General features: G+C 41.2%; 56 protein-coding genes, 4 tRNA genes, 3 rRNA genes and 1 other RNA gene (2 of these 64 cut by a window edge). 35 read left to right on the forward strand and 29 right to left on the reverse strand.

Annotated features, from left to right (window positions below; translation table 11 throughout):
- Positions 1-114: the 3' portion of a DUF169 domain-containing protein gene (locus tag V7O61_RS13390; RefSeq protein WP_407283325.1), read on the forward strand. Its footprint begins 558 nt before the window's first position; the window shows 114 of its 672 coding nt (coding positions 559-672); its start codon lies beyond the left edge, outside the window; the stop codon is at positions 112-114.
- A gap of 59 nt (positions 115-173) precedes the next feature.
- Here V7O61_RS13390 and V7O61_RS13395 read toward each other — a convergent pair whose 3' ends face one another.
- From V7O61_RS13395 to V7O61_RS13405, 3 genes are all read right to left on the reverse strand, one after another.
- Positions 174-563, reverse strand: coding sequence for a DUF473 domain-containing protein (locus tag V7O61_RS13395; protein WP_288070493.1), 390 nt, complete (start codon positions 561-563; stop codon positions 174-176).
- A gap of 4 nt (positions 564-567) precedes the next feature.
- A complete protein-coding gene (locus V7O61_RS13400) occupies positions 568-1317 on the reverse strand; it encodes a proteasome assembly chaperone family protein (protein WP_023845485.1) in 750 nt (249 codons plus the stop codon).
- 167 nt (positions 1318-1484) lie between these two features.
- Positions 1485-2768: an ATP-binding protein gene (locus V7O61_RS13405; protein ID WP_407283324.1), complete on the reverse strand. Its 1284-nt coding sequence runs from the start codon at positions 2766-2768 to the stop codon at positions 1485-1487.
- A 640-nt stretch (positions 2769-3408) separates the two neighbouring features.
- Here V7O61_RS13405 and V7O61_RS13410 point away from each other — a divergent pair.
- Entirely contained in the window at positions 3409-3738 is a 330-nt protein-coding gene (locus tag V7O61_RS13410; protein WP_407283323.1) for a hypothetical protein, read from the forward strand.
- Between the two features lie 199 nt (positions 3739-3937).
- Positions 3938-4534 carry a pyruvate kinase alpha/beta domain-containing protein gene (locus V7O61_RS13415; RefSeq protein WP_288070491.1) on the forward strand — a complete coding sequence of 199 codons (597 nt, stop codon included), beginning with the start codon at positions 3938-3940 and terminating at the stop codon, positions 4532-4534.
- Between the two features lie 36 nt (positions 4535-4570).
- Here the strand turns inward: V7O61_RS13415 and V7O61_RS13420 are convergent, their stop codons facing one another.
- The 3 genes from V7O61_RS13420 to V7O61_RS13430 all read right to left on the reverse strand — a co-directional run bounded on the left by V7O61_RS13420 (position 4571) and on the right by V7O61_RS13430 (position 6718).
- On the reverse strand, positions 4571-4744 hold the full coding sequence (locus V7O61_RS13420) for a hypothetical protein (protein ID WP_023845481.1): 174 nt from the start codon (positions 4742-4744) through the stop codon (positions 4571-4573).
- A gap of 28 nt (positions 4745-4772) precedes the next feature.
- Positions 4773-5594 (reverse strand): F420-dependent methylenetetrahydromethanopterin dehydrogenase, encoded by an 822-nt coding sequence (locus V7O61_RS13425; RefSeq protein WP_023845480.1) that lies wholly within the window; start codon positions 5592-5594, stop codon positions 4773-4775.
- 125 nt (positions 5595-5719) lie between these two features.
- On the reverse strand, positions 5720-6718 hold the full coding sequence (locus tag V7O61_RS13430; protein WP_407347492.1) for an ATP-binding protein: 999 nt from the start codon (positions 6716-6718) through the stop codon (positions 5720-5722).
- A gap of 390 nt (positions 6719-7108) precedes the next feature.
- Between V7O61_RS13430 and serB the strand changes: the two genes are divergently transcribed.
- Both serB and V7O61_RS13440 read left to right on the forward strand, forming a co-directional pair.
- Positions 7109-7726 carry a phosphoserine phosphatase SerB gene (gene serB, locus V7O61_RS13435; RefSeq protein WP_245596102.1) on the forward strand — a complete coding sequence of 206 codons (618 nt, stop codon included), beginning with the start codon at positions 7109-7111 and terminating at the stop codon, positions 7724-7726.
- A gap of 66 nt (positions 7727-7792) precedes the next feature.
- A complete protein-coding gene (locus tag V7O61_RS13440) occupies positions 7793-8653 on the forward strand; it encodes a coiled-coil protein (protein ID WP_023845477.1) in 861 nt (286 codons plus the stop codon).
- A gap of 143 nt (positions 8654-8796) precedes the next feature.
- On the opposite strand, the gene V7O61_RS13445 is transcribed toward V7O61_RS13440, so the two are convergent.
- From V7O61_RS13445 to V7O61_RS13455, 3 genes are read right to left on the reverse strand one after another with little or no spacing between them, the layout of a single operon-like run.
- On the reverse strand, positions 8797-9942 hold the full coding sequence (locus tag V7O61_RS13445; protein ID WP_407283322.1) for a radical SAM/SPASM domain-containing protein: 1146 nt from the start codon (positions 9940-9942) through the stop codon (positions 8797-8799).
- 2 nt (positions 9943-9944) lie between these two features.
- Entirely contained in the window at positions 9945-11102 is a 1158-nt protein-coding gene (locus V7O61_RS13450) for an NAD(P)/FAD-dependent oxidoreductase (protein WP_407283321.1), read from the reverse strand.
- Between the two features lie 49 nt (positions 11103-11151).
- On the reverse strand, positions 11152-12096 hold the full coding sequence (locus V7O61_RS13455) for a UbiA family prenyltransferase (protein ID WP_023845474.1): 945 nt from the start codon (positions 12094-12096) through the stop codon (positions 11152-11154).
- Positions 12097-12296: 200 nt separating this feature from the next.
- Between V7O61_RS13455 and V7O61_RS13460 the strand changes: the two genes are divergently transcribed.
- On the forward strand, positions 12297-13352 hold the full coding sequence (locus V7O61_RS13460) for a Shedu anti-phage system protein SduA domain-containing protein (protein WP_407283320.1): 1056 nt from the start codon (positions 12297-12299) through the stop codon (positions 13350-13352).
- A 152-nt stretch (positions 13353-13504) separates the two neighbouring features.
- On the opposite strand, the gene tgtA is transcribed toward V7O61_RS13460, so the two are convergent.
- Complete coding sequence (gene tgtA, locus V7O61_RS13465) at positions 13505-14974, reverse strand: tRNA guanosine(15) transglycosylase TgtA (protein ID WP_407283319.1); 1470 nt, start codon at positions 14972-14974, stop codon at positions 13505-13507.
- A 136-nt stretch (positions 14975-15110) separates the two neighbouring features.
- Between tgtA and V7O61_RS13470 the strand changes: the two genes are divergently transcribed.
- Both V7O61_RS13470 and V7O61_RS13475 read left to right on the forward strand, forming a co-directional pair.
- Positions 15111-16568: a TrkH family potassium uptake protein gene (locus tag V7O61_RS13470; RefSeq protein WP_407283318.1), complete on the forward strand. Its 1458-nt coding sequence runs from the start codon at positions 15111-15113 to the stop codon at positions 16566-16568.
- Positions 16565-17224, forward strand: coding sequence for a potassium channel family protein (locus V7O61_RS13475; RefSeq protein ID WP_407283317.1), 660 nt, complete (start codon positions 16565-16567; stop codon positions 17222-17224). Before V7O61_RS13470 ends, V7O61_RS13475 begins: the two co-directional genes overlap by 4 nt.
- Positions 17225-17415: 191 nt before the next feature.
- Here the strand turns inward: V7O61_RS13475 and rrf are convergent.
- The 5 genes from rrf to V7O61_RS13500 all read right to left on the reverse strand — a co-directional run bounded on the left by rrf (position 17416) and on the right by V7O61_RS13500 (position 22424).
- Positions 17416-17537 (reverse strand): 5S ribosomal RNA (rrf, locus tag V7O61_RS13480).
- Between the two features lie 27 nt (positions 17538-17564).
- A tRNA-Cys gene (locus V7O61_RS13485) sits at positions 17565-17636 on the reverse strand.
- Positions 17637-17733: 97 nt separating this feature from the next.
- Positions 17734-20657: ribosomal RNA gene (locus V7O61_RS13490) — 23S ribosomal RNA — on the reverse strand.
- 121 nt (positions 20658-20778) lie between these two features.
- A tRNA-Ala gene (locus tag V7O61_RS13495) sits at positions 20779-20851 on the reverse strand.
- A 100-nt stretch (positions 20852-20951) separates the two neighbouring features.
- Positions 20952-22424, reverse strand: a 16S ribosomal RNA gene (locus V7O61_RS13500).
- Together the 16S, 23S and 5S rRNA genes with 2 tRNA genes alongside form the textbook arrangement of a ribosomal RNA operon.
- A gap of 637 nt (positions 22425-23061) precedes the next feature.
- Here V7O61_RS13500 and eif1A point away from each other — a divergent pair.
- The 4 genes from eif1A to V7O61_RS13520 all read left to right on the forward strand — a co-directional run bounded on the left by eif1A (position 23062) and on the right by V7O61_RS13520 (position 25534).
- Positions 23062-23379 carry a translation initiation factor eIF-1A gene (gene eif1A / locus V7O61_RS13505; protein WP_023845470.1) on the forward strand — a complete coding sequence of 106 codons (318 nt, stop codon included), beginning with the start codon at positions 23062-23064 and terminating at the stop codon, positions 23377-23379.
- Between the two features lie 5 nt (positions 23380-23384).
- Positions 23385-24194 (forward strand): serine protein kinase RIO, encoded by an 810-nt coding sequence (locus V7O61_RS13510; RefSeq protein ID WP_407283316.1) that lies wholly within the window; start codon positions 23385-23387, stop codon positions 24192-24194.
- A 19-nt stretch (positions 24195-24213) separates the two neighbouring features.
- Positions 24214-24750, forward strand: a complete 537-nt coding sequence (locus V7O61_RS13515) for a pre-rRNA-processing protein PNO1 (RefSeq protein ID WP_023845468.1) — start codon at positions 24214-24216, stop codon at positions 24748-24750.
- Positions 24751-24838: 88 nt separating this feature from the next.
- A complete protein-coding gene (locus V7O61_RS13520; protein WP_407283315.1) occupies positions 24839-25534 on the forward strand; it encodes a DUF1614 domain-containing protein in 696 nt (231 codons plus the stop codon).
- On the opposite strand, the gene V7O61_RS13525 is transcribed toward V7O61_RS13520, so the two are convergent.
- Together V7O61_RS13525 and V7O61_RS13530 are read right to left on the reverse strand one after the other, a co-directional pair.
- Entirely contained in the window at positions 25517-26428 is a 912-nt protein-coding gene (locus V7O61_RS13525) for an ATPase domain-containing protein (protein ID WP_023845466.1), read from the reverse strand. The two genes, V7O61_RS13520 and V7O61_RS13525, sit on opposite strands and share 18 nt — an antisense overlap.
- 84 nt (positions 26429-26512) lie before the next feature.
- Positions 26513-27883 carry a dihydroorotase gene (locus V7O61_RS13530; RefSeq protein ID WP_023845465.1) on the reverse strand — a complete coding sequence of 457 codons (1371 nt, stop codon included), beginning with the start codon at positions 27881-27883 and terminating at the stop codon, positions 26513-26515.
- Positions 27884-28103: 220 nt separating this feature from the next.
- Here V7O61_RS13530 and V7O61_RS13535 point away from each other — a divergent pair, with 220 nt between their 5' ends.
- From V7O61_RS13535 to phoU (V7O61_RS13560), 6 genes are all read left to right on the forward strand, one after another.
- The gene (locus tag V7O61_RS13535) at positions 28104-29006 is read left to right on the forward strand and encodes a PstS family phosphate ABC transporter substrate-binding protein (RefSeq protein WP_407283314.1); all 903 of its coding nucleotides are present in this window, start codon (positions 28104-28106) and stop codon (positions 29004-29006) included.
- Positions 29007-29032: 26 nt separating this feature from the next.
- Entirely contained in the window at positions 29033-29920 is an 888-nt protein-coding gene (gene pstC, locus V7O61_RS13540) for a phosphate ABC transporter permease subunit PstC (protein ID WP_023845463.1), read from the forward strand.
- A 5-nt stretch (positions 29921-29925) separates the two neighbouring features.
- Positions 29926-30783: a phosphate ABC transporter permease PstA gene (gene pstA, locus V7O61_RS13545; RefSeq protein ID WP_023845462.1), complete on the forward strand. Its 858-nt coding sequence runs from the start codon at positions 29926-29928 to the stop codon at positions 30781-30783.
- A gap of 38 nt (positions 30784-30821) precedes the next feature.
- Positions 30822-31592 carry a phosphate ABC transporter ATP-binding protein PstB gene (gene pstB / locus V7O61_RS13550; RefSeq protein WP_023845461.1) on the forward strand — a complete coding sequence of 257 codons (771 nt, stop codon included), beginning with the start codon at positions 30822-30824 and terminating at the stop codon, positions 31590-31592.
- A gap of 6 nt (positions 31593-31598) precedes the next feature.
- The gene (gene phoU, locus V7O61_RS13555; protein ID WP_407283313.1) at positions 31599-32249 is read left to right on the forward strand and encodes a phosphate signaling complex protein PhoU; all 651 of its coding nucleotides are present in this window, start codon (positions 31599-31601) and stop codon (positions 32247-32249) included.
- A gap of 327 nt (positions 32250-32576) precedes the next feature.
- Positions 32577-33227 carry a phosphate signaling complex protein PhoU gene (phoU, locus tag V7O61_RS13560; protein WP_407283312.1) on the forward strand — a complete coding sequence of 217 codons (651 nt, stop codon included), beginning with the start codon at positions 32577-32579 and terminating at the stop codon, positions 33225-33227.
- A gap of 21 nt (positions 33228-33248) precedes the next feature.
- Here the strand turns inward: phoU (V7O61_RS13560) and V7O61_RS13565 are convergent, their stop codons facing one another.
- The 4 genes from V7O61_RS13565 to V7O61_RS13580 form a co-directional block, all read right to left on the reverse strand.
- Positions 33249-35972, reverse strand: coding sequence for a DNA-directed DNA polymerase (locus V7O61_RS13565; RefSeq protein ID WP_407283311.1), 2724 nt, complete (start codon positions 35970-35972; stop codon positions 33249-33251).
- A gap of 64 nt (positions 35973-36036) precedes the next feature.
- A tRNA-Met gene (locus tag V7O61_RS13570) sits at positions 36037-36147 on the reverse strand.
- Positions 36148-36247: 100 nt separating this feature from the next.
- Positions 36248-36802, reverse strand: a complete 555-nt coding sequence (locus tag V7O61_RS13575) for a hypothetical protein (RefSeq protein ID WP_407283310.1) — start codon at positions 36800-36802, stop codon at positions 36248-36250.
- A gap of 117 nt (positions 36803-36919) precedes the next feature.
- Positions 36920-38929 carry an S-layer protein domain-containing protein gene (locus V7O61_RS13580; protein ID WP_407283309.1) on the reverse strand — a complete coding sequence of 670 codons (2010 nt, stop codon included), beginning with the start codon at positions 38927-38929 and terminating at the stop codon, positions 36920-36922.
- 502 nt (positions 38930-39431) lie between these two features.
- Here V7O61_RS13580 and V7O61_RS13585 point away from each other — a divergent pair.
- Both V7O61_RS13585 and V7O61_RS13590 read left to right on the forward strand, forming a co-directional pair.
- Entirely contained in the window at positions 39432-40211 is a 780-nt protein-coding gene (locus tag V7O61_RS13585) for an ATPase domain-containing protein (RefSeq protein WP_023845455.1), read from the forward strand.
- A 235-nt stretch (positions 40212-40446) separates the two neighbouring features.
- Entirely contained in the window at positions 40447-41823 is a 1377-nt protein-coding gene (locus V7O61_RS13590; protein WP_023845454.1) for an ATPase domain-containing protein, read from the forward strand.
- A 41-nt stretch (positions 41824-41864) separates the two neighbouring features.
- On the opposite strand, the gene V7O61_RS13595 is transcribed toward V7O61_RS13590, so the two are convergent.
- Positions 41865-42104, reverse strand: a complete 240-nt coding sequence (locus V7O61_RS13595; protein ID WP_407283308.1) for a transcriptional regulator — start codon at positions 42102-42104, stop codon at positions 41865-41867.
- A 142-nt stretch (positions 42105-42246) separates the two neighbouring features.
- Here V7O61_RS13595 and ffs point away from each other — a divergent pair.
- From ffs to V7O61_RS13610, 3 genes are all read left to right on the forward strand, one after another.
- Positions 42247-42561, forward strand: an RNA gene (gene ffs, locus V7O61_RS13600) — signal recognition particle sRNA.
- 59 nt (positions 42562-42620) lie between these two features.
- A tRNA-Ser gene (locus V7O61_RS13605) sits at positions 42621-42705 on the forward strand.
- Positions 42706-42796: 91 nt separating this feature from the next.
- Positions 42797-43030 (forward strand): hypothetical protein, encoded by a 234-nt coding sequence (locus tag V7O61_RS13610; RefSeq protein WP_023845452.1) that lies wholly within the window; start codon positions 42797-42799, stop codon positions 43028-43030.
- Here the strand turns inward: V7O61_RS13610 and V7O61_RS13615 are convergent, their stop codons facing one another.
- Both V7O61_RS13615 and V7O61_RS13620 read right to left on the reverse strand, forming a co-directional pair.
- On the reverse strand, positions 43031-43357 hold the full coding sequence (locus tag V7O61_RS13615) for a ribonuclease P protein component 4 (RefSeq protein ID WP_407283307.1): 327 nt from the start codon (positions 43355-43357) through the stop codon (positions 43031-43033).
- A gap of 10 nt (positions 43358-43367) precedes the next feature.
- Complete coding sequence (locus tag V7O61_RS13620; RefSeq protein WP_407283306.1) at positions 43368-44027, reverse strand: MBL fold metallo-hydrolase; 660 nt, start codon at positions 44025-44027, stop codon at positions 43368-43370.
- Between the two features lie 210 nt (positions 44028-44237).
- On the opposite strand from V7O61_RS13620, the gene V7O61_RS13625 reads away from it, so the two are divergent.
- From V7O61_RS13625 to rpl12p, 8 genes are all read left to right on the forward strand, one after another.
- A complete protein-coding gene (locus V7O61_RS13625) occupies positions 44238-45659 on the forward strand; it encodes a D-aminoacyl-tRNA deacylase (protein WP_407283305.1) in 1422 nt (473 codons plus the stop codon).
- Between the two features lie 57 nt (positions 45660-45716).
- Complete coding sequence (gene ftsZ, locus V7O61_RS13630; protein WP_023845448.1) at positions 45717-46829, forward strand: cell division protein FtsZ; 1113 nt, start codon at positions 45717-45719, stop codon at positions 46827-46829.
- A 217-nt stretch (positions 46830-47046) separates the two neighbouring features.
- Complete coding sequence (locus V7O61_RS13635) at positions 47047-47229, forward strand: protein translocase SEC61 complex subunit gamma (RefSeq protein ID WP_407283393.1); 183 nt, start codon at positions 47047-47049, stop codon at positions 47227-47229.
- Between the two features lie 2 nt (positions 47230-47231).
- Entirely contained in the window at positions 47232-47699 is a 468-nt protein-coding gene (locus V7O61_RS13640) for a transcription elongation factor Spt5 (RefSeq protein ID WP_048135990.1), read from the forward strand.
- Between the two features lie 52 nt (positions 47700-47751).
- Positions 47752-48237 carry a 50S ribosomal protein L11 gene (locus V7O61_RS13645; RefSeq protein ID WP_023845445.1) on the forward strand — a complete coding sequence of 162 codons (486 nt, stop codon included), beginning with the start codon at positions 47752-47754 and terminating at the stop codon, positions 48235-48237.
- A gap of 158 nt (positions 48238-48395) precedes the next feature.
- Positions 48396-49037 (forward strand): 50S ribosomal protein L1, encoded by a 642-nt coding sequence (locus V7O61_RS13650; RefSeq protein ID WP_023845444.1) that lies wholly within the window; start codon positions 48396-48398, stop codon positions 49035-49037.
- Position 49038: 1 nt separating this feature from the next.
- Positions 49039-50067, forward strand: a complete 1029-nt coding sequence (locus V7O61_RS13655; RefSeq protein ID WP_407283304.1) for a 50S ribosomal protein L10 — start codon at positions 49039-49041, stop codon at positions 50065-50067.
- A 54-nt stretch (positions 50068-50121) separates the two neighbouring features.
- The gene (gene rpl12p, locus V7O61_RS13660) at positions 50122-50430 is read left to right on the forward strand and encodes a 50S ribosomal protein P1 (RefSeq protein ID WP_407283303.1); all 309 of its coding nucleotides are present in this window, start codon (positions 50122-50124) and stop codon (positions 50428-50430) included.
- Positions 50431-50476: 46 nt separating this feature from the next.
- On the opposite strand, the gene V7O61_RS13665 is transcribed toward rpl12p, so the two are convergent.
- Positions 50477-51142 carry a class I SAM-dependent methyltransferase gene (locus V7O61_RS13665; protein ID WP_407347494.1) on the reverse strand — a complete coding sequence of 222 codons (666 nt, stop codon included), beginning with the start codon at positions 51140-51142 and terminating at the stop codon, positions 50477-50479.
- Between the two features lie 90 nt (positions 51143-51232).
- The gene (locus tag V7O61_RS13670; protein ID WP_407283302.1) at positions 51233-52864 is read right to left on the reverse strand and encodes an ABC1 kinase family protein; all 1632 of its coding nucleotides are present in this window, start codon (positions 52862-52864) and stop codon (positions 51233-51235) included.
- Between the two features lie 232 nt (positions 52865-53096).
- Between V7O61_RS13670 and V7O61_RS13675 the strand changes: the two genes are divergently transcribed.
- Together V7O61_RS13675 and cbiQ are read left to right on the forward strand one after the other, a co-directional pair.
- Complete coding sequence (locus V7O61_RS13675) at positions 53097-53939, forward strand: energy-coupling factor ABC transporter ATP-binding protein (protein WP_023845439.1); 843 nt, start codon at positions 53097-53099, stop codon at positions 53937-53939.
- Positions 53940-53950: 11 nt separating this feature from the next.
- Positions 53951-54757 carry a cobalt ECF transporter T component CbiQ gene (gene cbiQ / locus V7O61_RS13680; RefSeq protein WP_023845438.1) on the forward strand — a complete coding sequence of 269 codons (807 nt, stop codon included), beginning with the start codon at positions 53951-53953 and terminating at the stop codon, positions 54755-54757.
- A gap of 46 nt (positions 54758-54803) precedes the next feature.
- Here the strand turns inward: cbiQ and V7O61_RS13685 are convergent, their stop codons facing one another.
- Both V7O61_RS13685 and cbiM read right to left on the reverse strand, forming a co-directional pair.
- The gene (locus V7O61_RS13685; RefSeq protein ID WP_023845437.1) at positions 54804-55118 is read right to left on the reverse strand and encodes a PDGLE domain-containing protein; all 315 of its coding nucleotides are present in this window, start codon (positions 55116-55118) and stop codon (positions 54804-54806) included.
- Positions 55115-55765, reverse strand: a complete 651-nt coding sequence (gene cbiM / locus V7O61_RS13690) for a cobalt transporter CbiM (RefSeq protein ID WP_023845436.1) — start codon at positions 55763-55765, stop codon at positions 55115-55117. Before cbiM ends, V7O61_RS13685 begins: the two co-directional genes overlap by 4 nt.
- Before the next feature lie 190 nt (positions 55766-55955).
- Here cbiM and V7O61_RS13695 point away from each other — a divergent pair, with 190 nt between their 5' ends.
- Both V7O61_RS13695 and V7O61_RS13700 read left to right on the forward strand, forming a co-directional pair.
- On the forward strand, positions 55956-56930 hold the full coding sequence (locus V7O61_RS13695; protein ID WP_407283301.1) for a radical SAM protein: 975 nt from the start codon (positions 55956-55958) through the stop codon (positions 56928-56930).
- A gap of 145 nt (positions 56931-57075) precedes the next feature.
- Positions 57076-57654 (forward strand): cohesin domain-containing protein, encoded by a 579-nt coding sequence (locus V7O61_RS13700; protein WP_407283300.1) that lies wholly within the window; start codon positions 57076-57078, stop codon positions 57652-57654.
- A 10-nt stretch (positions 57655-57664) separates the two neighbouring features.
- On the opposite strand, the gene V7O61_RS13705 is transcribed toward V7O61_RS13700, so the two are convergent.
- Positions 57665-57671, reverse strand: the end of a protein-coding gene (locus V7O61_RS13705; protein ID WP_023845433.1) for an S-adenosyl-l-methionine hydroxide adenosyltransferase family protein. It continues 773 nt past the right edge of the window; 7 of the gene's 780 nt are visible here — the last part of the coding sequence; the start codon falls outside the window, past its right edge; the stop codon is at positions 57665-57667.

Consider the following 57671-nt stretch of genomic DNA (forward strand, 5'->3'; position numbering starts at 1 on the left):
GGTTCGAGAAAACATAGCGGCTATGCTAATGAAGAAGTTCCGATTGGAATTTCATATAGTATGCTGGAAAAAATAGAAGAGGGACTTAAAACCATCCCTGAAACTTTTGATTAATTATGTATGTCTATTTGATTGAACCTACTAATCCTACTAATTACACTCATTGATTACAATCATCTGGCATTGTAGAGTGGGATTTCTTCAGCATCTACTTTTGTGACTTCACCGATGGTGTTGTTCAGGACTTTTCTTACACGTGCAATACATTTTGGGTCGAGCTGAAGTCTGAGGCTTGTGGTTTCACGTTCCTCGTAAAAGGCTTCGTTGCTCTGCATTACGCGGTGGGTTGATACCTGATGCCTGACCAGTTTTGTGATTATGCCCATGCTGCCACCTGTGAGATCCTCGGCGCTTGTGTGGGTCAGGAACAGCATTTCTCCTACGTTCATGCGCAGTGCAGCCAGAAAGTTGTTAGGACTCCTGATCTCGATTGTCAGAAGCCTGTTTTGTCTCAGTTCTGAGATAACACGCTCAGATATTCCTGTCAAAGCAATATATTCCATGTTATCACCCGTACATTGGGAACTCTTTTCTTCCACCTGCAGTGGGTTGTTCGGTTGTCCTTACATCCTCAGCGAGTCTCTGCATCTCTATTTCGATCTTCTCTGCCTGTTCTATGAGACCTTCTGTGTTGATACCATAGTCGTAAAGAAGATTCAGGACATCAATTACTACCGCTGCTGCCCTTGGGTCAGGGTTCTGACTCATGGTTGAACCGAGCAGACTTATTGCCGGCACTTCACGTACGAGACATTCTCCCATGATGCTGCCGGAAATTCCTGAGATTGTTCCCATCTGGAATAATTCGACTTTTTCCTTTATTCTCTCCAGCATGTCCATGTTTGTGGCTGCACCGAACACTTTGTGTTCCTCGCTCATGGTTGCAATTCCTGCAAGGGATACTATTTCTTTCACATTGATGGACTGAGCCCATGTGAGAAGTGCTTTGCTTATATCGTATGCAACTACAGGATTGATTGGAATGTCAGATACCACCATTACCATGCCATGCTCTGTGCTTTCGTAAATCCTGACTGGCATGTTGATAAGCCCTTCATAGAGAACTGCTATCGGTGGAAAATGCCTGGAATCTATGGAACCGACATATTCCATCTTAAGTTCATCTATTATCTGCTGACTGGCAATATTACCAACTAAACCTATACCCGGAAATCCCTCAATAAGTACCGGATTTTCAGTCTGAATCTCTGTGGTTATGATCTTTACATTGTTATCGTCATAATCTGTTTCAGCCAAACGATCACCTTTTAAAATACAACTTAGTAAACTCCCTGATTAATATAAGATTCCGATTATAGATAAGAGCATCGTTTGTAAGCATAATAAAACAGAAAGATAGAAAGCATTAAGTTCTCACCAGGATTTAAATTTAGCCGGTTTTCAGGTTATAGAAAAGATCTGAATTAATTTCCCATCCTGAAATAACCAGGAGGAACTTTTATTTCAAATCTGACACCTTGCCCGAGAATTCCGGTTTCACGGATGGCCAAATTAGTTATTTCCAATATTTCTCTACAGAAAAATAAGCCCATACCGGTATTTTTACCATATCCTCTTTCAAATATCTGCTCTTTTTCAGATTCCGGAACACCAACGCCATCGTCCTGATATACTATTTTGAGGTATTCATCTGAGTGCTCGTATGAAAGAGAAATTACTTTTACATCACCACCATGTCTCAATGAATTCTCAATTAAATTGAACAGAAGTTTCTCCAGCATTACATCTGCATAGATCAATGTTCCAGAGTCAGGGCGGTTCAATTCAATTCCATCGATCGAATTACGAATATCATTTGAATCCAGTAGAACAGCAATATCCTGCCATTTTGGCTCTTGCATCCCAATGTTCTGATATTGTCCTGTGAAAGATATAAGATCAAAAATCAGATCAGCACTTACAACGATATGTTCTGCCATTTCCTGCTGTTTAGGCTGTTCTAATTCCCTGGCCAGAAGTTGGCCAAAACCACGTACAATATGAACCCTGTTAAGTATATCATGGCGAGTTATCTGAGTTAAAAGATTTAGTTTCCGGTGAGATTCCTTTAATGCATGCTCAACCTTTCTCAAAGATGTGAGATCATAAATTAATCCGCTTAATCTACTAGGATTTGAATTGTCACATGAAGTAGTTGCATGAACCAGCAAGAATCTCATTCCATTATCAGGATGGTGGAAAGTAACCTCAACAGTCAGATCTTCTTCAATCACATTCGTATTACACAAGTTCCCAAGATTTGAAACATCATCAATATCAATACCAAATGACTGACATATGTTTTTAAGTTGTTTTTGAGATTCAATTGGTGACCCGTATAATTTATCGAGTGCGTCATCCCAGAATAGATCCCCGGTTTCCAGATCAAGATCCCATACATATGCTTTTGCAGATTTGACCGCATGAGAATAGCGTTCTGCAAACTCCTGTGCCTTCAGCCTTGAAAATTCAATTTCACTGTTCATTCTCTGTCCATTCAGCAAAAGAAATACTATAGTCGTGCCGAGAGAGATAATCAGATCTACAAACACGAGAATGTTGTTGAAAAATGATAATGTTAACAAATCTCTGGTTAGTGGTGCAATCCACCACTCAAGCAACCTTCCAAAAAGAACCAGAATAAAAAGCATATAAAGGGATGCAAATAGCCTGGAAAATAGCATCTCTTCAGGACTACTTCGAGTCAAAAGAACATACACTGATATAGATAATATAAGAATTGCCAATACTGTGAGTATGATAGTACGAATCAGAGGACTATCAATATACTCTGTGAAAAAGTAAAATACCAATGCCAAAGGGAAAAATAGCAAATATACATCCCTACGAAAAGCAGGAACCTGAAAATAAAGTTTCAGACTTTCTAATTTGAGAAACACACTAAGAATTACAAATGTATTTGCCAGCACAATTGTTATTAAATCAGGAGCATTGCCTCTAAGTGAATAAAATATATGAGCAATTAATAATGAAAAAATACCAAGTGTCCATTTGAGAAAACCAGGATAAGTTTTCTGATTTTTCCAATACATGAACATGACTAATACAAGAAAAAGCTCAACTGCAATTGTACAAACAAATACGGTTCTCAGATCAATCATTAAAAAATGGTGCTAGTTATTACTATAAATAATCTCCGATATACATATATACGCAATCTATGGATAATATACTGAGATATCTACATTATTGAGCAAGGAATCATCCAATTCCATATCACAAAGTCACAAAGGCGATAACATGGAAAAACAATCACATAGTTTAACGATTTCGGAAAGTTAAACACGGAAGTGGTCATGAAATTATCTGCAAGGAGTTGATGAAATAATGACATATACAGCATACGGAGGCCTTTATAGAGGCAAGGACGAAAAGAACTTTACCTACTCTTCAGGACCATTCCTGAAATTAAAGGCGGACACAAACAAGATTACAATAAAAGGAATCCTGACAAGAGTGGAAATCAGGAAGGAAAACGTTGTGGTCATCAGAAGACATAAGAAGATTAGGAAACAAGACGATTCCTTACAGACACATGTTGGTTTTTTGATAGAGCACAACAAAATGAATGAGAAACCTTACATAGCATTCATACCATCATTTGGAAAGAAAATTTTCGAAAACCTGAAAAGTCTTGGGTATAATGTTGTCGATTAAATAAGACACATCAAAACTACTTTTTTACTTTTTGAGACCGCAGGTAAAATTCATCTCTCTTAGACAGCACATAAGTAAGTTGTATTTCAGCACTTTCCTTTTTGCAGTATAATCACTACCTAGAAATACATTTATATCCAATGATGAGAAGCTTTTTAAGAAATTACTAACGCTATGATAAAATCACAAAGGCGATAACATGGAAAAGACAATCACATACTTTGACGAAGTTGGAAAAGCAAACACAGAAGAGGTCATGAAGTTATCTGCCAAAAGGGCAGCAGAGCTTGGAATCAAATATGTTGTGCTGGCAAGCACAAGTGGGGAAACAGCACTTATTGCCGCAGAAGCATTCAAAGGACAGGACGTAAAGATAATAGCAATAACACACCAGTACGGACTCAAGGAACCTGGAAAGTGGGAAGTCGATGAGGACAAACTTGCAAAACTCAATGAACTTGGAGTTGTAATGACAACACAGTCACACATGTTCTCAGGTGTTGAGCGTGCAATCCAGAAGCGTATTGGCGGTGCCAGCCGTGCTGATGTCATATCCGACACATTACGAGCAGTATTTGGAAAAGGATTTAAGGTAGCTATTGAAAGCGCAATGATGGCAGCAGACTCAGGTCACATACCGGTGGACAAGGACACAGAGATAATAGCAATTGGCGGAACCAGATGGGGAGCTGACGTATCAGTAGTCCTCAGAGCCGCACATTCCTTTGATTTCTTCGGCAACCAGGTAAGAGAAATCATTGCAATGCCAAGAGCCAAGGAAGAGCCAAAACAATAACAAAATCAGATATTAAAATCAGTTATTTAATGGGAACTAATTCCCACTCTTATTTTTAACATCATCTTCGTCTTTTTCAGATTCACTGTTTTCTTCTTCAACTTTTGATTGCATATTCATGTACAAGGTCGACTTCATGAAATAGGCAGTAAGAAGAACAAATGCAACAAAGAGAGCAATACCGATCAGTATCGCAGAAAGAGTATCCATAAAAAAAAGAAAAGTACCTTAGAGGTACTTACTGTGGCTTCTCGTAGAGAGCTGTCTTTGTCATCAGGTTGCCCTTCTTGGAGTGTGGCTGCCTGAAGACACTGTCGTTTGCTTTCTCAATCTCTCTTGCTTCGATTGCCAGCTGTGCTGCTGCGCGCATCATCTCGTGACCAGCTGCAGTTGTGAGTGTAACCTGCTCGATCTCCTTCATCATGAAGCATGCCGGGAAGTTGATCTTTGCGACCATGTCAGCCATGTGCAGAGCTGCGAGACCCTTTGCCTTTGCGTATGGGTTGTTGAATCCTGCTCTCTCGATGCACTTCTCTGGCTTTGCGAGGATGTGTGGAAGCTCAAGTTCCTTACCTTCATCTGCCATTGCAGCGAGTTTGTCGAGTTCTTCCTGAATAAGTCTTACAACACCACAGGTTGAAAGGACTTTCATTGCATCTGAGTTGAATGATGCCATCTCTACAGGGTCAAGGAATTCTGTCTTTGCACCGATGAGTGGGTCAACGGTCATAATGATGTAACCAAAGCCAGCTTCTTCAAGTGCTGCACGGTCGTCCTTCTTTGTTGGACCGTCTGAGATAACAACACATGGAACGTCCTTGTATATCTCACGAGCTGCGGTTGGGCCTGGTGCGCTTGAGTTTGGGCTGATCATAACGTAGAAGTCAGCATCGAATTTTTTGAGTTCTTCTGTTGCTGCTGCCTCGTCTTTACCCATTTTAGGACCGGTTCCGAATACACGGACGGTAATTCCTTCTCTTGCTGCGATCTCGTCCTGTACAAGGTCGATGACCTGGCTCATACCTAAGTTACCTAGCTTTATGAATCCAATCTTTGCCATGTAAAATCACAGTAGTGCAATGGGCAGTGTAGCATATATTACTTTTGGAATGACACCGCTACAATCCAAAAATGAATAAATATTCCAGAAATAAAGTGAAAAATGAGAAAATATGAATGGGAACACTAATCTGTTTTTACTTTATTGAGGCGTACCCAGAATGTGCTGCCAGATTCAGGAGAACTGCTTTCCACGCCAACTTCCCCTTTATGAAGAGTAACAATTTTGTGGACGATTGCAAGTCCAAGACCGGTTCCCTTGATTCCACGTTTCTTTACTTTATTCAGTCTTGAAAAGCGGGTGAAGATAAAGTCCCTGTCGGTTTCCGGAATACCAATACCATTGTCTTTCACAGCAATTTTCCATTTATCCCCTTCGTCACAAATATTCACATCCATATGGCTGCCCTTTGGACTGTATTTGATAGAATTGGATATGAGATTTGAAAATACCTGACCTATTACAGGATTTACCATCGAAGGACAGGAGCTTTCAGTTTCCAGGCTCATAGTCATGTTATTTTCCTCCAGTTTCGAAGCAAAACTATCCGTAACCTCCCTAAGAATTAAAGCCAGGTCATGTACTGAAAAGTCAAGTTCATCAACGGAATCCAGCTTTGCAAATTCTGCAGCTTTATCGATCATTGAAATAAGATTACTATTGCTCTTATGAATATTGGAAAGCATTGACCGTTTAGTGCAATCATCCTCACATTCAAGCAGAACAGAGACAAAGCCATCTACCTGAGAAGCAGGATTCAAAAGGTCATGACGCATTATATCTGCAAACAACTCTTTGAGTTCATTAGAATGCTGTAATTCCCGAGATTTGACTTCAAGTTCCTTTACAAGTTCCCTGAAAGCAAGTCCATAAGCCACCATGACCTCTACAAGAGGAACTGAGACAAGCAATGCACATTGCATAATATCTTTTGAGGAAAGATTGCCTGTTAGCTTCCTTACCGTCCTCTCATGCATTTCAACAATCTCATCAGGTGGGACACCATATCTTACAAGTTCAGAACCAAGATCTCTTGACCTTAGAAGATATTTTTCATCATGGGAGGAAACATAACCCTGTAGTATTCCATAATATCTCTCATTGATATTTGATCCGATAATGATACATCACCTCTTTAATTATTCCAGTACAGTCATACCTCGATCATATACCTGTAGCGTTTTACCTGCCAGCTACCGTGTATCCTGCTATCCGCAGATAGACCCTGAACCATATCATTTATACACTGAAATAATAACATATATATTCTGAATAGCTTAATTTGCAATATAATATATAAACTAATATTACTCCAATCTTTGATATCCCCGGTAACTTTCAGAAAATAGAAATGCTGTCAAATACATCTATCGAAAACCTTAAAAGCAATGTAACTTATCTCACATCAATCTCGGCACTTAAATACTGTTTCAATACGGGATTCAAATTCCAGGTTTGATGAAGTGAGTCGTACCAGCAATAATTCTGATAGGATAAAGTTAATAGTTTTTGATATGGACAGCACCCTTATTGATGCTGAAACCATTGACGAGCTAGCAGAAGCCGCAGGAGTGGGAGACGAAGTAGCCGCCATAACTGAAAGAGCAATGCATGGGGAACTTGACTTTTCCGAAGCTCTTCAGCAAAGAGTCAGGCTTCTTAAAGGACTGTCACTTGAAAGTGCAAATGAGGCTCTTGCCAAAATGCCTTTCATGCCAGGTGCGAAAGAACTGGTTTCTTACCTGAAATCCCGAGGTTATAAAACCGCAATGATCTCAGGCGGCTTTACAATAGCTGCTGACCGTGTTGGAGAGACACTGGGAATGGATCATGTGGTTTCAAACGAGCTTCTTACGGATAATGGTTGTCTTACAGGAGAGGTTAGAGGTCCGCTGACAGATCAAGGCTCTAAAGAGTTTGTTCTGGAAGAGATTTCTGGAAAATATGGGATAAAACCTGATGAATGTATAGTAGTTGGCGATGGTGCCAATGACATATGTATATTCAAAAAGGCAAAATATGCCATTGCATTTAATTCCAAACCTATCCTGCGTGAACATGCCAATATTGTCATTACAGAGAAGAATCTTGAGGCAGTAATACCGGTTGTCCAGTCACTGGACAGCGAGTGATGCCAAGTATCGTGCATTAGAGATGCATGAAATGCCAGCTTTTTTGCTGGACCGGGAGGATAATAAGTGATTAAAGAACTGAACGAAAAGAAGACAGAGCTTAAGAACCTGTCTGAAGAATATAAGAAGAAACGTAACGAACTCAACGCAGAAGCAAGTACACTCGCAGCAAAGCGTAATGAGCTGAACAAAAAGACTAAAGACCTTATCAATGAAGCACAGGAATACAAGGTGCTCCGTGACGAGAACAACGAGAAGGTAAAGGAAAACAAAGCACTCCGTGATGAGGTCAACAACAAGGCTAACGAAGTATTTGCCAAGATAGACCAGATACGCAATGAAAACAACCTTGGTGGTCCTTCTATCAAAGATATCCGCAAGGAGATCGACAGGCTGGAATTTGCACAGCAGACAGAAGTCCTTACAACCAACAAGGAAAGAGAGCTGGTCAATAAAATTACTGAACTCCAGAAACAGTATGTTGTAAAGAAACAGCAGCTTGAAAGCAACGATGAGCTCAAGAACCTGCTGACTGAAGCACAGGAGATCAGGGACGAGGCATCCACCTATCACACTACACTTTCAGAATACGCACAGAAGGCACAGGAATATCACGACAAGATGATCACCACCTTCAAAGAGGCTGACAAGGTCCGTGCAGAATCTGATGCTGCTCACAAAGAATTCGTTCACTTCCAGGAAAAGGCTGATGAACAGCACAAACTTTTCATCACAGCCCAGAAAGAAATCCGTGATATCGACAAGGAACTCCGCAAACTCAAGAAGGGAGATGTCGATGGTAAGAAAGAGGCTTCAAGGGCAGAGGCACGCAAGGATGCAGAAGACATCTTTGACAAGTTCAAGTCCGGCGAAAAGCTCACCATGGAGAATCTGATGGCAATCCAGAGATCTGGAGTCCTGAAATAATCAAATTTAAGAGGGTGACTTTTTCACCCTTTTTTTCAACTGTTTTTTATCAATAAATTCTAATTGTAATTTACAATTAATCCATAAGTAAAAAGATGCTTAAATCAGAGACGAAGGTCTGAAAGATTAAAAAAGAAAGCACCTCAGCGCTCAAGACCAAGATGATTAATCCTGAATGAAGAATCACGCATCAGACATGGACCTGAGCAGAATACAGGATCAGTGTATATCTTTTTCCATATGGATGCAAGACTTTCCTCGTGAACATTACCATATGGTTTTGGCATGCATGCGCATGGAAGTACATTCCCTTCCGGAGTAACATGGAGCCATTTTCTTCCTGCAAAACATCCCATTTTCCTGATAATCTGAGGAATCGGGAATACACGAGGACCTTCTGCATGGGACGTTCTTTCAACAAAATCATCGAATTTTTTGATATGTTCCGGAGTAATTACTTCCTCCTCATGACCTTCCCACCTGCCTGTTGGAACGATCTCATAGAAAGATAATTCGTGTACTCCAAGTTCCTTTGCAAGCTCATAGAAATCATCAAGTTCATCAACGTTGCGTGGTGAAAGAACTACATAAATTCCAACCAGCAGGCCTGCATCAAGTCCATTTTTAAGAGCATTGACAGCTTCCTTAAAAACACCCGGTCTGCCACGCATATAGTCGTGTCCTTCTTCATTAGCACTGTCAAAGCTCACACTTAGCATGGAAAGACCTGCATTTTTGAGACTCTTTGCACGCTCAGGAGTCATTCCAACACCTGATGTAAAAAGACCTGGTATTGCACGTGACTGGTCTACATAGCTGATAAGATCTTCAAGGCCATCGTAAAGAAGTGGTTCGCCTCCATCAAAAATAATAAGCGTGGTACCAAGGTCGATTGTCTGGTCAATAACACTTTTCACAGTATCTGGATCCAGCCTTGCTTTATTCTTAGTGTCAGGAAGAGCGCAGTGAAGACACCTGTTAGGACATTCTTCCGTAATTGAAATTGTAATTTGTTCAGGAACATATTTTCCCCTCATGGCCTTCATCTGGCTTGAAACAAGCCTGTCAAAAGCCTTGCTTGGAATTGGAGGCATCCATGTTGAATAGATGAGTTTATCCTTTTCAACCTTGGATGGTTTTGTATCCTCGAATATTTCCATCATATCCGCTATAAAAGAACCCATAATAGATGATGCAATACCTGAGGTCTTCATCCTTACCCGGTTGTTTTCAACCTGGGCATATACCTTGAAAACCGGATTCTTATAGAAATAATATTTTGGTTTCATCACTATTTGTTCCTGAAAACTGCCCTGTATGATAATATAGAAGATGGATTATTTTTCAGTATCATCTTTGATACCTGTAACGCCTGGTTAAAAGGAGTGCCGCTAAGAACTTTCAAATCCTCACCTTCAAAGACTTCCATCATCCCATCGATTTCCTTGTCAGTCATCTTCCTGAGAGTTTCCATGGCGAATCTTCCAAGATGGTATTCCGTCCTGTAAGCTGCATTCCAGCGTCTTCGGTATTCGGACAGGAAGTTTTTCGATGTGTTACCCTTTGATATAGCATCTGCTGCAACATCACCGCACATCTGTCCTGCATGCATTCCATAGCCAATTCCGGACTGTGCTGCTGAACCGCCGACTATCATCACGCCGTCAGCCACAAGCTCACCGGGAATTGCAACAATAGGATCGCCACCGGTGGATTTGCTTATGATCTTTAAGTCATCAAGACCTTTGAGTTCCTTGAACTTTTCAAGCCATGCATCGAAAAAGTCTGAAACATCTGTACCATGCCTGCGCACATACATTCCAAGTGTAGCTCTGTTGCCACCACAAGGAGAATATGTGGATTTCCACCCAGGAGCATGGTTTCCTACATAATATTCAAAGTAATCCGGTTCACCGATGCCTTCTGCCTCAATCTCAGCCTCAAGTGACCAGGCAATATCCTGAGTGTGTTTAATTGGCTTCATACCAAGAAGTGCAGCGACCCTTGAGTTGATTCCATCAGAAACAATGACGAGTTTACACTTAATCTTACCTTTTGATGTGCTTACAATGAAGCCATCATCATTTTTGAGAACATTAAGAACTTCAATACCGAAGCGAACATCTGCACCTGCATCTTTGGCCTGCTTAATATAGAATTCATCGAACTTCTTCCTGTCAAGGAAATAAGCATCTCCTTCAAAAATCACATTCTTCCCGGAAGGTGCGATGATATAGGCACCTTTGAGGTTCTTAATTACATAACTCTGGTCTACTTCTTCCCCTGTCCTGTCAAACATTCCTTTGAAAAATGTGTTTGCAGGATGAGTGGGCACTCCCACTGCTTCCTTTTTATCCAGGAGAATAACTTTGCAGCCTTTTGCCGATGCATTTCTGGCTGCCATGACTCCCGCAGGGGAAGCTCCTATTACTATGATATCTGCATCCATTTTGAACCTCTTAGTTGCTAATCTAACAAAGCTACCAAAAATATAAGAATTACCATAAGATACCGGAATAAGCCGGTACGAGTATGCAAAGTATTACATCGAGTATGAGAGAACCAAACATTATTCCTCTGTATCTTGAGCCCTGAAGGAAAAGTCTTCCCCCACGCTCTTCTGTTGGGTTCTTTATGAAATCAAATGACTGGATGAGCATCCATCCACCTGCAAGCAGTGCACCTGCAAAGTATATAGGACCTATCTCTGCAGTAATTCCAATTGCAACGGAAGCAATAACACCTACTGTCCACATGAATGTAACGAATTTTGATGTTGCAGGAATACCGAATGTCACCGGGAATGTTGGTGCTCCTCTGGCCCTGTCACCTTCTACATCCCTTGCCACACCTGAAAGTGTGAATCCCCAGTCTGTAAAACACATCATCAGACCAAGGAATATTGCAGGAAGTGGAAGTATTGAACCGTAATCAGGTGTTTTCAGGAACCCTGCGGGATCAAAAGCAAGCCATATACCAATGGGCACAAGTCCGTATGCAATTCCCACAGGAACAAAACTCAAAAATGTCATTCTTTTTGCGAGTTTTGAGTATATACTGATGGTTACAACAGCAATCACAAGAACCACAAATGATTCAGGATTAAGATAAAGAGCGGCTGCACTGGCAACTAAAAATAGGAGTCCTGCATACTTCAGGGCCTGATTCCTTTTGAGTTTATTAGCTACAAGCGGCCTATCTGGCAGATTTATGGCATCGATATCAATATCGCAGCAATCGTTGTAAACATATGAACTGGTGATTGCCGCATACCCACCAATCACAGCTATGATGAACGGTATTAGTCCGGGAAAACCACCGGTAACCAGATAAGATGCAAGTAAAGCGCTGGCTGCAGGCAGGGCTAAGTCCATGTCAGATATTTCCGGCCTTAACATCTCAAGATAAGGATTTCGTGTTTTAGAGCCTGAAGTGGAAACCAAGTATATCACCTGATAGATTATAGCACCTAATTCCCTGTATTATATATTAGTATTAGGGTTGGAAGAATTGAAAAACGAACATTGCATTATTAAAGATGAAAACAAGTAAAATATCTGAAGAAATACTGCAAAATTAATCCCATAATTCATAACCGCAAATATTGAGATTTATTATAAAGGAAGGAAACGGAGAAATATAAATGGACACTAACACGTTCTTATCAACACATCCTACACTTGAAGAAATAATGGATTTTATCGTTTCTTTGAGCTCAAGTGAAGATGCGTCATCGATAAAAAAGTTACGTGACTTTTTAACAATCGAGTATGATTATGAATTATATTCATTTTCCAGATCTACTCTTCCTCGGTTGGCTTGTTTGGGACTTGTCCAGAAAGGAGTGGAAGGCATAGAAGCAATATATTCAGCATTAAGTGAAGCACCTGGTGCTGCACGTCCTCGCACAATAATAGAATGTTTATGGGAAGTTTCGAAGTGCAAACTGCCATTAAACATGATTGATCCAATAAATATCCCGCCTCAACTAAAAGTGCAACCTACTACAGAAGTGATAGAAACTGCACATAATTTAGTAAAAGAACTAATTATAGAGAGTCAATCTGATGGAAAACTATTCTACTCATTACTTAATTTTGCTTCAATTAATAAACTAATTTTTGGTTTTGATTATGATTCATTTGGCAATGAATTTATGAATGTGATTACAGAGTCCACAATAAAAGTTTCCCAGCATATGATTAATGATTTTAAGGATTTAATTGAAGCAAATACTAAAGAAGAAGAATATCAAATGTTTCTTTCAGAAAATCCACTACTAATTGATCCTTTAGCTTTTGAAGTAATCCCTAAACAAAATTTGGGAACAGAATATGTCACAGATTATGTTGTTCGTCGCCTTGACAACGAATATATTGTTGTTGAAATTGAAAAACCAAGTGATGCAATTTTTACAAAACAAAATGACTTTACAGCAAAATTTACACACGCTTTTGGACAAGTCATAGATTTTCTTGAATGGATAGACAATCACGGAGAATATGCACGAAGTTTAATGCCTGAAATTTCTTCTCCTAAAGGATTATTGATAATTGGGCTTCGAAGCAATTTAACATATGAACAACAAAGAAAACTTAAGCGCTATTGCTTCAATAGTAGATTAATAGAAGTAATAACATTTGATGATTTACTCCTTAAGGCTACTAATTTGTATAAAAATATCCATAATGTTAAATAAAGTCATGAATACAAAAAACACTCGTTATTATGAGAATTAGCATGGAGAAATAGTTCATAATGATAGAATCCTCCCATTTTAACATCTATCTACTTAGAGAGGTTTCTTAGTCACCAATACGTACAAATTAAAAAATATAAGTAGTTGCCTACTCAATCACTCTTCGGTGGAACTACTGTTACGTTGTCCATCTTGCTAAGTTTCTCCACCAGAGGATGCTTAAAACTCTCCCTCATCAGGAAAGTGTAGGTTGCCTCAGGATTCAACTCAATCAGCTTTATAGTATTAAGGAAAGCAGTTTCCAGGGATTCATAGTCAGGAGTCCTTACAACTTCTGCATTGAAAGGATAGACCTCTGCGAGATCCTGCGGATAGGAACCAAACGGTGCTTTGAACACCATGACATTATCGTACTCTTTGTCCTTCTTTGTTGGATATGGCCTGATAAGCACTGAACCTTTGATGGTGAGTCTTTCAAGCTGTTTGGTGAAACGAAGAACCTCAGGTCTCTTTGCAGATTCAGGACCACAATAGAAGAAAGTGGACTTAGATGAAGGATCGCATTCTTCCAGCCATGAGGAATAATTGGTCATTTGCTTTAAGGCTTCCAGCATTCTTGGGTGTGAACGGCAGCGCTGTTCTACAAGTTCCAGAAGGTTTCCTTCCCAGATAGCCTGCTTGACCTCGCGCATTTCCTCAAATGTAACATAGAGATTGTGTCTTGCCAGAAGTTCAGTGCAGTTGTGAGCTTTTTTAAGCTCCTCTGCTGTGTGTGCCATACATACAGGACAGGAACACGGCAGGTACTTGAGCTTGTCTATATGATAGGTGCCTCTTGAAGTGATGTAACGTCTATCTTTTGCATAAAGTGCATAGGCTGCAGAATCAAAAAGATCACATCCAAGAGCAACAGCAAGTGCAAACATCATTGGATGACCGGCACCGAAAAGGTGAACAGGTGCTACCGGGTCCAGACCTTTTTTGGCTGAAGCGATTACATCCACAAGGTCTGAATAGCGATAAGCTTCCATGAGTGGAACTACTGCACCAAATGGATAAACATCAAAACCGACATCTGAAAGTTCACGGGCACAATCTTCACGAAGGTCTTTGTAAGTAGCACCCTGAACAGGACCGGCAAGGAGCATACCGCCTTCTTTCACAAGTCCTCTTGCTTCCTTGAGACGCTCTATTGTGATATCCATATCTTCCTTTGCTTTCTCATAAGTGACATCAGGATGTGTTGGAATATCCAGAGGAACACCGATATCAGTTCCTATCTTTTGCTGGAAATTGATAATTTCCTGATTTGTGACTTCAACTTCTCCATATACTGATAACTGGAAAGAACCCGAGTCGGTCATGATTGGACCGTCATAATCGAGTAATGCATGCAAACCGTCTTTGAGAGCTTTTTCCCTTAACTCGTCTTTACGGTAGATAATATAGGAATTAGTAATAAGGATCTCAGCACCAAAATCCTTCATTTCGGAAGGTTTTATGGTCTGGATATTTGGATTGATAACAGGCATTACGGTAGGAGTTTCCACCACACCGTGCGGCGTTGTGAGTTTGCCGATACGGCCTGCCGCATCCTTGTGTATAATATCGAATTGTGACATGAGTTCCTAGATGAAGTTAAGATATATTTAAGCTTCCTCTGGGAAGGTCGTTATAAGTTCCAAATCAAAACGGATAAAGTGGAACTTGCAATTACTTACTACATAATTTATAATGATTCAGGCATCATTATACTATATGTACGAACTACATACCCCTGTTCATATCAAGGCTGTAGCCAAGTACATGGGTTATTATCTTCTGGCTTTTTCATTTGTTCTTGTTGTTCCGATGATTGTAGCAATCATATTTCATAATTTCCAGGCTACAGGATATTATGGAGTTACTGCAATAGCTGCTTTTGTTCTGGGTTCCTTCATTTACCGCACTCTACCGGACTATGAGCTTGAAACAAAAGAGGCACTGATCATTGTAGCTCTGGTATTCCCTATTTCTGCATTCTTAAGCGCCATACCTATGTCACTGTCAACGGGCATGCCGTTCTTTGATGCTTACTTTGAAAGTGTCTCTGCCGTTACTACAACCGGACTCAGTGTTGCTCCTGCTGACGTCGGTCCTGTTTTTTTCTTTGCACGCTCATGGGGGCAATGGGTTGGAGGTATAGGAATTATCCTGATTGTGCTTTCAGTCCTGATTAGGCCAGGAACGACGGCTTTCAGGATGTATAAAGCCAATTATGGAGACATGAAAATAAAACCAACTGTAATATCAACAACCCGTACACTTGGCAAGGTTTACGTTGTCATAACACTTGTTTCCATAGTATTGCTACTGCTAAGTGGAATGACACTTTTTGATTCAATTTGTCACGCCTTCTGCTGCGTATCAACGGGTGGGTTTTCAACACAAACTGCCAGCATAGGTGCTTACAATGGAAATTTGATACCCATTGCCATTAGTATTTCGTGTATACTTGGAGCTATTAGTTTCGTACTCTACCCATATCTGTTGAAAAAACCAAAGAAGTTTATCAGAGATAAAGAACTGAAATATTTCCTGTCAGTCCTAGTATTTGGTTCAATTGTATTTGCTTTGACATTATCCAGAGAGAATTTTGAATATGCAGCAATCAAAGACAATTTATTCCAGGTTATCTCTGCAATTACAACTGCGGGTTTCTCTACTTTTGACCTGTCAATCCTGTCGGAAGCATCAAAGGCAGTACTGATATTTATTATGTGGATAGGAGGCTGTATGGGATCAACTGCTGGTGGAATTAAAGTTTTCAGGCTACTTTTGCTCTTCAAGGTAGTACATAATGTGCTTGTCAGATTATTCCTTCCAAGAGAGACTATTACCCCCATAAAGATAGAAGAACACATAATCGAAAGTGAGGAGATATACAATCTGGTGACATTTATGCTGCTTTACACACTTATACTTGTAGCTTCAGCATTCATATTCATGCTTTATGGAGTGGATACCATTACATCTGTTTTTGAAGCATCAAGTGCACTTAGCACAGTAGGGCTTTCTGCAGGAGCCACCAGTGCTGCAATGCCAGCAATGCTAAAAGCAGTACTTATTGTTGATATGTTGTTTGGCAGAATTGAAATCATACCATTGATACTGCTGTTTATGCCGGGAACATGGATTAAAAGAAAAAGGAAAACTAAGAGGATTGTGAGAGCATGAGAGTTATCGTTGTAGGTGCGGGTTCACTTGGGATACTTCTGACAAAGAATATGATCGATCAGGGAAAAGAAGTCATACTTATTGAGAAAGATGAAACATTAGCTAAAGAACTTGCTGAAACTCTTGATTGTACTGTAATAAGTGCAGAGGGTACAAGACCTGATATTCTGGAAAAAGCGGATCTTCCCAGTGCTGATGCTATTGTTGCCTGTACCAGTAATGATCAGAACAATATCCTTATTGGTTTAATTGCCAGGGATGCAAAAGTTGGGAAGATTATACTGAAAATAGACGATAAACAATTTATGGATGTTGCCAATAAGCTTGGATTTTACTATATGATTAATCCTTCAAGCATCTCATCCAGATACATTGCAGATGTGCTTAGAGGAATTAACACTATGGAGCTGAGTAATCTGGTACGCTCAGAAGTTAGGTTTATGGGAATTGTGGCAACTGAAAGTGTGATTGATAAAAAATTGTCTGAGATAACGTTGCCTGATGATAGTGCATTTATTGGAATTTACCGAAAGAGTGATTTCATCCTTGCAGAAAAGGATCCAAAACTCAGAGAAAAGGATGAAGTTATTATTGTTACAAAAGCAGACTTTATTCCTGATGTAAACGAAGCAATGGGTAGAAATGTGGATAATTAATTATTCAAACATATATTTTATTATGACTCTGTACGGCGCTTTGCGCCGTACGTACATTGATTGTGATGAAAAATTGAATGAGAAAGACAAATCATTTTAGATTGTCAAAATAAACATCCAAAACTGTAAGTTGAGTTGGTTGCAATAGAAAGGAATTGTAGAAAATAGAATTTAGAAATCATGTGTGAGTGAGATGGCAGCGTTCCATATTTCCCAAAGACTCTCATACTTTAGTACAGTATAGAACGCAGGCGGGCTTATCTTCTGTGTTCGGGATGGGTACAGGAATTGCCCCGCCGCTATGGCCGCCAAACTCACTCACGATGAACGATAAAGTTTAAGCCAAGATCCGGATTCGAACCGGAATGGAATCGCTCTGCAGGCGATTGCGTAGCCGCTCCGCCATCTTGGCAATGAGCGATACATGGATGAAACCATTGTATAAATACTTTATCAATGAATCGTGAATACTCTCATACACATATCAGATTTCGCCTGGACAAAGCAAGACAGACAGGCACGGATTTTTAGTAGCCGCGGACTGAACACCTCGTTGCCTTGGTGCGTACATCCCGACCCTATCAAACCGGTCTTTTACCGGGATCCTTAATGTAGTCTCTTTTCAAGTCAGATTTCGAGCTTAGATGCATTCAGCTCTTATTCCTTAGCGCGTAGCTGCTCAGCAATGCCCTGTCGGACAACTGATACACCAGTGGCGCCGCTACTCTGTTCCTCTCGTACTAAAAGTAGCTTACCCTCAGACTACAGACACCTCTAGTAGATAGTAACCGACCTGTCTCACGACGGTCTAAACCCAGCTCACGATCTCCTTTAATAGGCGAACAACCTCACCCTTGGCCGCTGCTGCACGGCCAGGATGGAAAGAACCGACATCGAAGTAGCAAGCTGCCGGGTCGATATGTGCTCTTGCCGGCAACAACTCAATTATCCCCGGGGTAACTTTTCTGTCATTTTTGGCTCGCACCAAGCGAGCTCAAAAGTTCGCTAGAACCGACTTTCGTCTCGTCATCCACTACTGTGCTGAATAACGTCAGGCTGACTTATGCTCTTGCACTCTTCAGTGGGTTTCCGACCCACTTGAGTCAACCTTTGTGCGCCCTTGATATCTTTTCAAGGGCGTCCCGCCCCAGGCAAACTGCCCACCTATCGGGGTCCTCCTCTCGGAGTGAGGGTCGTAATTCTGGAAGGGTAGTGTCCCAATGGCGACTCCATCGATGCTGGCGCACCGACTTCGACGTCTCCTACCTACACTGTACATCCAAAATCACAACCCAGCGACAGGCTGCAGTAAAGCTCCACGGGGTCTTCACTTCCCCTAGAGGTCTCTAGACTGTGCACTAGAAAGTAAGCTTCACCGGACTCTGGCTAGGGACAGTAGAGCTCTCATTGATCCATTCATGCAAGTCGCCAATTAAGCGACAAGGTACTACGCTACCTTAAGAGGGTCATAGTTACCCCCGCTGTTTACAGGCCCTTCGTCCCGTTGAACCGGGTTTTCAGGTACCTGCACTGAGCAGGATTCAGAGATCGTACTAGCCCTTACGGGTTTGCGATCTCCTATGTTGATATTAGACAGTTAGAGCTCTCTTGTCACTGCGACCTGCTATCTTCATAGCAGGCACTCCTTCTCCCGAAGTTACGGAGCTAATTTGCCGAATTCCCTTAGCCAAATTATTCCGACACGCCTTAGCCTTTTCAGCTAGGGGCACCTGTGTCAGTTCTCGGTACGGACCCATGACTTCCTTTTCACGGGTTCCCGGGTGCAGCCAACTTTCGCCATTACAGATTCGCCTGCTTCTCGCCATTACGGCTCTCCACAGGATTCGCTGCTTAGACGGCGCGACGGCGCCGCTTGGCCTGCCCAAAAACGTTGGTTTTATTGTCATGAGGTACAGGAATATTAACCTGTTTCCCTTTCGGCGTACTCGAATTACGGTACGTCTTAGGACCGACTAACCCTCGGCTGACGATCATTGCCGAGGAAACCTAGCCCCTTCGGCGGTTAGGATTCTCACCTAACTGTGCTGTTACTATTACCAGGATTTCGTTTCCGCACGGTCCACAGGACTTCACAGCCCTGCTTCTGCCCGAACGCAACGCCTTCCTACAAGATTACCTTTCGGTACTCCGTGGTATCGGTGGTCGACTTGAGCCCCGTCCATTTTCGGGGCCCCAAACCTCGACTGGTGGGCTGTTACGCACTCTTTAAAGGATAGCTGCTTCTAAGCTAACCTTCCAGCTGTCTAGGGCTTAGGACGCCCTTTAGTATTAACACTTAGTCGACACTTAGGGACCTTAACCACGGGCTGGGTTGTCTCCCTTACGGACTACAGGCTTACCCCAGTAGTCCGGACTCCAACTTTCTTCGACGACGGTGAGTTTGGAGTTTGACAAGCAGCTGAGGAATTTCTTCCCCGGGACCACCAATCAGTGCTCTACTTCACCGACTATCTCCAGTTAGGTCATGCTACGACATGTTTCGGAAGGAACCAGCTGATGCCGGGTTAGATTAGCCTTTCACTCCGAGACGCAGGTCACACGAATGATTTGCAGATCAATACCGCTTGCGGTCCTCCACGTAGCTTTCGCCACGCTTCAACCTGCCCACGCCTAGATCACCCGGCTTCGGGTCATATCCTAATGACTCCACGCACTTGTATACGTCGCTCCTCACCTTACGGTTGCGAGCATGTTGCTTTCGCTTCGGCTTCCTATTTGCAAGTTAGCCATCGCCATTTGAATATACTCCCTGGCCCGTTCTTCAAAACGTAAGATATGACATTGGCAATATTACCCGTACTGCGGCCTCGCGACCGTTTCCTTCATAATAAAGATCCTTTAACGCCATATCGCTCTATCGCCTCCAGGTTTCAGGCACTTTTAACCTCCCTTCTTGGGGTACTTTTCAGTTTTCGGTCACCCTACTAGTTCGCTATCGGTCTCAAGGAGTATTTAGTTTTGGAAGTTGGTGCCTCCCAAATTCACGCGGGAATTCCGACCCACGCTACTCAGGTTGTAATCCAGATCCTTTGGTTGTTGCTTACGTGACTATCACACTCTATGGTCTAACGTTCCAGAAAAGTTAAACTTCAACCAGATGGGATCTTTAGAGAAAACCTACAACACCACATCTCCCATCTGTTTCCAGTGGGATTCAGTTTGAACTTTACCGTGTTCATTCGCCATTACTAACGGCATCTCTTCGATTTCTTTTCCTGCCCCTACTAAGATGCTTCAATTCGGGGCGTTCCCGATCATTGTTGATCAACACACAAAATGTGTTAGGAAGACCCATTAGGAAATCCCAGGTTCATAGGCTCCATGCACCTACCCTGGGCTTATCGCAGCTTGGCACGTCCCTCATCAGCTCTTGAGCCGAGCCATCCACCTGAAGGCATATTTACCAGAGTCCATCTCACTTTGTCCAGTGAGCGTCTGATATATGCATGCATATACACGATTTCATAGCAGCTGTTGTTGCTTCAGCCGCTTCATCCTTCCCCACAGACGTTACTCTGTGAGTGCACTAATAATGGACTTGCAGGGATTCGAACCCTGGGCCTTCGCCTTGCAAAGGCGACGATCTTCCAACTGATCTACAAGCCCATAGAAGATTCACTTATTGAATCTTGCCTTTTTTCTTGAATCTGACAGTTTTTCGATTTCTGACCGGTAAGTGGTGATAGGCTTTTTGCCTATCATGCTTAGGAGGTGATCCAGCCGCAGATTCCCCTACGGCTACCTTGTTACGACTTAACCCCCCTTGCGAAATTTAGGTTCGAACACGGCACTAGTCCATGCCCTCACCCATACCTCACTCGGGTGGTTTGACGGGCGGTGTGTGCAAGGAGCAGGGACGTATTCACCGCGCTATATTGAAACGCGATTACTACGGATTCCAGCTTCATGAGGGCGAGTTACAGCCCTCAATTCGAACTACGGACGGGTTTATGAGATTACCAACCCTTTTCAGGGTAGGGACCCATTGTCCCGGCCATTGTAGCCCGCGTGTAGCCCTGGAGATTCGGGGCATACTGACCTACCGTAGCCCGCACCTTCCTCCGGTTTAGCACCGGCGGTCCCCACAGAGTACCCATCATCCCTAAGGATATGCTGGCAACAGTGGGCACGGGTCTCGCTCGTTGCCTGACTTAACAGGATGCTTCACAGTACGAACTGACGACGGCCATGCACCTCCTCTCAGCGATTCAGGTAAGACCTTCAGCCTGACCTACATATTGCTGTCGCCCCAGGTGAGTTTTCCGGCGTTGAGTCCAATTAAACCGCAGGCTCCACCCGTTGTAGTGCTCCCCCGCCAATTCCTTTAAGTTTCAGCCTTGCGGCCGTACTTCCCAGGTGGCTCGCTTCACGGCTTCCCTGCGGCACCTGAAACGGTCGCACCGTCCCAGACACCTAGCGAGCATCGTTTACGGCTGGGACTACCCGGGTATCTAATCCGGTTCGTGCCCCCAGCTTTCGTCCCTCACCGTCGGACCCGTTCTGGTAAGACGCCTTCGCCACTGGTGGTCCCACAAGGATTACAAGATTTCACTCCTACCCCTGTAGTACCTCTTACCTCTCCCGGTCCCAAGTCTGACAGTATCCCCCAGAAGCCTAACAGTTGAGCTGTCAGATTTCCCGGAAGACTGATCAAACCGGCTACGGACCCTTTAGACCCAATAATAGTGGCCACCACTCGGGCCGCCGGTGTTACCGCGGCGGCTGGCACCGGTCTTGCCCGGCCCTTGCTAACACCTGCTGTTTATACAGGTGGACAGCCAACATAATATGCTGGCACTCAGTATCCCCTTATCGCGGTTTCCCGCATTGTAAAGTTTTCGCGCCTGCTGCGCCCCGTAGGGCCTGGATTCATGTCTCAGAATCCATCTCCGGGCTCTTGCTCTCACAACCCGTATCCGTCGTAGGCTAGTAGGTACTCTACACCCACTACAACCTGATAGACCGCAGATTCATCCTAAGGCGCCGGAGCTTTTAATCACAGAACATTCCAGTTTCTATGACATATCAGGGATTATCACCAGTTTCCGGAGTTATACCTGACCTTAGGGCAGATTATCCACGTGTTACTGAGCAGTACGCCATGTTTACGAAAAACATTTGACTCGCATGGCTTAGTCGAATACTGATAGCAGTGACCTCTGGCAGGATCAACCAGAATTAATGTTGATCACACACAAAGATTTGTTATTTTGGAAGTCATTTAGGAATCAGTCGGAAAGAACTCTCTTTGAGAGAAAATTTCCTATTTGCACATAGTTTGGTTAATTCCTTAATTGTTTGTAGTTATACACTACCGGTCAGAATTAACCGAACTGCCAAATCCAACGTCAGACAGAAAAAACTTCTGTCTCCACTTGTAAGGCGGTGATTGTAAGTGTTTTCGCGCGATTTGCGCGGACTCCTTCAAAGGACACCATCGTATATAAGGCTTTCGAACACCCGGTTCGAAGCCAAAGGATGAACCTTTGGAGCATACATGAATGCCCACATTTCCACTCGGATTATATCTGTATGATTTGATCCTATTTGGAGTTTGTGGCATCGCCATAAAACTTGCTGCCATTATGACAGAAAAGCACTTATGACCCCTCTAAGCGACCTCAGAGGGAGTTCAGACAAGCCACACATTGCATATAAACCTAACGTATTTAATTAATTTTAACTAAATAATAAAGAGGAGATAATGAATTGTGAAATAAAAAGAGACAAAACATAAACAAAAACAGAGCTACGCAAGCTTTAACAATATAAGTGACATAGCAGTACTCACCCACAAAAATGCAAGAGGGATAAGCTTGCAGTATAAGAAAAGAAACAATGTTCCAGACACAGGCGAAGTCACAAGAGTTCGCACCCCGCGTAAAGAAAACAACGAAATTCTAGCCACCGTGGAAAATATGCTCGGAGCAAATCACGTAAGACTCAGGTGTATGGATGGCGTCGTGAGGATGGGCAGAATTCCCGGATCAATGAAAAAGAAAACATGGATACGGGAAGGAGATATTGTAATAGCAGTCCCTTGGGACTTCCAGAACGAGAAAGCAGACGTAATATGGAAGTATACACGTCCACAGGTAAACTGGCTTGATCGCAAAGGGTACCTGAAAGGATAAAAAACATGAAAAAAGAAGTTACCAGAAAAGTAAAGCGTATTGATACAGAAGTTGATAAACTAAGAATGAGGCGCAAAGACACCGATACTCTTAAAGTGAAAGAGAATGTCTTTGACGAGCCCACTTTAAAGACCCTTTATACATTATCTAATAAAGGAATAATTGAAGCAATCGGAGGCTCCATCAGCACAGGAAAAGAAGCAAATGTATTCCTTGCTGAAGATAACGAAAAGGACATTGCTGTGAAGATATACAGAATATCATCAAGCACCTTCAATTCAATGGAAGATTATATCCTCGGAGACCCACGTTTCAGAAATGTGAGGCATTCAAAACGCGACATAATATTTGCATGGACTAAAAAAGAACAAAGAAACCTTGTACGTGCAAAAGAAGCAGGCCTTAGAGTGCCAGAACCTATTGTGGCAGAGCGCAACATCCTTGTAATGGAATTTATGGGAAATAAAGGAGTACCTTTTCCCCAACTAAAAGATTACAGGATGGAGAAGGAAACTGCAAAAGAAGCATTCAACACAATTATAAATTACATTGATCTCCTGTACAATGAAGCAAACCTTGTCCATGGAGATCTAAGTGAATATAACATACTCATAATCCCTGAAACAGAAGAACCAGTGTTCATAGACATGGGCCAGTCAGTAACCAGGGAACATCCACGTTCAATAGAATTCCTGATAAGAGATATTGAGAACATAGCACGCTATTTCAAGAAATATGGCATTCGCGAAGATCCACACCAGCTATATACAACCATCAGGAACAAAGAACCTAAAAACGAAGAAAATGACCTATAAAGTACAAAGGTAGACGATTATGACACACATCAAAGTTCCTAAAGACAGAGTTGGCGCAATAATAGGGCCAAAAGGCCGCGTCAAACAGATAATAGAAGAAAAATCAACAGCAAGTCTGGATATTGACAGTGAAGAGGGAACTGTAGAGATCATACCAGGTGACGACCCGGTAGGTGCCATGAAGGCAGAAGACGTGATAAATGCAATTGCAAGGGGATTCAATCCTGACAAGACATTTGCAATGTTCGATGATGATATGCTGATGCTTGAAGTCATCGATCTTTCAAAACAAACAGGAACTCAAAAAGAATTATTGCGCCTTAAAGGGAGAATCATTGGAAAAGGTGGCAAAACACGTGAAATAACTGAAAGATTGATAGGTGTGAAAATGTCAGTCTATGGGAAAACTGTTAGCGTAATAGGCAACCCGGAACAAAATCAGATCGCCAGAACCGCAATAGAGATGCTTATGGAAGGAGCAAATCACGGAAGTGTTTACAGCTACCTGGAAAAGAAAAGGCAGGAATTACTCCAGTCACAACTTGATTACTACTAAACTATAAACAAACAATTAGAGATATACTAATAGTATATCTCACCAAAAATATTAAAGCTCTGGAATCCTAATTAGTATCGGAGGACAGATGAGAGGATATACTAATAGTTCCGAAATTCGGACATACGCAGCTTTTGTACTGATTCTGCTCCCCACAGCAGCCCTTTGTTACAAAGAACAACTTGCAATGGGAACGATTGGTTCCTTTGCACTGATGATCATCCTTTTTACCATGCTCCTTGGCTCGATTGCCGAGATACCATTGTTCAGGACGCGAACTAAAAAACCGGAACAATTATTCAGATATGCACCTATCCTTGAGGACATATATTCTGTCCCGGTAGTAAAAGAATTGAATATTGGGAAAGACAGAGTTTTTGATACAACAGTAACCGCAAATCTTGGCGGTGCAATAATCCCTGCGCTTGCAGTGATATACCTCCTGCTGACACAACCAAATAACACAGCACTGGAAATAATGCTCATTGTAGTTGTCGCCGTAAGTCTCCTTTGCGAAATGATGGGAGGAATCGGATTAATCGTGCCCGACTACATCGGACTTATAGCATTACCATTCTCACTAATAGTTTCACCAGAAAATGCTGCATCAGTCACATTCATAGCAGGAGTTGGCGGAATCCTGACAGGCAATATAATCTCAGTACTCACATTCAATAAAGAAAGAACAGGTAGCGCCTTTATCAGCATAGGAGGCGCTGGTAGCTTTAAAGCAATATACCTGACAACAATTATTGCCAGTTTATTATCATACTTCGTCCAGTGACATCCCACCACCAAGCCTTTCAGCCCTGCGCTTTTCGATCCGGTCCTGCAGAACCTTTGAAGGAATGTTAAGAGCCCTGTATTTGGCTATACCATTATTTGTAAACCTGAACGGCTGAGGAGTATGATCTACACGTGTTGCTCTCATTTTCTGAACTGCCATCACAGGCATTGGAGTCGTATCGATATCATTTGTCTGAATAAAGTCAAGGAAAACAACACCATCACCAAGGAAATCAAAATCGTCATACTCTTTTACTTCAATCCCGTGAGATTTTTCAGTTACAAGAATAGCAGTCGTCTGATTTTTCTTTAGCAGACGATGGAGCCCACGCCACGAAGTAGATGTACGGAAATCACTTGGTGCCGTAAGCACATTCATAGAATCAAAAACAACCCTCTCCGGTTTGTGAGAATCTATTATCTCCATCATTTCCTCAGAAGTTAACATCGATATACCAAAGATTTCCAGATAGCCATCATCAATAAACTTTCCAACATCCCATCCAAATCTTGCAAAATGCTGCACTAATTGCTGCGCCCTTTCTTCAAATGAGAAGAAAATACAACGCTCGCCATTCTTCACACCTTCCATGAGATACTGCATTGAAAAAGTAGTCTTACCAGTACCAGGGGGGCCCGTCACAATAACAGCGAATCCTTTAGGAAATCCGCCTTCCAGGAAATCATCCATCCCTGGAATTCCAGTTGTGACTCTCTTGATGATACGATCTATATTCTGAGTATCAAGCTTGGCCTTGAAACGTGTAGAATCAAGATTCAGAAGTGCCTTTTCCAGTACAACATTCTTTGCACCAAGTTCTTTCTCGTATCTTTCGAGAACCTTAATAGCATCTGCGCTTAATGTAGTATGAATGGGGAATTTGGTTTTCATCACACCACCATATGTACATAATAGGTGATTATATATTTAAAATGTTATGGTATTGTGAACACACATTCTAAATTATGAACATAGTTATTCAAAGTCAGCTGACTTGAAACCTTTACCCGGAAGGAAATTGCCTCGACCTCTTGGTGCAATCAGGTCTCCATCCCATACAACTTCACCACGTGCAATGGTATATTCAGGGAAGATACCATCCATTCCCTCATAAGGAGTCCATCCTGCCTTGCTGTGGAGATCATCACCTTTAATTTCAGTAACCCTGGAGTGGTTAACTATAATGATGTCAGCATCATAACCTTCAGCAAACACACCTTTTGAAAAACGATTCAGGCCGAATATCTTTGCAGGATTCTTACTTGTTACATCTATCATTCGCCCCAGAGGAAGCAGGTTTCTCTTGACTGCAACAAGCATTAACGGAACCAAGGTCTCAACTCCCGGAACTCCAGAAGGAGCGCTCTTTATATCGACATCTTTTTCAGCCTCGGTGTGCGGTGCATGGTCTGATGCTACTACGTCAATTGTACCATCATTTAAAGAATTTAACAGCATCTTTACGCTTCTGCGATCCCTCAGAGGAGGATTCATCCTGCCAAATGAACCAAGTCGATCCCAATCCTTGGTTGAAAGGAACAGATGATGCGGCGCAGCTTCACTTGTGATCGTAGGCGCAAATCCACCCTGAGAATCAAGATAGCGCTCTTTTCTCAAAAGCCCAACAGACTCCATTGCACTGATATGACAGAAATGTGCCTTTACACCATTTTTTCGTATCAACTTGATTGCTTTCTCAACAGCAAGTGCCTCACAATGATTAGGGCGTGCGCGAGAATGAGAATCCGGAGCATAATCATTTTTAAGAAATGCTTCACATTCTAGCCTGATCTTGTCATCTTCAGCATGGATACATGGCAATGCATCAAGCTGTTTCATCACACCTAATGCTTCATCAAGACATTTTTCATCTATATTAAGAGCACCTGTGGATTCTGCCATAAAGATCTCACCAAACGCTGTGGCGCCGCTCTCCCATAACTCAGGAAGCTTATCAATATTCCCTGTTACTCCACCATATAGTCCGAAATCAACTATAGAATTGCGGTTAGCAATCTTGAGCTTATCTTTGAACGTTTTTTTGTCAATTGTTGGAGGGATGGTATTTGGATGGTCAACGACAGTAGTTATGCCACCTGCTGCTGCAGAGCAGGATCCTGTATACCAGTCTTCTTTTTCAATCAAACCAGGGTCTCGAAAATGGACATGAACATCAATGCCGGCAGGAAGAGTAAGTGAACCCTTAGCATCAATTGTCTGGTTTAAACGCTGAACATCTATCTCTTTCGCAATACGGGATATTTTACCATCTTCAATAAGGACCTCTGCAGGTTGGAGATAGTTATTAACAAAGACTTTGGTGTTCTTAATAAGAATATCAGGCATAGTGTCCTATATCCCCATAGAAGTATATGCTTTTTATGATAAACAGGAGATAATAGAAATACATAAAATCTATATAGATACATATCCACTATATATGCACTATATGAGTCTAGCTAAGTCATAGGAATATATATTGTACGTACATAACCCTTATGTATCGATTTTGTAATGGTTCACTGACAAGTTACGTAGAATCCATAAAAAAATGGTGAACCAGAATATGATATCAGGAAAATTATTCAAAAACATTACACTTTGTTCCGTGGTAATGTTAATTATTGCATCCGCATTCATTGGAATCGGTTGTGTAGATAACGAAGATACAACTACAGATGACGTTGCAACAGAAGAAGCCACCGGTGCTACCGGAAGCATTATGATCAAAGGATCAGATACAGTACTTCCACTTTCCCAGGCAGAAGCTGAAGAGTTCATGTATGAAAACCCTGACGCAGACATAACTGTAATTGGTGGCGGATCAGGTGTTGGAATTGCAGCACTCGTAGACGGCGAAGTTGAAATTGCAATGGCTTCAAGACAGATCAAGGATTCAGAAATTGAAAATGCAGAGGCAAACGGCATTAACCCTGTAGAGCATATCATCGCATGGGATGGAATTGCAGTAGTAGTAAACCCTGAAAATCCAGTAACAGAGCTTACCTTTGACCAGCTTAAGTCAATCTACAACGGTAGCGTTAGCAACTGGGCAGATGTCGGCGGCGAAGATCTTACAATCACAGTAATTACCCGTGACAGCAGCTCTGGAACATACGGATACTTCCAGGAAGAAGTTCTTCTTGATGAAGAATACCGCGCAGATGCACTTGTACAGCCAGCAACTGGTGCAATAGTACAGGAAGTTGGACAAAACACAGGAGCAATCGGATACATCGGTTACGCATACCTTGATGAGACAACCACAGCACTTGCACTTGATGGCGGAAACGGCTTTGTAGAAGCTACCCCTGAGAACATTATGGCAGGAAACTACCCACTTGCAAGACCTCTTCACTACTACACAGATGGTGAGCCAACAGGACTTGCGAAAGAATACATAGACTATGTAATGAGCACTGCCGGACAGGAAATAGTATCTGACGTCGGATACTTCCCGGTAAACTAAAAACAACACGGGTATCAGAGGAATAGATGTTAAACAGATACCTGAAGGAAAAGGGCATAGAGTCGCTCCTCTTTGCATCAGGAGCAGTGGCAGTTATTGTCCTTTTCCTCCTTTGTATTTTTTTATTCCGTGACGGAGTATTATTATTTGAAAATTATCCGGTTAGTAATTTTTTAACCGACACTAAATGGTACCCAACAGCCGACCCGGAACATTTCGGATTATTACCACTGTTTCTTGGGTCATTGATAGTAACTGTTGGAGCAATATTATTCTCAGTCCCACTTGGACTGGCAGCAGCAATATACATTTCAGAACTTGCTAATCCTAAAATTGCTAATTTATTGAAACCAATAACCGAAATACTTGCAGGAATTCCTTCTGTTGTTTACGGTTTCTTTGGTCTTGTTATACTTGTACCTATTGTGCAGAAGACACTGGGACTGCCCACTGGCCAGACAGCACTTACAGGTTCAATCATGCTAGGCATTATGGCTTTGCCTACAATCATATCAATTTCAGAAGATGCCATTAGCGCAGTACCACGATCCATCAAGGAAGGATCACTTGCATTGGGCTCCACAAGATGGCAGACAATATACAAAGTAACAGTCCCTGCAGCCCTTTCTGGGATATCTGCAGCGGTCATGCTTGGAATCGGAAGAGCTATCGGCGAGACAATGACAGTAATGATGGTTACAGGTAACTCAGCCGTAATCCCGGGATTCCCCTCCGGCCTTTTTGCACCTGTCAGAACGATGACAGCAACAATTGCCCTCGAGATGGGAGAAGTCCCACAGGGAAGCGACCACTTCCATGCACTCTTTGCAATCGGTTCCGTACTTTTCATTACTACATTCATAATCAACATCATAGCCAACTACATTAAAAGGAGATATAGGTTCGACCTGTGATAGCCATGTTTTCCAATGCAAAAACAAACGAAAAGATAGCCTTCGGGATATTGAAATTGGCAACGGGACTGGTTGTTCTCTTTGTACTGGTAATTCTTTATTATATAGTATCTAACGGATACAGTGCCCTAAGTATCGAATTCATAACAGAGATGCCAAGGCACAGAATGACAGAAGGTGGAATATACCCTGCAATTATGGGTACAACATACCTTATAATAGGTTCAATAGCTGTTGCAATGCCACTTGGCATGCTTTCCGCCATTTACCTTACAGAATATGCAAAACCCGGAAAAACAACATGGGCAATTGAAATGGCCATTAGCAACCTTGCAGGAACACCATCCGTAGTTTTTGGACTGTTTGGACTTGCAATGTTTGTAAAGTACCTTGGCTTTGGGCCTTCAATTCTTTCTGCATCCCTTACACTTGCACTGCTGATACTTCCGGTTATAATCAGAGCAAGCCAAGAAGCACTACTCACAGTACCTAAAGAGTACAGGGAAGCCTCACTTGCCCTTGGAGTAACAAAGTGGGAAACTATTAGAAGAGTAGTCCTTCCAGCTGCAATTCCCGGAATGATAACCGGAGCAATCCTTAGTGTTGGAAGAGTAGCAGGTGAAACTGCACCAATTCTGCTAACAGGAGCAGCATATTTCCTACCAAGACTCCCGGATTCAATATACTCAGAATTTATGGCACTGCCATACCACCTTTATGTGCTTGCAACTTCAGGCACCAGCATTACCCAGACAAGACCGATTCAATACGGTACTGCCCTGATACTGCTAATAATCGTACTGAGTGTGAACATAGTTGCAGTGACTGTTAGATCACACTACAGAAAAAAGCTCAAAAGATAATCGAAGCCTAATTCAATATCAGACCAAGAGGATAACATATGCCAGAAACCAGCGATAACGGTACCGAAATTGAGGTTAAAAACCTTAATCTCTGGTATGGGGACAATCACGCACTCCATGACATATCGATAGATATTCCCAAAAACAGCGTCACAGCTTTTATAGGCCCTTCAGGATGTGGAAAATCAACATTTCTGAGATGCCTTAACAGGATGAACGACCTCATTCCCAGTTGTAGGATAGAAGGTCACGTAAACATCAGTGGTGAAGAAATATACTCCAAGGATACAGATGTTGTAGACCTTAGGAAAAGAGTAGGAATGGTTTTCCAGAAACCAAATCCTTTCCCAATGTCAATATTCGACAATATTGCATATGGACCAAAAATCCACAGCATGGGCAAAAAAGAGATGCCGGCAATTGTTGAAAATGCACTCAAATCCGGAGCACTCTGGGAAGAGATTTCAGACAGGCTTGATGCATCTGCTCTTGACCTAAGTGGCGGACAACAGCAGAGGCTCTGTATTGCAAGAACACTTGCAGTAAAACCTGAAGTAATCCTCTTTGATGAACCATGTAGTGCACTTGATCCTATATCCACAAGTAAAATCGAAGATCTCATTCTCGAGCTCAAAAAAGATTACACAATCGTCATTGTAACACATAATATGCAACAGGCTGCCAGGATATCTGACTATACAGCATTCTTCCTGCTGGGTGACCTGATAGAATTTGGTAAAACAAACCAGATTTTTGAAAATCCACAGCAGAAAGAAACTGAAGATTATATCACCGGCAGATTCGGGTGAAGTTATATGCCACGTGATCAATTCCAGCAAAATCTGAATACACTTAAAGAATTCGTAATTGAAATGGGGAAATTATCCCATAATGCTATTGTAGACTCTGTGCAGGTTCTCAAAACACAGGACGCGGAACTTGCCGAGAAGATATTTCAGGGCGATGAGGAAATTGACAAATACGAACTGAAAATCGAAAAATGCACTACACAGTTAATAGCACGCCAGAATCCGACTGCAGGCGACATGAGACTTGTGATATCCTGCTTTAAAATAGCAATTGATCTTGAAAGAATGAGTGATCTTGCAGTTGATATTTCCAATGTTGCAAAATGTATGGAAAAAGAAGACTCAGAAGCATTGAATAATATAGTAAGAATGGCAAATCTATGTGACGAGATGCTGCAACAGACTATCAAGGCCTTTGAAACACTTGATGAAGAGCTGGCAAAAGACACTGCTTCAAAGGATGATGAAGTTGACCGTCTATTTTATGGAACCCAGAATCTGCTTATTGAGATGATGATTGAGGACAAGGCCATTATATCCAATGCATCCCACCTTCTATTGGTATTACGTTATCTTGAGAGAATGGGAGATCACGCATGCAATATCTGCGAGAGTATTGTGTACATGACTGAAGGCAAAAGAGTAAATCTTAATTAATTGCAACAGGCAATCAGGTTTAACCAGATATAAATTATTATAATGGTTAAACCGAACTTTCACTTTTCTAAATACCAGATTAGTTCTGCTATCTGGAAGATTAAACAACTATTAAAAATGGATAATAATGCTTGAATCAAGCATAGATGCCATCTTAAAAAGACATCATACAAAATCACATTTTATTTATAGCATGATAAATAAATAAACTAAATATGACTATATATAATATATAGTGATACGATCATTCCAAACATATAAATCTACAAAAATATAAAATTTAACCATAATATATTGAGTGAACTAAAGAGAACGAGGAGAGACAAAATGACACGTGAGAAATACCATGAATCTCTTGATATTTTGAAAAATGACGTAATAAACATGGGCCAACTTGCAACCGAGGCTATTAATAATTCCATTAAATCATTAAAAGAGATTGACACAGAAATTGCAAAAAGCGTTATTGACGGAGATCAACCAATTGATGACTATGAAATGAAAATTGAGAAATCAATATCCCAAATAATAGCGCTTCAAAGTCCTACTGCAAAAGATATGAGATTTGTTACAGCTTGCCTTAAAATAGCAATAGATATAGAGAGAATGAGCGATCTTGCAGTCAATATAGCAGAAATTGCAGAAAGGATGGAAGGAGATCATGTCAAGCCACTTGTAGACATCCCTAAAATGGCAGAAATTGCTAGTGGAATGCTTGAAAAGGCAATGAAAGCCTTTGAAACTAATGATGCCGAACTTGCGGAAGCCACTGCAAAAAAAGATGATGAAATAGACAGAATGTTCTATTCCATTGAAAAAGAGCTTATTGAAATGATGGTTGCAGATGAAAGCATAATTACCAACGCATCACACCTCCTGTTTGTGCTCCGTTACATTGAAAGAATAGGAGATCATGCATGCAATATATGTGAAAGTATAGTTTACATTGCAGAAGCCAAAAGAAAAGATCTTAATTGAACTTAAAAAGCAACTAAAATATTAGAAATCAAACAGCGAACTCTGTGACTTCCTGTTCACAGGTGTTTGCTGAGTTTTTACTTCTGATTCCTTTTGTTCATACTTTTTAACGGGAGATTCCTGTGGCTTGTCGGAGAAGTCAAACAAACCTTTTTGCTTTGAATCATAGTCAAGGTTTGCCATATCCACTCCAAAAACGCCCAGAATGCGCTCTACAGGCGGCAATAGCTGCTTTTTGATATAATAGTCCACATCAATAGGAATATTGTTATCCTTGACGTATTCAGGGTCTTCAGCACGGTTCACAAAAAGATCCTTGCCTGCTATGATCACAAAAGGAATACGTTCCCCAACCGGAGGAGGAGTTCCTGTCCTTTCTTCTATTTTTTCCGCCACAGTCAGATGAGGTTGTTTATTTTTATAACTGGTTGCCTTTTTTGAGAACATGCGAGTCATAGTCAGATCTTCAATAATATCAGAATCATTCTTGACATCAATATTTCTTACACCATCTACCACAGTTCGAACATGTTGTACAGCAGCCTCTACATTACCTTCTTTAAGCACCAGCTCAAGGATACGGTTAAGAGTCTTGGATGTGAGCTCACACCAATCCCTGCGCACTGTTTCCATACCTTTTACCTTTATATCATCTTTCCATTCATCCCCGGCACGTTCAAAAACCCATATAGCATAACGCTTCTTTGCAATGAACAAAGCGCGTTTTGCAATGGATTCAAACTCCAGTTCCATTGGATCAGGAAGAGAAGCTGAAACTGTTGCAGCTATTTTACTGCCCACCAGACCGGCATCATCAAGAGAGATTTGCTGTTTTGAACTGCACTGGACAAAGACACTGTCAGTATCACCATAAACAACTGACAGGGATACTACATGATCATCGGGAGCAATGGATGATAATTCCTCTGTGAAATAAGCAGAACCATCCTTAAGAATAACCTTACTTATACCACCATTAACAAGAGCTCGCGTATTGAGAATATTTTCCCTGCCAAAACTGGTAACAGCATTTGCAAGGGTCAGACTGTAAAGTTTTGCACGGGTATATCCGGAATAACCATAAAAACTATTAAGCAGAATTTTCAGTGCAAGTTGAGTAGCATCAAGTACACGATATTCAGATTCATCTGATGCATTTTTCATTTTCTTTTTGGTCTCAACTCTTCTCTGAAGCAGACTTTCAAGAATTGATGGCATTACACCTTTAGAAACATCTGCAGATACAAACTCACCACCAGACGGAGGAACTATAGTTTCACCTTCTGCAGGACGGTCTTGCTCCACAACAGTCGTATAACAGAGATTGTGAGCCATCATAATAGTAGGATAAAGTGATTTGTAATCGAGAATTACAACATTCTCAAGAAGGCCTTTTTTAGGTTCCAGCACCTCGCCACCCTTCAAGCCTTCACTACTGCGATTTCTCATTGCTACAAGCTCATCACTTGGTTTTGGAGGAATAACTCTACCCTGTTTACCATATTCCCTCAAAAGAAGATTATCAACCATTGAGGTCTGGCCGCCATCAACAACTTCCTGTAGAAGAGAACCGCTCACCTGAGCCACTGCTATGTGCTTGTCGAGAAGACGAAGTTTAAGGAAAAGCTCTATTGCAAGCTCAGAGTCCCTACGTGCATAATCTATGAATTTCAGGAGTTTTTCACCATCGTCTCGCCAGTATTCCTCCATCTCAGATGGTGCAACATCCAGTTTCTCCATATCCAGAAGCTCTTTTGAGACATTCCTGAGTGTGTAACGTTTAAGACTGTACTGGCTTCGTATAAGCGGCAATGCATCCACTACAACCCTACCCGGAATTGAAACCATTGTTCTATTACCAATCTTACGGTAGCTCAATACCCTGCCATCACGTCCAACTGTTGGCCGAAGGATTTCACCGGAATTGGAAAGAATAGCAACACGGTCGGCAATATAAGGAATATCGAAATCGTTTATGTTATAACCTGATACAATATCTGCATCATACTCCTGAAATAACTCAAAGAAATTATTAAGCATTTGAGTTTCGGAATCAAAACACATGACATCTTGCCCTGCACCTTCCACCTTCTTGGAGACCAGAACAAGAGTATCATGACCTTTAAATGCAGGACTGAAAGACATGCTTATCATGATAACAGGAGATGACTCCGGAACAGGCATTGAGCCGTCTATAGGAAGACATTCTATATCGAACGATACATGCTTAAGTGGAGCAATGGAGAGTTTTTCAGTTTCTTTGAGAGAAGAAGCTGTAAAAACAGAATCACAATAAATATGTTCATTGGAAAATTGACTTTCAGAAACTTCCTCCGCAGTGACCCATCCCATCCCATGCAGGTCCATATCAATCATAAAACGATTTCTGAAAAGAATATCAGTTTCATATACTTCTTTAGCACCGGGGAGAGTAAGAACGTCATCACGTATTTCAGGAACATTGCGTGGTTCCATTGTAGTGATACATAACATTGGTTTCTTTGAAACCTGATAACCTACAGGTTCATATTTAGGGACAATCTCAACCTTTTTGATTACATCAAATCTTTCTTTTAACATAGTGGCAAGCTTATCAAGCTCCCCTTCTGCATTCATATAGAAATAAGGCTCGAATCCCGGTACAAAACAGCAGACGCTCTGTCCATCTTCAGCTCGACCAAAAAGACGGATCACAGGACCGCTTTCATGTCCTATGTAATCAGCATCCAGTATCTGAAAGTTCATGACTAACCTTACTGACTTGCAACATATATGCTTTGCGTTGAAATAAAAGAAAAATAAGGAAGAGTGCCCGGAGCGTGACTCGAACACGCGACCTCCAGATATCTCAGGAGATTTTGGACGCACGGAATTTTATTCCCTATGAGTCTGGCGCCCCAACCAACTAGGCTATCCGGGCAGTGCAGCACCTAAAAGGACAAGGTAATATTAAAGCATATCGATTGAAAGAGAGACTGTCAAAAGAATAAAATTGGAACTAAAAAGGATATTGGCCCGGATCAATATCCGGTTGATTCGGCCAATGTGAGAAGAACATCAGAATCATCTGTTGCGCCGCCTACAACAAATACAAACTTACCATTACTCCATATGTAAGTATATCTTTTAACATCGTTTGTACCTATTGTTGCATAATCAAGTATTTGCACGGCAGAGTGCCCATTAACAGACGTTTCAGTAAATCTGTCACCAACTGCAAGGTTACTGAATTCATCCTTATATGAAGATATAAATTCTTCAGCATTTTCAGCACTGCTTGTTTCAATAACATCGACATAAACATCTGTGGATTCCATATAGGTATAGAGACCTTCTAATCCCCCTACAACGCCCCCTATCACTGAATAATCAGAACCTACTGTTTCTGCGGACAGTTCACGAGTACCAAGTAACTCATAATTTGCCGGAAGATTCTCAGTTGGTACAAGATCAACAATTGTTGCTGAATCAGCAATAGTATCTGCCGTTGTAACGACTTCGGATTCAGAAACATTTTCCGTCGTCACAGGCGTTTCTTCTACTACTTCATCCGTGCAACCGGAGATTGATAGCATTAAAATGCTTAGTATTAATACCAATAATATTTTTTTCATGGTTACACCTCTTTGAAAAATAACTCATTATTAAAAAAAGATAATAAGAAGGGATTAACCCTTCTTCATTTTAGAAATTTAGTCTCTTCTGACGAGGTATGCTACTGCAAGGAGACCAGCTACTGCGAAGACTGCTTCAAATCCTGGGGATTCTGCTTCCTCAGTGGTGTCTTCCTCTTCAGTTTCAGGCTCTTCTTCAGGAGTCCCTTCAGTTACATCTTCCTCTACAGGAGTCTCTTCGACTTCTTCTTCTACAGGAGTTTCTTCCATTTCTTCTTCTTCTGCAGGGCCTTCTTCTTCTTCTTCAGCTACAGTTCCACCGATTGTTCTCTCGACGAATGGGTAGTATCTGAGTGTAGAATTGTCAGCTGTCTTAAGCTTGAAGTCTTCTGCAAGGGTAACTTCCTTGTCCTGTGAGAGTGTGATTGTACCTGAGTTGAACATTGAGATAGTGTTTGTTACAGAGTCAACTTCAAGTTCTCCAAACTCATCGGAGGACTCAATTTCCATGATGTTTTCGTAGTCAATGAGCCAGAGACCTTCAACAACAGCAAGGCTGTCTACCTGACCCTGGAATACATCGGTGATGAGACATCTGAAGACGATTACATCGGACTGGTCTCCGACATCAACGTCGTAGTCCCAGGTTGCTTCGCCACTTGTAACATCGATAACTTCATCCTCGATGAATTCTCCGTCCTTGGAGAGTTCCATCCAGACCTTGTCACCTTCTACATCGATCTGCTTTGCGGTAAGTTCATAACCGTCTGCGAGTTCAAGTGCTGAACCGGTTCTAAGTGTGTACTTGTCATCGGTGTCGAGAAGGAGCTTTACAAGTTCCCCTGCATCACTGTCATCTGTTGCAACATATTCCTCTGCAAAGAGTCCAATGATTGGGAAGGTCATATTTTCATCACCAGTTACATCAGCTTCAGCAGCAAAGTCTGCTTCATAATCTGTCTGTACGATGGTTGTGTTGTACCAGAGTTCTTCTTCCTCGATGGTCTTACTGCTCATCCCGGAAATTGTAAGTGTCTCTGAACCTTCATTGTCATCAAGATCATACCAGAATCCTGCAAACTCGTTAGTAGTCCATGTTGCATCACCTGTTGCAATTGAACCTCTTATTTCGTATGTACCTGCTTCTGTGTATTCCTTTACAAGAGCAAATCTGAGATCTGTGGAATCTGCAGTTACAAAGCTGAGTCCTTCTGCAATTTCTACTGTCTTGTCCTGTGAGAGTGTGATTGTACCTGAGTTCTTCATTACAATTGTGTTTGATACAGAGTCAACTTCAAGTTCTCCAAACTCATCGGAGGACTCGATTTCCATGATGTTCTCGTAGTCAATGAGCCAAAGACCTTCAACAACAGCAAGGCTGTCAACCTGACCCTGGAATACATCGGTGATGAGACATCTGAAGACGATTACATCTGACTGGTCACCTACATCAACATCGTAGTCCCAGGTTGCTTCACCGGAAGTGACGTCGATAACTTCATCCTCGATAAATTCTCCATCCTTGGAGAGCTCCATCCAGACCTTGTCACCTTCTACATCGATCTGCTTTGCGGTAAGTTCATAGCCACCTGCGAGTTCGATTGCTGAACCGGTTCTGAGTGTGTACTTGTCATCGGTGTCAAGAAGGAGCTTTACAAGCTCTCCTGCATCACTGTCGTCTGTTGGGACGTACTTGTCAGCAAAGATACCAATGAGTGGGTAGGTCATATTAGCAGAACCTGTTACATCAGCTTCAGCAGCAAAGTCTGCCTCGTAATCTGCCTGTACAATTGATGCATTGTAGACAAGACCATCTTCTGCAATAGCTTCTCCATCTACCTTAGATGAGTCATTTATGATTTTTAGTGATTCACTTGCAAGGTTATCATCGATATCATACCAGAAACCAGCAAAGTTTGTGCTGTTGATTACGATATCGCCACCTTCTGAAGCGAGAATGGCAGCAAAGTCAGTTCCGTTAAAGACTTCACTGCGCACTTCTACTGTTGCGTCTACAGCTGTTGCTGGCACTACTAATGCAGCAAGAGCAAGAAGAGCAACTAATGCGATTGTTGTAAATCTTTTCATTAAATTTTCCTCCGTATTTAATTCGTGTAAAAGAGTGAGAATCAAAAAATAAAGCGAATTTCGCCCTATTGATCTTCTAGCTTGAGACAAACATTAGAGTTCGTCTTTTGCCGAAGGAGACTTCATCACCCTCCTAATCCCGTCATATTGGATTACAAGTGTTCTATTAAACAATTGCCGTATTAAATCTTTTGTGGTCTAATTATGAACAATTATCGCATTGCATTGGCAAACATCGATGCAATTAACGGTAAATGTCGAATTCATTTTGGAATTTAAATGAAAAAACAGACAAATGATGAATTTATCTTCACAAATCGTCGATGTCAAAACTTGAATTGTGGAATAATGTCTATAAAATCAATGCCATTAAAGCTGGAATAGTTCAACATATTTATATATGTTATTACATAAAAGAGACATGAAATAAAAGTCTGGCATAATTCAGAAAATTTTCGACATAATGAGGGATATTACTAATCATTAGGAGTGAAACAATAAAATGTTCGATGGTGCAGTTTCTGAAGAAATATCAATGGAAGATGAAACAAATCGTGTAAAAACAGGCATTCCTGGTTTTGACGAATTATGTGGTGGTGGCCTGATACGCGACCGAACATATCTTATATCAGGCACATCAGGTGCAGGAAAAACAAATTTTTCCATACAATTTATCTACAACGGAATCACGAAATACGGTGAGAATGGAATTATTGTGGCAACTGAGGAAAGACCTGAACAGATAAGGGAAAATGTCCTTAAGTTCGGATGGGATCTTCAGGCACTTGAAGATGAAAACAAACTTGTAATAATTGATGCATGTTCAACCAAGATAGGCATTCCTTCTCAGGAAAAATATGTTGATGTGAGACCATTTGACATCAGGTCTATGATGGATCAGATTATTGCTACACAGGAAGAAATTAATGCTAAACGTGCGCTTGTTGATTCTACAACATCTGTTAGTTTCTACCTGCAGGATCCTGCAAAAATCAGAATTGAACTTCTCAAACTCAGCACCACACTGGAAGTTATTGGCCTTACTTCAATGATGACCTGCGAATTAATTGACGAATCCAAACCTTCAAGATTTGGTGTCGAAAACTTCGTCACTGACGGTACTATAGTACTATATTATAAGCGGCATGAGAACGTCAGAATGCGAAGCATGGAAATATACAAAATGAGAGGATCCGATCATAGTAAGAAGATCCACCCATACGATATAACCCCTGGTGGATTTGTTATCCATCCACATGAAGAAGTATATTCAATGTTTTAAGTGATCATAAATCAGGGAACATTTCCTCATGGCCGCATTCTACACATTTGTAAATTGCAAGTGAGCGGCCAAAGTGATCATACCTTTTTAATACAGGGTATCTCCAACGATTCATTTTACCTTCGCAAACAGGGCATCTGTAATTCACCATTTTCACCAACAAGTAATTATATAAAAGTATATATTAAATTAACGAATAAACATTTATTCAGACGACAGAAAAACCAGAGATAACATGGACCAATTGAAACATATTTCGTGTGGAATCAAAGGACTTGACACAATCCTTGGGGGAATCATGTCGCCCTCAACAATACTCATAGCAGGATCTGCAGGAGTGGGAAAAACCATAATGTCACTCCAGATGTTATCAAACGCTTCCAAAAATGGGGAGAAAGCACTTTACATTCCAATTACAACCGAAAATCCTGAAAAACTGAAACTTTACAACTCAACACTCGATTTTTATGAAGACTCTTTTGAAGTCCACCCTATTAACAGACAATTGGCTGAAAAAGATCCATTGACCACATTAATAGAAATTGGAAACATCATTGAGTCGACAAAACCAGATAGACTTGTAATTGACCCCATTACTCCACTTGGATATGGTTTTATTGAACAGGAAAAAAGAAGATTTTTTTATACACTTGATTCCATGTTGCAGGAGAGGAATATGATTACATTCCTTGTTGGAGAATTGCAAAAATCAGAGATCCATAATTCTGTTGTCAGTCACCTGTCTGACGGAATAGTATATCTGACCAGAGAAGACAGGAACACAAGAGCAGATCATCGTCTAGAATTCATAAAAATGAGAGGAATTGATCCCGGGAAACGTTCTGAGATTACCTCACATAAATATCTTTACAACATCAACTCATCCGGTTTTACGGTATATCCACACTTAAGACCAGTAAAGGAAATTAATCTTGATGACACCAGGGTCGAAATTGGAGTCCCTGGTCTTGATAGTATGTTTGAAGGTGGCTTATACCGATACAACAGCTTGCTGGTGGCAGGTGTTCCCGGCACTGGTAAGAAACTGTTCGGATTGCAATTCATATTGCAAGGGTTAGACAATAATGAAGCTGCAATGATCATAACTTTTGAAGATACACCCCATCAAATGATACTGGATTCCAGAAGGATAGGATGGAACTTAGAAAAGTACATAGACAATGGACTTTTGCATTTTATCTGCACAAACCCAAACCAATTGTATCCTGCAGAGCATGCGGACAGGATTAAGGAAATTACAGAATTAAATGATATTAAAAGAGTCTTTTTCGATGGTACTAACCACATGGAGATATCTATCCCTGACATCCTTGAACTTAGAGGATACATATATTCAATTACAAGTTACCTCAAAAGTAAGAATATCACTTCTTTGTTCACTACAGACATAGCCCCTTCTGAATGTCCGGGAAATGAAAAAATAGACATTTCATCTATCATGGATTCCGTACTAATATTACATAATTCCAAAGCAAGAGACCGCAGATACATGTGTGTTACTAAATCCAGAGGTGCAAAGCATAAGCGCTCCATAAAAGAATATGCAATAACAGAGAGTGGAATCAAACTCAGGACAGATACCTTGATATGAATCTGCGGATTGATACTAAAAAATAAGAGAGTTGAATATAGTTAAATACTCTGAACCTTGCGTTCCAGAGACTCTCCCAATTCTGTAAGCATATACACATCAGATTCCTGAACTATCAACTCTTTTTCGAGTAACTCACTCACAATTTTTTCCACTGATGGACGTGCAATGTGCATATTCTTGGCAAGTTTTCCTGCATCAAGCTGATGTTTAGAACCTAAGAGAGCAAGTAATTTCTGGCGATTTTTGTTACCAGTTACAAATCCAATCAATTCTTCCATTTTAGGCCTCCTATCTAATATTGTCCAGCATTCTATATATTACTTTTACATGTCAATCACGGGATAAATAAAACATTATCAAAGACACCGATACAAATTCCACTAATGGATACTTTTATAACCTGTAATGCATATCTAAGGGTGGCAGGCTAGTCTGGGTAGCCCGGCGTTACCTGTAACCCGAAATCGCCGATACGCGGGGGACGAAGCCTGAAGAAGATGTTTGGACCATTTTCAAACCTGTAATTTCAACTGAGAAACCCCGTCCTGCTTGGATGACGTTGATATAGGTGCTTTCTGGAGAGAATGTACTCATATCTTAACTGTGGGAACCAGCCCAGGCCCGGAAGGGAGCAGGCCTACCATAGACAATCGTCGCTTGGAGGGCTGCGGGGTGGAGAAGAGATTTCAGACCACCTGATAATGGAAAAAGCAGCGACTTCGGGCGTGCCTGTCACTTAAACCCGGAAAACGTTAAATACCTGAATTGCATTTAGGAACGAACACTACAAATGTGACGAGATAGCCAAGCCCGGTATGGCGCAGGATTGCTAATCCTGTGGTGCTTTGCGCCTCGGGGGTTCGAATCCCCCTCTCGTCGTCTGATTTTTTAAATATCAAAACCATAGAGCAGATGTAATCATCCCATAGTAGCAAAAGAGCTAATAGAATAAAGGAGAGAATATGATACAATGTCTGAAAAAACAGTAATTCCTTTATTGAACAAAGCAGATAATGAATCTGAATCCAGTAGCAATGTTTCCTGCACATCATGCGGAGGAGGGTGCTGCGGCGGGCTTGGAATAAAAGCCGGTTCCGAAAAAGAAGTAGTATTCAGGAATATATTTCTCTATTTAGCCATGGGAGCAATAATATTTGCTGTGGCTTTTCTGGCAACAAAATTGCTTGCATGGATAAATCCATAATCATTCACTTTTTTCTTTACCATAAGGATATCTTTTGATATTACCACAATCCAAACACGATATAATTATAGTGTTACCCTTCAGACGCACCCTTGAATTATTTCCAGGCACTAATAGTGAACCACAGCTTTTACAAAAAGTTCTTTTAAGTTCTGAAGGAATACTAACCCTGTGCCTCATCCCAATTTTACGTGCAAGAGAGACATATCTTTTACTCATTTCAGGATTCGTTGGAAATTCTGTTTTTGCAAGGGAGAATAGATATTCGATTCTCTCCTGTGCAATGCTGCGAGCTACTGCCTTGTTCTTTTTTCGGGACCTTGCCATGGATAAGCACCTATGACTTAAAAAGTAAGACCTCTGTGGATGGACACTCTGACTTTATTCGATCCACAAATCCAGAGATATTAATATTAGTTGCATCGTCGTAACACATAGGAATAACATAATCTGGTGAAAGTTTAGTTATTGCTTCTTCTGCTTTTTGTATGCTAATTAGCTGTTCATCACCAAGCGGCAACATTACAATATCAGGAGAGAAAGATTCCAGATCTGCAATATCACATGAATGCCCGGCGTGATAAATACTAAGATCCCCAAATGTGAAGAAATAACCCACACCTTCACCCAGAGTTCGACCTGACTCACATGAGGCGTAAGCAGGGAGAACTTCAATATCCACACCTTTGATGCTTAACTCACCTGTTAATGAATCGCCTTCCATAACTCTTCTGGCATCACCCCTGAACTGTAAGCTCATTTTATCAGGTATAAGAGTAGTACAATCGGATTTGCGAACCTTCCTGATAGAATCTGGATCACAGTGACCATATTGTTCGTGCGTGATAACAATTAGGTCTGCCATATTCTCTTCTGGAATTTGTTCATCTCCAAGGCCATTTGGATCAATATAAAGGACCATTTCATCGGACTTTACCATGAAACCTGCATATTCCAGTTTTCTTATCAATACACCTTTAATTGTTATTTCAGCCAAAGTATCACATCTTTATGTTACTACAATAATTTGAGATAATAGTTAGATTCCAGCCAGTATCTGCCTCAATGCACAAATACAGTTGCGCAAAAAGACCAATACAATGATAAAACTTCATTCCAAATGAATACATCATAAGCATTAAAGCTACTGAGAGATAATTAATTATCAAAGTCACTGATACTGACCGGAGAGACAAGGATACTGAACATGAAAAAGATCAACATATTATGTTCTGCTGCCGATGCAGCAAGCCAGAACATAAAATACCACCTGCTTCAAAATGAATATTGGAAAAAAATTGAGCAGGTTCCGGATAACTGGAAAGAACTCATTTCAGTTTATGAAAATCAGGAAATGAGAATACTGGAAATTGAAGGACATCATATTTACGAAGACAGAATTGATGAGAAGATGAAGTCATCAGGATATGATACTGATCTGATAGTTGTCGCCTCAAAACACAAAAGTGGAGATGGAAGATCTGTACTTACTGCCCATTTCACAGGAAACCCGGATAAAGCAGATTTCGGAGGAAGACCCAAGGAGTTATCGGTGGCTGCACCACATATGTTGCGCCTTATTCTGAGAAATATGAAAACATTCTCTGATAAAGTAGATTATGAGGTGAATATGGAGTCTACTCATCACGGACCCACGGACTTAAAAACACCAATGGTCTATGCAGAGATAGGAAGTTCTGAAAAACAGTGGAATGATTCAGAAGCAGGAAATATTGCATCAAAAGTTATAATAAACGCCGTTAAAGAGTTCATATCCTTGAAAGAATGTGGAGAATATATCCCGGTAGCAGTTGGTTTTGGAGGAGGGCATTATGCATCCAGGCAAACAGAACTGATACTTGATTCAGAAGTTACATTCGGGCATAATTTCCCGGACTATCAACTAGCCTTTGTAGACAAAAAGATGATAATTCAGGCTTTTGAGAAGTCATGTGCTGATTTTGCATATTTTGACAAAAAATCTATGAGTGCAAAAGAAAGGGAAAGACTTTCCGCACTCATGAATGAACTGCACTATATAATACTAAGAGAAAGTGACATCAGGGAGATTGGAAAAATACCCTGGAACATATTTATGAACATTAAGAATAAGTGCAATGAACTCTGCCCCGATGGAAAATTCAGAGCCACTGAGATGTTTATATCTCAAATTGAAAAATCTCGACAGGAGATTGAAAAACCAGACAATGAAATTGTTCTTTGCAACATCAATGAAGAATTGTTCCAGGAAACAGTAAAAGCTAGCAGGAAGCGTACTGAAGAAATACTTGCATGCTGTGCACCAATCTACATGGAAAGAAATAACGGAACTCTTTCAAATACCATCCTGGGAATAGGCGAAGATACTAAAAGTGCTATGCAGAACGTTACAAATGAATGCATTAAAATACTAAAAGAGCATTATGAAATTAAATATATTCCTGATGATAATATACTTTGTATCATCAGTGAAAAATTTGATCCGAAAGCAGCAAAAGAACTGGATATCCCTCCCGGGCCAATGCTTGGGGAACTTGCAAAAGGTAACCCGGTAGTATTAGAGGGCAAGACCATCACGCCCGAGATGGTACACAAAAGAAAAATAAAGCGTATCCGGTTGTCCGATTAAATATATATAATCATACCTGTAATCCAATATACGATTTTCATTTGAGGGAGAAAAAGAATGAGATCCATAGTAGAAGAGGCACTTGCAAGGTCTGAACAGGAGGCAAACATCCGCAGTTCACCTGCAGCAAGCCCCGAGCATAAAGACATAAATGCAGAATTAGAGGAGATGCTACGTCAGCTACACACCAATATCAAGGTGATAGGTTGTGGTGGTGGAGGCTCCAACAGTACTCAGAGAATGGTCGAAGAGGGAATAAAAGGCGCAGAGTTCATTGCAGTAAACACAGATGCTCAGCACCTTCTGAATATAAGAGCAGATCAGAAGATACTCATTGGTAAGAAGAAGACCAGAGGCCTTGGTGCAGGAAGTCTCCCACAGATAGGAGAGGATGCAGCTCTTGAAAGCGTTGATGAAATCGCAGCCGTGGTGAACGGCAGTGACATGGTGTTCATTACATGCGGACTTGGAGGAGGAACCGGAACAGGTTCAGCACCGATTGTTGCAGAAGCTGCAAGAGATGCCGGAGCTCTCACCATTGCCGTTGTCACACTGCCTTTCAGTGTAGAGGGCCAGGTAAGAAGAACAAATGCAGAAGCAGGTCTTGAGAGACTCAGGGAAGTTGCAGACACGGTAATTGTAGTCCCAAATGACAAGCTCCTTGAAGTTGTTCCAAGATTACCACTCCAAGCAGCATTCAAAGTATCCGACGAAGTTCTCATGAGAGCTGTAAAAGGCATCACAGAGCTTATCACAAAACCTGGTCTTGTTAACCTTGACTTCGCTGATGTCAGGACAGTCATGCAGAACGGCGGCGTTGCAATGATAGGACTTGGCGAGGCAGACGGAGAAGTAAAAGCAGTTGAATCCGTACAGAAAGCACTGCGCAGTCCTCTTCTGGATGTTGATATATCAGGCGCAACTTCAGCTCTTGTCAATGTAATCGGTGGACCGGACATGACAATTGCAGAAGCAGAAAGCGTTGTGCAGGAGGTATACAGCAGAATCGACCCAGAGGCAAGACTTATATGGGGAGCTCAGGTCAACGATGAACTTGAGCAGACTGTGCGCACAATGATAGTGGTCACTGGTGTGAAATCACCACAGATATATGGCCACGGTGGCGCAAAGAACGTAACCCGAAAATACGGAATCGATTTTGTTAAATAGAATCTCTCCCTTTTTTAACATAGAATCTTTCGAGGGGGTTGCACATATACGTGATCCAATCGAAAGGTATTTTATTAAAGACGTAGTTTTGATGGCGCTATATACAGCAGACACAAAGTTCTGATATTATACGGCTTCAAAATAAACGCATGCATTATTAAATGATCATAACCGGTTGTGAAGTACTTTGGCAGAAAATTCATTTGATTTAAGCAACATCAATAGCGCAAGCATAAACCAAACCCTGAAGACATATTTGAGGGTACTCAAACTAACAAAGAAACCATCCAGAGAGGAATTCTTGACCATAGCTAAGGTTGCGGGTCTGGGAATCCTTGCTATCGGATTCGTAGGTTTCCTTATATATGTACTTCTGGTGGAAATGCCTAAATGGGTGTAGTCATGACCGCAGAGTCAGCAATATTCGTAGTTAAAACAACTGCGAATCAGGAAAGATCAGTTGCAAATATGATAACTCAATCTGCAAGGAAAGAGCACCTGGACATCAGGGCAATCCTTGCGCCGGATGAGTTAAAAGGATATGTGCTAATTGAAGCTTCGTCCCCTGGAGATGTGGAACAGGCAATACAGACCGTGCCACACGCCAGAGCATTGGTAAAAGGACAATCTTCTATTGAAGAGATATCACACTTCCTTACACCAAAACCAACGGTAACAGGAATCTCAGAAGGCGCAATCATCGAAATAACATCTGGTCCTTTCAAAGGTGAAAAGGCACGTGTGAAGAGAGTCGATGAAGGACATGAGGAAATCACAGTAGAACTGTTCGATGCGGTTGTACCGATACCTATAACTATTCGCGGAGATACTGTAAGAGTCCTCAGGAAAGATGAAGAGAATAATTCCTGAAAGAATGAAAATTGAACTTATATTTATTATTTAATCCAACGGTGATATTCAAATGGCAAATGTTGTAGAAGCATTGGTCCCAGGAGGAAAAGCAAATCCAGGTCCACCACTTGGTCCTGCACTTGGTCCTCTTGGAATTAACATAAAAGACGTGATCGACAAGATCAACGAGAAGACTAAAGATTTCAATGGGATGCAAGTCCCGGTAAAAGTTATAGTTGCAGACGACAAGAGTTTTGAGATAGAAGTCGGAACTCCACCTACATCTGCGCTTATAATGCAGGAAATCGGAATCCAGAAGGGATCTGGCGAACCAAACACAACAATCGTAGGTAACCTTACGATCCCACAAGCAGCAAAGATTGCACGTATGAAGAAGGACGACATCCTTTCATACGAGCTGAAAGCTGCTGTGAAAGAGGTTCTAGGATCCTGTGTCCCGATGGGCGTTACAGCAGAAGGTATGTCCCCACAGGAGTGCCAGAAAGCTATCGATGAGGGACAATTTGACGATGTACTGGCACAGGAAGCATGGTAATTCCATGCTTTGACCAATAACTTTAATATAAATACTGTTAATTGGTGTGCCCACTTATAGACAGAGATAAGGTTTGAACACCTGAAACTCTAGACAAAGCCGTAGTAGACCGTTAAGGTCCTGCCTGAACCATGAGTTCACACTACGGGAGGTAAAGAATGGCAGACGAAAATATAGTAGAAACTATTGAGAAGTTATTAGCAGAATCACCTGAGAGAAAATTCTCAGAAGGTATTGAGCTCGCTATTAACTTAAAGAATCTGGACATGAGTCAGCCTAAAAACCGTGTTGATGAAGAGATTTTACTCCCACACGGTCTGGGTAAAGACCTCAAGATCGCAGTATTTGCGAAAGGTGAGGTTGGCCTTCAGGCAAAAGATGCTGGCGCAGAAACCGTATTCTCAGAGGAAGATCTTGCAGATATGGCAGATGACAAGTCACGTGCAAGATCAGTTGCCAATGAGTTTGACTTCTTCATTGCAGAAGTTCAATATATGGCACAGATCGGTAAGGCACTTGGTGCCATATTGGGACCAAGAGGTAAAATGCCAACTCCATTGCCGCCAGGAAAGAACGTGGCTGATCTTATCAACAGCGCAAGAAGCTCAATTAGAATAAGATCAAAAGACAAGCTTACATTCCACGTATCCGTTGGCCGCAGAGACATGGAAGTCCGGAAACTTGCAGAGAACGTAGAAACAGTCCTTAATAGAGTGGAAGGCTCCCTTGAAAAGGGCAAGCACAACATAAGATCAATTTATGTTACAACCACTATGGGTAAGTCAGTGAAGGTGGTATAAAATGGCTGAAGAACACCACACAACCCACATCCCTCAGTGGAAAAAGGATGAAGTTGAGGCAATCAAGGAACTCATCAAGGAATACCCTATTTTTGGTGTCATTGGCATTGGTGGAATCCCAGCAAAACAACTTCAGAAAATGAGAAGGGATCTTAAAGGCAAGGCTGTTTTGAAAGTTGCGAGAAACACACTTATCAGAAGAGCACTTGACGAATCCAGTGAAGTAAAGGACATGGAAGAGTACGTAGACGTACAGACTGCCCTTGTATTCACAGAGCAGAACCCATTCAAGCTGTTCAAGACACTGGAAAAGAGCAAGAGCCCATCCCCAATCAAAGCAGGTGCAATTGCACCTCGTGACATTATCGTCGAAAAGGGCCCAACATCATTCCCACCAGGACCAATACTCGGAGATATGCAGGCAGCAGGAATTCCTGCAGCTATCGACGGTGGAAAGGTGGTAATCAGAGAAACAAAGGCCGTAGCAAAAGAAGGCGAAGCAGTTTCACAGAAACTCGCTGCAATGCTTACAAGACTTGAGATCTATCCAATGGAAGTAGGTCTTGACCTCAGAGCAGCCTTTGAGAACGGAATGATCTTCACACCAGATGTACTGGCTATCGACGAAGACAAATACTTCTCAGACATTGTGCTGGCAGCACAGCAGGCATTCAACACATCCGTGTTCGCAGCATACCCAACTGAAGAAAACATCAAGACACTCATTGCAAAAGCAACCACAGAGTCACGAAACCTTGGTGTCAACGCAGTGGTACTGGAACCAGGCATTGTCGATGTGCTTCTTGGAAAAGCACAGTCCGAAATGCTTTCAGTTGCATCAATTGCATCTGCTAACAATGAAGAAGCAGTTGATGATGAACTAAAGGAAGCACTTGGTGCGGCAGCAAGCGCAGCTGCAGCAGCCCCAGTGGAAACTGTTGAAGAAGCAGAAGAAGAGAAGGAAGAAGAACAAGAAGAAGAGTCATCTGAAGAAGACGGCATGGCCGGACTTGGAGCACTCTTTGGATAATCAGAATTTACAAACTACAAAATTTACTTTGATATAAATAAAAGGTGATTTCACATGGAATACATATATGCAGCACTTTTACTCTATAAAGCAGGCAAAGACATTACAGAAGAAGCAGTAACAGCAGTACTCCAGGCAGCTGGCGTAGACGTCGACGACGCACGTGCAAAAGCACTTGTCGCAGCTCTTGATGGCGTAGACATCGAGGAAGCAATGGCAACAGCAGCAGTCGCAGCAGCACCTGCAGCAGCAGCACCTGCAGCAGCAGAGGCAGCTCCAGCAGAAGAAGAAGCAGCTGAAGAAGAAGAAGACGATGCAGCAGAAGAGAGCGGCATGGCTGGTCTCGGAGCACTTTTCGGATAAACAAACTACTTCTTGTCCGCCTTTGTGCGGACAACATATTCTTTTTTTAATCAGCTTTCCGGTAAAGCTGGCATTTTACATAAGATTTGATATAAATCTCATTTTCAAGAATCAGGTTGTTTTCCCTGCAAATATCAGGATAATGATTATTCCAGCTTTCAGCTGTTTCTTTAAACATAAAGAAAGGAAGCATCATTACAGTATCAAGTCCCATTATTGGTTTTGCACAATCAACAATTGCAAAACAGGAATTGTCCTTTAGAACACGAGAAACTTCCCTGATAGCACCCTTTCGTACTTCAGACGTTGTCTCACAGAATGCCACAGAAGTGACTACAAGATCAAAAGATTCATCGGTAAATGGCAGAAGATCCATTGAACCCCTATAAAGATTCAGAGAAGTACCTGATTTTGAGCTTTTTATAGCTGCATAATCCAGCTGTGTACCCGACAGATCAAGCCCATGTATTTCCACATTCCCTCCAAGCTGCCTGGAAATTGCAATACCTACAGATTCAGTCCCACATCCAAGATCCAGAACAGACATTCTGTTTTCAAGCGGAAGAGCTTCAGCTACCTGATTGTAATATGTATTTCCAAAACCAAGGATTGTTGCAAAAAAATCATAGTGTCTTCCACCAAATAACCATCCAAAATTATTTCCTTTTACATGATTGATTTTAACACACCTTCCCCTATTAATTGTTAACAGAAATCAGGATTAACTGCTTACTCCCATAATTAGTATGAGCCTGACCATAAATAAAATTTACAATCACTGAATCTATGAACTAAAAAGTAATCAGGAATCTTTCACAAACATAACTGCAAAAAGGAATATAGCACTCATAAATCCCACAATACCCATTACAGGCAGGTAGCCTTCACCACTTATTGCAAAGTATGAAGATGCAAGAAGAATACCAAGAAGGAAGGTATATTTTGAAATTGAATCAATTGTCTTATACTTTCTGATTTCATCGGTCTTCTTTTCAAATCTTTCGATTTTATAACCCCTGATGGTCTCAATAACATCGTTGACACCCTGAGGCAGTTCCTTGATAATTTCCAGATACCTGTCACCTTCAAGCTGCAGGTACTCAAAAGCCTCAAATGGTGAATACCGCTTCATCAAAACCTTCATGATAACAGGTTTTGCATTTTCCAGCAGGTTAAATCTTGGATCAAGTTCAAGACAATTAGCTTCGATGAGAATAAGAGCCCTTTCAAGTGTTGAGAACTCAGTTGGAAGAGACAGATCATACTTCAGTCCCAGGGTCGCATAATTATCACTCTGGCGTTCACCGGATGAATAATTCTGCTTCGATATAATGTCATCAAGATCCAGCTTGAAACGACGTACATTGATATCTTCCTTGTTTATTCCCGTAATCTTCATGAATGATTCAAATACAACATCCAGTCTTTTCTTGTAAATACCATAAAAAAGGTTGAGCATGTTGCGCCGAAGTTCATCATCAATAGTACCCACAGCACCAAAATCGATGTAAGCAATACCATCCTCCTGCAGGATTATGTTTGAACTATGAGGATCAGCATGATAGAACCCATCAATATAAACCTGTTTCAGGTAACTTTTACTGATGATATCTGCATACCATTTTTTCTTTTCAGCAGACACATCTGAAAGTTTCCTGATGGTAACGCCTTCCATATAATCCATGACAAGAACATTCTCATTGGAAAAATCGTCATAGATATGCGGAACATGAACCTCTTTCACATCTGCAAAGTTCTCTTCAAAACGCCTGATATTCCTTGCTTCATTACTCAGATCGAGCTCACGGCTGAGAAGCTCACTGAATTCATAAAGGAAACCATCAATGTCAAAATTCTTACCCAGACCCAGCATCCTCACAATCAGAGGTTTAAGGTCACTGAGAATTGCAAGATCAAGATTTATTGTATTTATCAGATTGGGCCTTGTTATCTTTACGGCGACCTTTTTTCCATCGAGTTTTGCTTCATAGACCTGGGCTATTGAAGCACATGCTATTGGCTCAGTATTGAATTCATCGAAAATCTCATGAATGTCAAAATTAGAATGCTCAAGAGTTTCATTGATCTCCTCAGTTCCAATGCTGCAACTAAAACCCTCAAAAGCCACTTTCATCGTATCAAAACCAAGAGGATTCACATTATCCTGAAGATTCCCCAGTTCCTCTATATATATAGCAGGAACAATATCAGGCCTCTTGCTAAGTATCTGACCCAGTTTTATGAATGTTGGTCCCAATTCCTCAAGGGCTTTTCTGAGTTTTACAGCATTGTCCCTGTTCTTGGAATCCAGTACACAGGGGTTTCTTCTGTTGGAAACATAATACTGGTTAACCTCACTATAAATAAGGCTAAAAAGATTATACTTTGAAAATACCCTGAAAATAGTAATGTACCTGCGGATCTTCCTGAACATCGATACTATGTTTGTCCTGTTAGTAGATATAGCTTAGTATCATTATAATAATTCTTGTCACCTGATAAAAAGGTAAAAACTGCAAAACTAATTCATTTTTTAATCACTTGAATAAAAAAATAATTTCATTTGGTAACACCAAACAAGTATTTATAACAGGATTCTTATGTAGAATGAAAAGCTCCCTGTCAAAAACAGGCTTTTTGGCCGGTTGCAAAGCAGCGTGACCAAAATGAACCAAAAACCCATAGTTCAGCTAAAAGGAGTATCCTATTTTTATGCAAGCAGCAAAACAAAAGCTCTTGACAACATAGACCTTGACCTTTATCCTGGGGAGAAGATAGCAATTCTGGGAGCAAACGGAGCAGGCAAATCCACACTTTTCAAACATCTCAACGGGATATTAAAACCTGCATCCGGAGAAATACTTGTAAAAGGGGAGCAGATATCAAAGAAGAACATCAGGACAGTACGCCACACAGTGGGCATCGTTTTTCAGAATCCTGATGACCAGATTCTCGCGCCGACAATTGAGCAGGATGTGGCTTTCGGACCAATTAACATGGGTCTTGATATGGAAGAAGTGAACAATAGAGTGAAGAAAGCTCTGGAACTTGTAAACCTTTCAGGTTTTGAAGAGCGTTCACCACATCACCTCAGTGGAGGACAGAAGAAACTGGTGGCTATTGCAGGAGTGCTTGCAATGCAACCGGAAGTTGTTGTACTTGACGAACCAACCGCAGGACTTGACCCCCAGAGTGCCGAGAATATAATGAAAATAATCGATGGCATGAACAAAAAGTTCGGCATAACAGTCATTCTTTCAACGCATGATGTAGATATTGTTCCCCTTTTTGCAGACGTGGTCTATATTATGCATCACGGCAGGATAGAAGCCAGAGGGACTGCAAAAGAGATATTCAAAAAACATGAGTTGCTTGAAAATGCCCACCTTAGAATGCCGCGTATTGCAGAGGTATTCGAATTACTTCAGGAATCAGGGTTTGATGCTGATATAAAGATCACACCACCTGATGCAAAGGATGAGATCATTCGACTTATTAATAATAAATAAAAGGCCTGCCAATGGAAATCACACTCACGGACATTGAAAGGGAAGCATACAAGAATAGCCCCATCCACAGACTTGATGGGAGAGCAAAGATACTTGCAGTCATTGCAATTATCGTTTTTGCAGTAAGTTTGCCACGCATGGATGAGACAAATTTCTCAAAGCTGATAATTCTGGAACTTTATATAATAACACTTATGGCAATTGCAAGACTTAATCCAGTTTATACCATAATGAGATTTCTTTCAATACTGCCATTTGGACTTGCCATAGTCCTGATACAACCTTTTGTCAGACAACCATTTATAGACTCATTCACAGTTTATCCGCTTGATCTCCCGTTGGGCATAACAGTAACCTATGAAGGCATATCTTTTGGTCTCATACTTCTTGCAAAATATATTGTCTGCATCACTGCAATTGTACTAATGTCATCTACTATGAAAATGAACGACATGGTAACTTCTGCAAGGCGTCTTGGAATGCCAGCAGAATTTACACTCATCCTATCAATGATGGTCAGATACCTTTTCGTATTCTGGATCATCCTGAAACGTATCAGAGTTGCACAGAAGACTCGTCTGTTCTACTTATGGAACAAGGATGTACCACATAAGTGGATACTCGAACAGGTTGCATACACCATCAGTTCATTATTCATTCGTTCATACGAACAGGGTGAAAGAACTTATATCAGTATGTTATGCAGAGGGTATTCAAGTGCAGATAAAATATATGTGCATAAAAACAAGCTGAAAACAAGTGATATTCTGTTCTCGATGATTACCATTGGAATAATGGTTGTGGCTTTTTTAGCCTGAGAATAAAATGGAGAAAAAAAGAAAGGAAGGAAAGAAAGGAAAATAATTATTCCTTCTTCATTGCTTTCCCTAATACGAAACTGATGCCAAGAACAAGGATAGTACCTGCAACCACTGCAATTACCTCACCCATTTTGCCCTGTCCTGCAATTGCATAATCCGGCATTGGAGACTCTAGAAAAGGAGCTGATTCTTCCATTTCAGCTAATTTTGATTCTTCCACAACACTCCCTGCTGCACTTTCAAGACCGTCGGGATCTGAAGATGCCAGGAAAGGAGCTGCAATAGCAATCAACAAAGCAATGGCAATTCCTGCATAAAGGAATTTCATGTTCATATTGGAACCTGCTGTCACACTCATGCCCTCACACCTTTTGAATTTGTAACTGATGAATCTAAAAGATCAGGTCTTGACTTTTCAATTGCTGTGATCACAATTGCTGTAATGAGACCTTCACCAACTACACCGATGATCAGATGGTAAAGACCCATTGTTGTAAGACCTGCTACAAGTGGGAATGTACCCGCAATTGACATTTCAACCGCACAGGCAAGAGCAGAGACCAGAAGACCAATCCATGCACCTACAAACGAAGCTGATTTGATACCGATCTTGTTCTTCAGTGCAACAAACAGGTAGTATCCAGTGAAACCGGAGATGACACCCATATTAAAGATGTTTACACCCATTGTTGTGATTCCTCCGTCACCAAAAATGAAACCCTGAACCAGTAGCACAAGTGTAAGTACGAGAACGCCTGCAAACGGACTTCCAAATATAATGGAAACAAGGACTGCACCAACCATGTGACCACTGGTACCCATCCCGATTGGAATGTTCAATGCCTGTATGGCAAATATGCCTGCTGCAAGTGCTGCGAGAATGGGCACTTTCATGTCATCAAGTTCTTTTCTAGCCCATTTGAGGGACATAAATATGAAAGGCAGAGCAATCACCCAATAAACAATTGCCTGACCAATTGGTATAAAGGAATCCGGAATATGCATTTTAAATCCTCATTAAGTTATAAATATGATATGAAAATAATCCTATTTTGTAACACTTGTGGATACACACTAGGAAGTATATATACTTAATGAACTAACATCATTAATATTCGTATTACCTTTTCCCGAATCATCAAAACCAAGATATATAAAATAGAAAGTGGTAGAACAATAAAAACGGATAATCACTATGGCTAAATATTCACCATTCATTGCTGCAAAAGCTGTCTGGCAAATGCATATCAGAAAACGTCCCTTTGTGTTGTCCCATGCCATCAATTCCAGATGTAACATGAAATGTTCATTCTGCGAGTACTGGAAAACAGAAGGTTCGGAGATGGAACTCCAGGACATCTTCAAACTTCTTGATGAAGCCAGAGATTTTGGAATTCTTGTATATAATGCATGGACAGTGGAACCACTTCTCAGGAAAGATCTTCCGGAAATACTGGCTTATGCAAAAAGCATTGGAATGGTAACATCCCTCATAACCAATGGACTTTTACTTGAAAAACGGATAGATGAACTTACAGACCTTGACTATCTTTCTGTTTCTGTTGATGGGACTTCCAGTTACAAGGATATCAGAGGTGTTGATCTTGACAGGATAATGCCAGGAATCCTTAAAGCAAAAGACAGAATTGAAAATCCACTTCTCCTTAATTGCGTAATCAGCGGAAAGAATCTTGAGGATATCGAAGAACTCATAACAATGGCAAAAGACCTGCATGTGAAAATATCATTCGAGCCAATGTACGAATTCCAGGGAATAGAAACAGACACATGGAACAGAATGGGAATTCGAGATATCGCAAAATATCATCAGACCGTAGACAGGATAATCGAGATGAAAAAGGAAGGTTATCCGATAATTAACTCTTATACATATCTTAAAATGGTCCGTGACCTGAAACCTGATTTTACCTGCCATGCAAATGACATTATACTTGACGTAACGGCCGATGGCAGTATAGAAAACTGCAGGGTATATCGGGAACAAATCGGACACATCAACGAAGGTATTGCAAAGTTTTGGGAAAGGACAAAGGACCTCCGAAAAGAGAAAGCCCATAATTGCCAGAAATGCCTTTTCTTTGGTTATGTTGAAAACAGCCTCATGTATAATTTCAATACCGAAGTTGCAAGGCACTATGAATGGATGTGAAGACCAATCCACCAGGGATATTACCTGCAATGATTTTAATATAATAACTCACCAATAATTATATAGAATAATTGAAGGTGATCATATTCCATATATTAGACAATGCAGGATATTCACAACCGTTTCTTTATTTATTCTTTTAAGCTTGTTACTCGCAGGGACTGCAAGTGCGGAGATAGCAGTTACCCTGAGCCCATCACAATTACAGGTTGAGGAAAACGAAGAATTCACGCTTGATATAATGATAGAAAGTGATGTCAATGTTTCCGGTGCAGAGATGCAACTGGCATATGACCCCACACTTGTAGAAGTAGTATCCATAACCGAAGGCAACTTCTTCAAGCAGGGCGGAGAAAGCACAATATTCTCAAAAGGAACAATAGACAATGAACTCGGAACTGTAACCAATATCTATTCAGTAATAATGGGAGATGATACCATGCTTGACAGAGATGTTTTTGCCACCATCAAGCTTCAGGCAAAGGACAATTCTGGAATTACTGGTCTTGAGATGAAAAATGTAGTTATTACCAACTCTGCAGGAGACAAGCTACCAGTAACAATAATAAATTCAGAGATAGCAGTCGGTGATGTGGAAATGGAGACTCAGGAAATTGATATGGAAACCACATCTGAAGAAGAAAGTCCGAAAACCGGGCAGAACGGTGCAATAATAGCCATAGTTGCAATGTGCTGTGTGTATATCCTCAGGACAAAACAATGAATATGGGCAGTTAAGTT

The sequence above is a fragment of the Methanolobus sp. WCC1 genome, from assembly GCF_045690315.1.
Classification (GTDB): domain Archaea; phylum Halobacteriota; class Methanosarcinia; order Methanosarcinales; family Methanosarcinaceae; genus Methanolobus; species Methanolobus tindarius.

Coding starts and splice junctions, on each gene's coding strand:
- V7O61_RS13395 (WP_288070493.1), bottom strand. CDS start 563: ATGGAATATATTGCTTTGACAGGAATATCTGAGCGTGTTATCTCAGAA.
- V7O61_RS13410 (WP_407283323.1), top strand. CDS start 3,409: ATGACATATACAGCATACGGAGGCCTTTATAGAGGCAAGGACGAAAAG.
- V7O61_RS13415 (WP_288070491.1), top strand. CDS start 3,938: ATGGAAAAGACAATCACATACTTTGACGAAGTTGGAAAAGCAAACACA.
- V7O61_RS13420 (WP_023845481.1), bottom strand. CDS start 4,744: ATGGATACTCTTTCTGCGATACTGATCGGTATTGCTCTCTTTGTTGCA.
- V7O61_RS13425 (WP_023845480.1), bottom strand. CDS start 5,594: ATGGCAAAGATTGGATTCATAAAGCTAGGTAACTTAGGTATGAGCCAG.
- serB (WP_245596102.1), top strand. CDS start 7,109: ATGGACAGCACCCTTATTGATGCTGAAACCATTGACGAGCTAGCAGAA.
- V7O61_RS13445 (WP_407283322.1), bottom strand. CDS start 9,942: ATGAAACCAAAATATTATTTCTATAAGAATCCGGTTTTCAAGGTATAT.
- V7O61_RS13450 (WP_407283321.1), bottom strand. CDS start 11,102: ATGGATGCAGATATCATAGTAATAGGAGCTTCCCCTGCGGGAGTCATG.
- V7O61_RS13460 (WP_407283320.1), top strand. CDS start 12,297: ATGGACACTAACACGTTCTTATCAACACATCCTACACTTGAAGAAATA.
- tgtA (WP_407283319.1), bottom strand. CDS start 14,974: ATGTCACAATTCGATATTATACACAAGGATGCGGCAGGCCGTATCGGC.
- V7O61_RS13470 (WP_407283318.1), top strand. CDS start 15,111: ATGTACGAACTACATACCCCTGTTCATATCAAGGCTGTAGCCAAGTAC.
- V7O61_RS13475 (WP_407283317.1), top strand. CDS start 16,565: ATGAGAGTTATCGTTGTAGGTGCGGGTTCACTTGGGATACTTCTGACA.
- V7O61_RS13510 (WP_407283316.1), top strand. CDS start 23,385: ATGAAAAAAGAAGTTACCAGAAAAGTAAAGCGTATTGATACAGAAGTT.
- V7O61_RS13515 (WP_023845468.1), top strand. CDS start 24,214: ATGACACACATCAAAGTTCCTAAAGACAGAGTTGGCGCAATAATAGGG.
- V7O61_RS13520 (WP_407283315.1), top strand. CDS start 24,839: ATGAGAGGATATACTAATAGTTCCGAAATTCGGACATACGCAGCTTTT.
- V7O61_RS13525 (WP_023845466.1), bottom strand. CDS start 26,428: ATGAAAACCAAATTCCCCATTCATACTACATTAAGCGCAGATGCTATT.
- V7O61_RS13530 (WP_023845465.1), bottom strand. CDS start 27,883: ATGCCTGATATTCTTATTAAGAACACCAAAGTCTTTGTTAATAACTAT.
- V7O61_RS13535 (WP_407283314.1), top strand. CDS start 28,104: ATGATATCAGGAAAATTATTCAAAAACATTACACTTTGTTCCGTGGTA.
- pstC (WP_023845463.1), top strand. CDS start 29,033: ATGTTAAACAGATACCTGAAGGAAAAGGGCATAGAGTCGCTCCTCTTT.
- pstA (WP_023845462.1), top strand. CDS start 29,926: ATGTTTTCCAATGCAAAAACAAACGAAAAGATAGCCTTCGGGATATTG.
- pstB (WP_023845461.1), top strand. CDS start 30,822: ATGCCAGAAACCAGCGATAACGGTACCGAAATTGAGGTTAAAAACCTT.
- phoU (WP_407283313.1), top strand. CDS start 31,599: ATGCCACGTGATCAATTCCAGCAAAATCTGAATACACTTAAAGAATTC.
- phoU (WP_407283312.1), top strand. CDS start 32,577: ATGACACGTGAGAAATACCATGAATCTCTTGATATTTTGAAAAATGAC.
- V7O61_RS13565 (WP_407283311.1), bottom strand. CDS start 35,972: ATGAACTTTCAGATACTGGATGCTGATTACATAGGACATGAAAGCGGT.
- V7O61_RS13575 (WP_407283310.1), bottom strand. CDS start 36,802: ATGCTATCAATCTCCGGTTGCACGGATGAAGTAGTAGAAGAAACGCCT.
- V7O61_RS13580 (WP_407283309.1), bottom strand. CDS start 38,929: ATGAAAAGATTTACAACAATCGCATTAGTTGCTCTTCTTGCTCTTGCT.
- V7O61_RS13585 (WP_023845455.1), top strand. CDS start 39,432: ATGTTCGATGGTGCAGTTTCTGAAGAAATATCAATGGAAGATGAAACA.
- V7O61_RS13590 (WP_023845454.1), top strand. CDS start 40,447: ATGGACCAATTGAAACATATTTCGTGTGGAATCAAAGGACTTGACACA.
- V7O61_RS13595 (WP_407283308.1), bottom strand. CDS start 42,104: ATGGAAGAATTGATTGGATTTGTAACTGGTAACAAAAATCGCCAGAAA.
- V7O61_RS13610 (WP_023845452.1), top strand. CDS start 42,797: ATGTCTGAAAAAACAGTAATTCCTTTATTGAACAAAGCAGATAATGAA.
- V7O61_RS13615 (WP_407283307.1), bottom strand. CDS start 43,357: ATGGCAAGGTCCCGAAAAAAGAACAAGGCAGTAGCTCGCAGCATTGCA.
- V7O61_RS13625 (WP_407283305.1), top strand. CDS start 44,238: ATGAAAAAGATCAACATATTATGTTCTGCTGCCGATGCAGCAAGCCAG.
- ftsZ (WP_023845448.1), top strand. CDS start 45,717: ATGAGATCCATAGTAGAAGAGGCACTTGCAAGGTCTGAACAGGAGGCA.
- V7O61_RS13640 (WP_048135990.1), top strand. CDS start 47,232: ATGACCGCAGAGTCAGCAATATTCGTAGTTAAAACAACTGCGAATCAG.
- V7O61_RS13645 (WP_023845445.1), top strand. CDS start 47,752: ATGGCAAATGTTGTAGAAGCATTGGTCCCAGGAGGAAAAGCAAATCCA.
- V7O61_RS13650 (WP_023845444.1), top strand. CDS start 48,396: ATGGCAGACGAAAATATAGTAGAAACTATTGAGAAGTTATTAGCAGAA.
- V7O61_RS13655 (WP_407283304.1), top strand. CDS start 49,039: ATGGCTGAAGAACACCACACAACCCACATCCCTCAGTGGAAAAAGGAT.
- rpl12p (WP_407283303.1), top strand. CDS start 50,122: ATGGAATACATATATGCAGCACTTTTACTCTATAAAGCAGGCAAAGAC.
- V7O61_RS13670 (WP_407283302.1), bottom strand. CDS start 52,864: ATGTTCAGGAAGATCCGCAGGTACATTACTATTTTCAGGGTATTTTCA.
- V7O61_RS13675 (WP_023845439.1), top strand. CDS start 53,097: ATGAACCAAAAACCCATAGTTCAGCTAAAAGGAGTATCCTATTTTTAT.
- cbiQ (WP_023845438.1), top strand. CDS start 53,951: ATGGAAATCACACTCACGGACATTGAAAGGGAAGCATACAAGAATAGC.
- V7O61_RS13685 (WP_023845437.1), bottom strand. CDS start 55,118: ATGAGTGTGACAGCAGGTTCCAATATGAACATGAAATTCCTTTATGCA.
- cbiM (WP_023845436.1), bottom strand. CDS start 55,765: ATGCATATTCCGGATTCCTTTATACCAATTGGTCAGGCAATTGTTTAT.
- V7O61_RS13695 (WP_407283301.1), top strand. CDS start 55,956: ATGGCTAAATATTCACCATTCATTGCTGCAAAAGCTGTCTGGCAAATG.